The sequence below is a fragment of the Nostoc sp. CMAA1605 genome, from assembly GCF_021596505.1.
Lineage (GTDB): Bacteria > Cyanobacteriota > Cyanobacteriia > Cyanobacteriales > Nostocaceae > Trichormus.
Genome location: NZ_PJIZ01000059.1, coordinates 1 through 44,545, shown reverse-complemented (window position 1 = coordinate 44,545; position 44,545 = coordinate 1). Strand labels below are relative to the sequence as shown.

42 protein-coding genes and 2 pseudogenes are annotated in these 44,545 nt (G+C 39.9%); 20 read left to right on the top strand and 24 right to left on the bottom strand.

The annotated features are described in order from the left end of the window. Positions 1-463 precede the first annotated feature (463 nt). The 3 genes from CV014_RS19150 to CV014_RS19140 all read right to left on the bottom strand — a co-directional run bounded on the left by CV014_RS19150 (position 464) and on the right by CV014_RS19140 (position 1,650). Entirely contained in the window at positions 464-775 is a 312-nt protein-coding gene (locus tag CV014_RS19150) for a DUF6679 family protein (protein ID WP_236143478.1), read from the bottom strand. 217 nt (positions 776-992) lie between these two features. After that, positions 993-1,154, bottom strand: a complete 162-nt coding sequence (locus CV014_RS19145; RefSeq protein WP_236143477.1) for a hypothetical protein — start codon at positions 1,152-1,154, stop codon at positions 993-995. A 280-nt stretch (positions 1,155-1,434) separates the two neighbouring features. Next, complete coding sequence (locus CV014_RS19140; RefSeq protein ID WP_236143476.1) at positions 1,435-1,650, bottom strand: hypothetical protein; 216 nt, start codon at positions 1,648-1,650, stop codon at positions 1,435-1,437. 108 nt (positions 1,651-1,758) lie between these two features. On the opposite strand from CV014_RS19140, the gene CV014_RS19135 reads away from it, so the two are divergent. Then, positions 1,759-1,917, top strand: coding sequence for a hypothetical protein (locus CV014_RS19135; RefSeq protein WP_236143475.1), 159 nt, complete (start codon positions 1,759-1,761; stop codon positions 1,915-1,917). Here the strand turns inward: CV014_RS19135 and CV014_RS19130 are convergent. From CV014_RS19130 to CV014_RS19105, 6 genes are all read right to left on the bottom strand, one after another. Further along, complete coding sequence (locus CV014_RS19130) at positions 1,911-2,708, bottom strand: Nif3-like dinuclear metal center hexameric protein (protein ID WP_236143474.1); 798 nt, start codon at positions 2,706-2,708, stop codon at positions 1,911-1,913. The genes CV014_RS19135 and CV014_RS19130 overlap by 7 nt on opposite strands. Next, positions 2,708-3,457 (bottom strand): hypothetical protein, encoded by a 750-nt coding sequence (locus CV014_RS19125; RefSeq protein WP_236143473.1) that lies wholly within the window; start codon positions 3,455-3,457, stop codon positions 2,708-2,710. The genes CV014_RS19130 and CV014_RS19125 overlap by 1 nt, the downstream gene beginning before the upstream one ends. Before the next feature lie 153 nt (positions 3,458-3,610). Then, a complete protein-coding gene (locus tag CV014_RS19120; protein WP_236143472.1) occupies positions 3,611-4,024 on the bottom strand; it encodes a secondary thiamine-phosphate synthase enzyme YjbQ in 414 nt (137 codons plus the stop codon). Between the two features lie 155 nt (positions 4,025-4,179). Continuing rightward, complete coding sequence (locus CV014_RS19115; protein ID WP_236143471.1) at positions 4,180-4,701, bottom strand: helix-turn-helix domain-containing protein; 522 nt, start codon at positions 4,699-4,701, stop codon at positions 4,180-4,182. A 97-nt stretch (positions 4,702-4,798) separates the two neighbouring features. Then, positions 4,799-5,753 (bottom strand): IS630 family transposase gene (locus CV014_RS19110; protein WP_236140973.1). Its coding sequence is split into 2 segments (ribosomal slippage): positions 4,799-5,411 and positions 5,410-5,753, totalling 957 coding nucleotides; the frame shifts between segments, so codons are not numbered across the junction. Between the two features lie 35 nt (positions 5,754-5,788). Continuing rightward, a complete protein-coding gene (locus CV014_RS19105) occupies positions 5,789-6,514 on the bottom strand; it encodes an iron-containing redox enzyme family protein (RefSeq protein WP_236143470.1) in 726 nt (241 codons plus the stop codon). A 120-nt stretch (positions 6,515-6,634) separates the two neighbouring features. Between CV014_RS19105 and CV014_RS19100 the strand changes: the two genes are divergently transcribed. After that, positions 6,635-7,606 (top strand): LysR family transcriptional regulator, encoded by a 972-nt coding sequence (locus CV014_RS19100; protein WP_236143469.1) that lies wholly within the window; start codon positions 6,635-6,637, stop codon positions 7,604-7,606. A 10-nt stretch (positions 7,607-7,616) separates the two neighbouring features. Here the strand turns inward: CV014_RS19100 and CV014_RS19095 are convergent, their stop codons facing one another. From CV014_RS19095 to CV014_RS19080, 4 genes are all read right to left on the bottom strand, one after another. Further along, on the bottom strand, positions 7,617-9,527 hold the full coding sequence (locus tag CV014_RS19095) for a M48 family metallopeptidase (RefSeq protein ID WP_236143468.1): 1,911 nt from the start codon (positions 9,525-9,527) through the stop codon (positions 7,617-7,619). Positions 9,528-9,536: 9 nt separating this feature from the next. Next, a complete protein-coding gene (locus tag CV014_RS19090) occupies positions 9,537-10,133 on the bottom strand; it encodes a LemA family protein (RefSeq protein WP_236143467.1) in 597 nt (198 codons plus the stop codon). A 294-nt stretch (positions 10,134-10,427) separates the two neighbouring features. Continuing rightward, entirely contained in the window at positions 10,428-11,519 is a 1,092-nt protein-coding gene (locus tag CV014_RS19085; protein WP_236143466.1) for a glycosyl transferase, read from the bottom strand. Positions 11,520-11,635: 116 nt separating this feature from the next. Continuing rightward, positions 11,636-12,823: an aminotransferase class V-fold PLP-dependent enzyme gene (locus tag CV014_RS19080; RefSeq protein ID WP_236143465.1), complete on the bottom strand. Its 1,188-nt coding sequence runs from the start codon at positions 12,821-12,823 to the stop codon at positions 11,636-11,638. Positions 12,824-13,072: 249 nt separating this feature from the next. Between CV014_RS19080 and CV014_RS19075 the strand changes: the two genes are divergently transcribed. Continuing rightward, a complete protein-coding gene (locus CV014_RS19075; protein WP_236143464.1) occupies positions 13,073-13,546 on the top strand; it encodes a DNA phosphorothioation-associated protein 4 in 474 nt (157 codons plus the stop codon). 32 nt (positions 13,547-13,578) lie between these two features. Here the strand turns inward: CV014_RS19075 and CV014_RS19070 are convergent, their stop codons facing one another. Next, positions 13,579-14,769: a DNA sulfur modification protein DndB gene (locus tag CV014_RS19070; protein WP_268964801.1), complete on the bottom strand. Its 1,191-nt coding sequence runs from the start codon at positions 14,767-14,769 to the stop codon at positions 13,579-13,581. Positions 14,770-14,876: 107 nt separating this feature from the next. Continuing rightward, entirely contained in the window at positions 14,877-16,475 is a 1,599-nt protein-coding gene (locus CV014_RS19065; protein WP_236143462.1) for a DGQHR domain-containing protein, read from the bottom strand. A gap of 279 nt (positions 16,476-16,754) precedes the next feature. On the opposite strand from CV014_RS19065, the gene dndC reads away from it, so the two are divergent. Then, positions 16,755-18,362, top strand: coding sequence for a DNA phosphorothioation system sulfurtransferase DndC (gene dndC, locus CV014_RS19060; protein ID WP_236143461.1), 1,608 nt, complete (start codon positions 16,755-16,757; stop codon positions 18,360-18,362). Between the two features lie 125 nt (positions 18,363-18,487). After that, positions 18,488-20,476: a DNA sulfur modification protein DndD gene (dndD, locus tag CV014_RS19055; RefSeq protein WP_236143460.1), complete on the top strand. Its 1,989-nt coding sequence runs from the start codon at positions 18,488-18,490 to the stop codon at positions 20,474-20,476. A gap of 153 nt (positions 20,477-20,629) precedes the next feature. Here dndD and CV014_RS19050 read toward each other — a convergent pair whose 3' ends face one another. Both CV014_RS19050 and CV014_RS19045 read right to left on the bottom strand, forming a co-directional pair. Then, positions 20,630-21,091 carry a peroxiredoxin gene (locus CV014_RS19050; protein WP_236143459.1) on the bottom strand — a complete coding sequence of 154 codons (462 nt, stop codon included), beginning with the start codon at positions 21,089-21,091 and terminating at the stop codon, positions 20,630-20,632. Between the two features lie 595 nt (positions 21,092-21,686). After that, on the bottom strand, positions 21,687-23,324 hold the full coding sequence (locus tag CV014_RS19045; protein ID WP_236143458.1) for an MBL fold metallo-hydrolase: 1,638 nt from the start codon (positions 23,322-23,324) through the stop codon (positions 21,687-21,689). Positions 23,325-24,094: 770 nt separating this feature from the next. Here CV014_RS19045 and CV014_RS19040 point away from each other — a divergent pair. The 3 genes from CV014_RS19040 to CV014_RS19030 all read left to right on the top strand — a co-directional run bounded on the left by CV014_RS19040 (position 24,095) and on the right by CV014_RS19030 (position 26,189). After that, entirely contained in the window at positions 24,095-24,685 is a 591-nt protein-coding gene (locus CV014_RS19040; RefSeq protein ID WP_236143457.1) for a ParA family protein, read from the top strand. Beyond that, positions 24,682-24,960 carry a CopG family transcriptional regulator gene (locus CV014_RS19035; protein ID WP_236143456.1) on the top strand — a complete coding sequence of 93 codons (279 nt, stop codon included), beginning with the start codon at positions 24,682-24,684 and terminating at the stop codon, positions 24,958-24,960. Before CV014_RS19040 ends, CV014_RS19035 begins: the two co-directional genes overlap by 4 nt. 290 nt (positions 24,961-25,250) lie before the next feature. Then, positions 25,251-26,189: a DUF4351 domain-containing protein gene (locus CV014_RS19030; protein WP_236143455.1), complete on the top strand. Its 939-nt coding sequence runs from the start codon at positions 25,251-25,253 to the stop codon at positions 26,187-26,189. Here the strand turns inward: CV014_RS19030 and CV014_RS19025 are convergent, their stop codons facing one another. Further along, complete coding sequence (locus CV014_RS19025; RefSeq protein WP_236143454.1) at positions 26,190-26,732, bottom strand: GerMN domain-containing protein; 543 nt, start codon at positions 26,730-26,732, stop codon at positions 26,190-26,192. Positions 26,733-26,965: 233 nt separating this feature from the next. Between CV014_RS19025 and CV014_RS19020 the strand changes: the two genes are divergently transcribed. Both CV014_RS19020 and CV014_RS19010 read left to right on the top strand, forming a co-directional pair. Then, entirely contained in the window at positions 26,966-28,426 is a 1,461-nt protein-coding gene (locus tag CV014_RS19020) for an integrase (RefSeq protein WP_236143453.1), read from the top strand. 153 nt (positions 28,427-28,579) lie between these two features. Beyond that, positions 28,580-31,981, top strand: a complete 3,402-nt coding sequence (locus CV014_RS19010) for a PAS domain S-box protein (protein ID WP_329608401.1) — start codon at positions 28,580-28,582, stop codon at positions 31,979-31,981. Here the strand turns inward: CV014_RS19010 and CV014_RS19005 are convergent. After that, positions 31,978-32,556, bottom strand: a complete 579-nt coding sequence (locus CV014_RS19005) for a Uma2 family endonuclease (protein WP_236143452.1) — start codon at positions 32,554-32,556, stop codon at positions 31,978-31,980. The genes CV014_RS19010 and CV014_RS19005 overlap by 4 nt on opposite strands. 256 nt (positions 32,557-32,812) lie before the next feature. Here CV014_RS19005 and CV014_RS19000 point away from each other — a divergent pair, with 256 nt between their 5' ends. Beyond that, complete coding sequence (locus tag CV014_RS19000) at positions 32,813-33,067, top strand: hypothetical protein (protein WP_236143451.1); 255 nt, start codon at positions 32,813-32,815, stop codon at positions 33,065-33,067. Between the two features lie 114 nt (positions 33,068-33,181). Here CV014_RS19000 and CV014_RS18995 read toward each other — a convergent pair whose 3' ends face one another. The 3 genes from CV014_RS18995 to CV014_RS18985 form a co-directional block, all read right to left on the bottom strand. Further along, positions 33,182-33,724, bottom strand: coding sequence for an REP-associated tyrosine transposase (locus tag CV014_RS18995; RefSeq protein ID WP_236143450.1), 543 nt, complete (start codon positions 33,722-33,724; stop codon positions 33,182-33,184). 318 nt (positions 33,725-34,042) lie between these two features. Further along, entirely contained in the window at positions 34,043-36,154 is a 2,112-nt protein-coding gene (locus CV014_RS18990) for an SUMF1/EgtB/PvdO family nonheme iron enzyme (RefSeq protein WP_236143449.1), read from the bottom strand. A 1-nt stretch (position 36,155) separates the two neighbouring features. Beyond that, entirely contained in the window at positions 36,156-36,539 is a 384-nt protein-coding gene (locus tag CV014_RS18985) for a Pepco domain-containing protein (protein ID WP_236143448.1), read from the bottom strand. Positions 36,540-36,686: 147 nt separating this feature from the next. Here CV014_RS18985 and CV014_RS30680 point away from each other — a divergent pair, with 147 nt between their 5' ends. The 3 genes from CV014_RS30680 to CV014_RS18975 are packed head-to-tail and all read left to right on the top strand — an operon-like array spanning position 36,687 to position 37,377. Beyond that, complete coding sequence (locus CV014_RS30680) at positions 36,687-36,866, top strand: DUF6888 family protein (protein WP_416233431.1); 180 nt, start codon at positions 36,687-36,689, stop codon at positions 36,864-36,866. Next, the gene (locus CV014_RS18980; RefSeq protein ID WP_236143447.1) at positions 36,863-37,126 is read left to right on the top strand and encodes a DUF6887 family protein; all 264 of its coding nucleotides are present in this window, start codon (positions 36,863-36,865) and stop codon (positions 37,124-37,126) included. Before CV014_RS30680 ends, CV014_RS18980 begins: the two co-directional genes overlap by 4 nt. After that, positions 37,126-37,377: a type II toxin-antitoxin system RelE family toxin gene (locus tag CV014_RS18975; protein ID WP_236143446.1), complete on the top strand. Its 252-nt coding sequence runs from the start codon at positions 37,126-37,128 to the stop codon at positions 37,375-37,377. The genes CV014_RS18980 and CV014_RS18975 overlap by 1 nt, the downstream gene beginning before the upstream one ends. On the opposite strand, the gene CV014_RS18970 is transcribed toward CV014_RS18975, so the two are convergent. Next, entirely contained in the window at positions 37,349-37,621 is a 273-nt protein-coding gene (locus CV014_RS18970) for a HigA family addiction module antitoxin (RefSeq protein WP_236143445.1), read from the bottom strand. The genes CV014_RS18975 and CV014_RS18970 overlap by 29 nt on opposite strands. A 167-nt stretch (positions 37,622-37,788) precedes the next feature. Between CV014_RS18970 and rsmA the strand changes: the two genes are divergently transcribed. The 3 genes from rsmA to CV014_RS18955 all read left to right on the top strand — a co-directional run bounded on the left by rsmA (position 37,789) and on the right by CV014_RS18955 (position 40,102). Then, entirely contained in the window at positions 37,789-38,607 is an 819-nt protein-coding gene (gene rsmA / locus CV014_RS18965; protein ID WP_236143444.1) for a 16S rRNA (adenine(1518)-N(6)/adenine(1519)-N(6))-dimethyltransferase RsmA, read from the top strand. 46 nt (positions 38,608-38,653) lie between these two features. Continuing rightward, positions 38,654-39,598, top strand: coding sequence for a 4-(cytidine 5'-diphospho)-2-C-methyl-D-erythritol kinase (gene ispE / locus CV014_RS18960; RefSeq protein WP_236143443.1), 945 nt, complete (start codon positions 38,654-38,656; stop codon positions 39,596-39,598). Between the two features lie 168 nt (positions 39,599-39,766). Next, positions 39,767-40,102, top strand: a complete 336-nt coding sequence (locus tag CV014_RS18955; RefSeq protein WP_236143442.1) for a DUF3082 domain-containing protein — start codon at positions 39,767-39,769, stop codon at positions 40,100-40,102. Positions 40,103-40,196: 94 nt separating this feature from the next. On the opposite strand, the pseudogene CV014_RS18950 reads toward CV014_RS18955, so the two are convergent. Beyond that, positions 40,197-41,038 (bottom strand): annotated as a pseudogene (locus CV014_RS18950) (response regulator). A 1,437-nt stretch (positions 41,039-42,475) separates the two neighbouring features. Here CV014_RS18950 and CV014_RS18945 point away from each other — a divergent pair. The 3 genes and pseudogenes from CV014_RS18945 to CV014_RS18935 form a co-directional block, all read left to right on the top strand. Next, entirely contained in the window at positions 42,476-42,778 is a 303-nt protein-coding gene (locus CV014_RS18945; protein ID WP_236143441.1) for a HetP family heterocyst commitment protein, read from the top strand. A 121-nt stretch (positions 42,779-42,899) separates the two neighbouring features. Then, positions 42,900-43,739 carry an indole-3-glycerol phosphate synthase TrpC gene (locus CV014_RS18940; protein ID WP_236143440.1) on the top strand — a complete coding sequence of 280 codons (840 nt, stop codon included), beginning with the start codon at positions 42,900-42,902 and terminating at the stop codon, positions 43,737-43,739. A 481-nt stretch (positions 43,740-44,220) separates the two neighbouring features. After that, positions 44,221-44,545: pseudogene (locus CV014_RS18935) on the top strand (hypothetical protein); the annotation flags it as partial.

Here is a 44,545-nt window from a genome sequence, read left to right as displayed (position 1 = left end):
AATAATTTCAATATTTCTTTACAGAACATGGGAACTAAAGGACTTCCAACTTAAAAAATATATTATCACTGTGTAGGCAGAGGGGCAGGGGGGCAGAGAGAACTCTGAGCGGAGGTTTCCTCCGTAGACGCGCAAGCGGCTTGCCGCAGGCATCATACCAATTCTCCAAAATTAAGCAACAGATGCAAAGCTTGAAACCCAGATGGTATCTGACTTTCTTAATTGCGAATTGCGAATTGCGAATTGCGAATTGCGAATTGGTATCAGAAGTTCGGAGGTGCAGGGGGAAAAGAACGATGTCTGACTCGGAAATTGGATAATTTATTTTCTGGAAGTCCCTAATAAAAATTAATCCTGAGTACGGTATTTTACTCAGGATTAGGATTGAGAATTTGGTAAGTGTTAATTAAGGAGTAAGAGAGAAACAAAGGTTGCTGCACTAAGGTGACAGACTAAGTTTCTTTTACTCAGGATTGGACTCAGGATAGTGGTTGCGGATACGTTCGGCTTCTGGACAGTCTTCAGTCAGGAGCGGTTCTACGTTCCCGCGTGGGACTGAAGCTAGTTTCTGAGTGACAGCACCGATACTTTCGAGGCGCACCATCTCTTCCCAAGAACAAACCTCGTCTTCCTCCTCTGTTTCATAGCGCAAGGTCACTAAATCTCCCTCTATGTCGATGATGCGGGCGCGTTCTATCCAGCGTTGCTGGTCCCGCAAGAATACGCATACCTCCCGCCCATCGCAACACAGTTGATAAATCTTGCGGTGTAGCATGTACTGCTTCTGCCTTTTTAAACAACGTAGTTAAACTTTTCAAATTTTGGGTTTTACCCCAAGCAAATGACAACCTGAAGAGGTGAGCTTCACGGTTCAGAATCAGTGTGTCAGTTGACCCCGCCCAAGGATTTGCTATTGGTTGTGAGAAGCTAGGGAATTTGTGGGTCATAAACTGGTAGTTACTGCACCAAGATTCTATCTCTTTCAGGGTCATTCAGTGAATGTCTACTTCTTCATAGAAGTCAGAAAATTCGGTAATTGTCCTCACCTGCTGACTATTGGCTGGTAAGTCCTTCCTACCATTATGTAATAATAAATACTCAAAAACAAGTGGTGATTGCGGTTGTTTAATTTGCCTACTTGTGATCATTGGCATTGCTGAGAAGCCTGGGGCTTCGGCTTGACTGTTACCCCTATGTATTTGATCTTAACTCATTCTTTTGCTGACCTTCACGGTTTTCCACAACAAAAGCATAATAGTTTTGATTTTAAGAATTTTCCCTGACACAGCTTGAGGATATCTGCTTGATAAGAGGCAGGGGCAGGGGGCAGGGGGCAGGGGGCAGGGAGAAGAGGAGACTGTAGGTACAAAACAAAACTTCTCTTGTTTATTTGTGGGTGGCTTTTCTCCCCTGCCTCTTTCGTAAAAGGCAGTTTTAGTGAGATTTATCGGATGCGAAAGACTCTAGACTCAGTTGAGAAGAACCTTCTCGTTTAATTTTCCCTGTACGCACTGCATCATATAAATCAGCCAAGGCTGTCAAATCTTCTGGCTGATAACATTTACTCGCTAACACCTGATGGAGTAGACCTTCAGATTCAACGCTGAGATATCCAGTTTGAAAAGCAGATTCAACAAGTGCGCGAATCATTTTAGTTCTGGTAGAGTACGGGGTTTATTATCTCTAGTTTGGAATACTTTACGCTTTTGCTGATTGATATAAAACAGCATATAATGGTGATTTTGGTTACAAAAGTTTGTGATCTATGTCACAATAGTCAACCCCTATTATTCAAAATTCAAACAAAATTCATCAAAAGCTTATAAAAGGGACTGGGGATTGGGGATTGGGGACTGGGGACTGGGGACTGGGGACATGGTAGACAAGGTAGGAGATGAGAAAACTATTGACTATTGACTACGATTGAAAAATTGGCGGAAGTCTTCGTCTTTGGTGCTGAGTTGCACCCAATCTAGGTTTAAGGACTGGAATTTCTGGACTAGCCGATCGCAGGCGGGGCGTTCTGTGGCATAGTGTCCGGCATCAATTAAAATAAGATGGCGATCGCGGCTTTCTTGGAATTGATGGAATTTACAATCGGCTGTTAGATAGGCTTGTGCGCCGGTTTTCACTACTGCACTAATAAAGCTAGCCCCTGAACCCCCTAAAACCGCTACTTTGGAAATTGTCTTTTGTAAGTCAGCAGTGGGGGAAAAGATTAAATCTGGGGGGGTAAGGCGGGTTTGAATGATTGTGAGTAGTTCTTGTAGTGTCAAGAATGGTGCTAATAATCCCACGCGCCCATAACCTAAACCGTTTTGGGTGGGAACGATGGGGGAGACATCTTTAAGTTCTAAGATTTGCGCTAGTACGTCAGCTGTACCGTCTGCGACTTGATCAAAATTGGTGTGGGCTGTATAGATTCCGATGTTGTGGGTGAAGGCTAACCGCACCATTTCGGTAATTGGTTCACCTGTGCGGAAAGATTTGGGAGGGCTAAAAATGAGGGGATGATGGGCAAAAATTAGATTAGCATTTAAGGCGATCGCTTCTTCCATTACCGCCAATGTTGGTGTTAAACATACCAACACCCTTGCGGACTCTTGTAATACACCTGGTTCAACCTGCCAGCCACAGTTATCCCAACTTTCGCACCAAGTGGGATTTGCCCATGCTTCAAACCAAGTAATTAAATCAGCAATTTTCATTAGTGTTTTTGGGGTTGAATATTCAACTCTAATGCTAATTGTTCACGCTTTTCCTGAAAAGGTTTGTTCCACATGGGGACAGCATTCCAAACCCAAGCAGCCACCGGAATAAGTTGGGCTTTGGCTAAGTGAGTTAATAACCGATATTCATCTTCTGGTTCACGGGAGAATGTGAAAGGGTTGCGGAAGCCGTTATCACATATTTTATATGATTGAGATTTACCACGACGAATCCGTTGGATTAGTTCTTGGTGTTTTGCTAGTAAATAATCCAGAAAAGTTAAGCTAAAAGGCTCGATATTGGCACGATTTATTGGGTCTTTTTGTACCCATTTTGCCCATTCAAAACCATAGATGAAATCGTGTACATAACGAAATCTAATTTCACTATTAATGCCGAATAAATCTGTTAGCGAAACCATTTTATTAGCAAAATTTTCTAGAAATACAGCCGCTTCACCTTTCGCTGATAACGCTTGGCGCAACATACTGCTAACCATAAAATCGAAATCCCAGAAGACATTTTCTGGAAAGTTGTTTAATTGAGATTTAACTATGTTTTCTAAAACGTTTTGTATATTATGAATTAAGCGATTATCGGTAATATTTTCTCTAATTAATGCTTCTAATTCTACAAAGCTAGTGATTTTTATTTGATCAGGATTAAGAGTTAAAGGATTAACATGATGTTGCGACAGGATTTCATCAATAAGTTGAAAACTGTTGTTGGGTACAGTATTTTGCTGCATCTGTATTGAGATAGCCTAGAAGCTACAAATAAATCTAATTATATGACAAAAAATCACTGAAATAAAATTAATATAAATAAATGTTAAATTTTGTTATGTAATATTTAAAATTTAGTTTGTTGAGACGCGAGAATTCGCGTCTAGATAGCAAGACTATCCTGAAATATGAACTACTAATTCTCTGGAGTGAGTGCGTTGGCGATGTTCCCAAATATAGATTCCTTGCCAAGTTCCTAGCACTAAATGACCACGATTAATAGGTATATGTTCTGATGTGTGTGTTAGTGCTGTGCGGATATGGGCTGGCATATCATCTGCGCCTTCGGCATCATGAATATATTGTCCTGATTCTGGTACGAGTTTTGCCATAAAGTTAGCTAAGTCAACAAGTACATCAGGATCGGCGTTTTCTTGGATGACTAAACTAGCAGAAGTGTGGCGTAGAAATAAAGTGCAAAGTCCGGTTTCTACTCCTGATTCAGCAACTATCGCTGCGATTTTCGAGGTGATGTTGTGAAAGGATTTGCCGTTAGTAGTAATTCTTAGTAGTTTTTGGAAGTGTGTCATAGAGGAATCCGATTGAAGTTTTGAAATCACTTAAGAGTGGCGTGTCAAGGTCTTTGGTGCGTTACGGCTAACGCCTAAAACACTCTACATATACTACATATACTTAAATTTTTTCTCTAAATCAAATCAGATTCCCATCGCTTCCACCTGAATTATTATGTATTTAACTGTGAATTTTGAGATAGTGGAGATGAATTTTCTGGCGTGGAAATAAGTTGGGACTTTGTCGATAAACCCATTGTTTTGAGTAAGCGTTTGATATGACAATCACTCAACTGAAAGCCGAATTCTTTAGCTAAATGCTTGCTTAACCAGTTTGCTGTCCACCGTCGAAAACCATAACCATAATTACGAGGACTATCACTAACTAGTGTTTTTAAACGCTCTAAATATTCTTCATTTACCGCTTTCGGACGGCCAATGGGGGAAGTTTGCCATTGATGCGCCATTCCACTGCGAGCAATATGTATCCAATGTCTGGCTGTAGCGTGACAGCATCCCAAGGTACGACAGATGTTTGTTTGGGATTTACCTTCATCTGCCAACAACATAATTTGAATACGTTGGCGATATAATTCTGGTAAATCTTCTGTCAAATTTTTCAGTAATAATTGGCGTTGAAAAGGTGTCAATAATTGACCATTGGGGATATTTAAATCTTTGATTTCTGCTTCCATGATATTTTATGGCTATCAAATTAGATTGTGAGGCTCAATATCGGCTGGAAATTCGTATTCATGAAGCAGATCATCGAAATATTGTATATAGCCTTTCTCAGTCTAGTGAAGTACAATAACAACAATGAGTAAACCAATTAAAAATATCATCTAAAGAGACTTGGCTAAAAGCAGTTTCAATTGCTATTACTAAATCTGGATAACTCCTAGCACCGATAGAACGGAGTGCATTCTTAATCTTTGACCAACAATTTTCAATGGGTGAAAAATCAGGAGAATACGGTGGTAAATAAATCAACTTAGCTCCAGCAGATTCGATGAGTTTTTCAATATCCCCACCTTTATGAATTGAGCAATTGTCCATGATTACATAATCACCTTTCTTCAGTTTCGGAACTAGTTTTTGCGAAATATAAGCCTCAAATGTTAGACCATCAGTCGCTCCTAAAATACTGTATTGGCTAACGACTCCTCTCAAACCAATTGCACCAATTATCGAAACATTTTTACTACGTTTTTGCGGTCTTTGACCATGCGCTCTTTCACCTTTTTTGGCACGAGCAGACTGTCTGTCCAAAGATAGATTCGCTCCGGCTTCATCTAGAAATATCAGCTTTTGGGCTGGTATTCCTCGTATTTGTAGCCAAAACTGTAATCTTAACGATTGAACTCTTGGAGTATCTTTTTCTGCGGCGTGCAATGTTTTTTTTTAAGCTAATTTCCATCCTCTTTAACATTCTGTCTACTGTCGAAATTCCAATGGTTATTCCTGTTTTTTGTTTGAGTAGCTCCCGAATTTCTGATAAAGTGGCATCATTTTTGGCTTCTACTATTTCCTGAAGCACATTCAATTGCTGAGAGTTTAGCTTTGGTGGCGTTTGTTGTGTTCTGACTTTCGGTGCGATATTTCCTGTTTCTCTATACTGTTTCAGTAATTTCTCTATAAATCCTAAAGTTACACCAAATCTTTCTGCTAACTTTCGTTGTGATATTCCATCTTTTAAATATGTATCCAGTATCTTTTGACGCAAATCGAGGGAATATGCTTTCATTTTTACCCTAGACTAGTATGTACAGCTTTATTTGCTCAATTGTACTTCAGCAGACTGGGAAAGGCTATATGTCGGTTGATTCCACCTTCGACGGCTGTGATGATGTGCTGTTGTTTGGTTGCATCCCCATCGTAGTGAATTAGTACCGGACGAATAGAATCTTGAAAATGATTCACCTCTAATTTTGCGTGTAAGCTTAACCAAGTCGGATGCTTCAGACCATGAGCATCAAAGTAAGATTGGAGAATTCTGGCATTTCTGATTGATACGCACAGTTCCCGACCACTCAAAGCAGCCAGTGCTTCGTAAAAGTTATCGCTTCCGTGGCCGAATTCATCAAAAAATGAACGTTCGTAGGATGCAGTTGCAGCACTTCGTTGACTTGCCATCATGTCAGCATCGCTCAATCCTAAATCGTGAAGAAATTCCACGTACATCTCACTGTGACCATCTTGCAAGTCGCTAAAGATGTGATCTGCTAAAGACATAATTGCAGATTTTTGGTCTGGGTTAGTACAACTGTCAGCTTTGACGATGCACAAGCCGAACCATCTATGCAGCCGATCGCGCCAATGATGGTACTGGAGAAAAGCATATTGGATGATTGGTGGAGTAATCGCACCTGCTTTGAGTAGGCAAAAAAAGCGACTGCGATCAAGGACTTCATGACAATAAGTGATGATTTGAGAAGAGATTGCTGATTCTTGAGCTTTTACCGCAGGCGTTAGTTCTATGTCTCGATTTAAGCGGCTAGATGTCATAAACAATCTTTTAGTTGCAGGTTATGAGTTGATGAAAGCCAGCTTAGGAAATTATGAATATGTTAGTAAGGTAATTTTAATCATATTAATATGATGTTTTAATTATATTATTGTGGGAAAATGACCCCAAAAATCTGGAAACATCTGGAAATGCGCCAGCTACAGTATTTTATGGAACTGGTTGCAGAACCAGGTGAGCAGAAAAGCTTTAGTAAAGCGGCTGTGCGTTTAAATGTGGAGCAATCCTACCTCAGCAAAACGATCGCAGCTTTGGAAGCGGCGTTGAGTGTGGAATTGTTTGATCGTTCTCGTCGTCCTCCGGTGCTATCGGTGGCAGGAAAGGTGTTTTTTACTGAGCTAAGAATTGCCATGACTGCGCTGGAACAGGCGGTAACGAACTCCCAGGAAGCCAGTCGCGGCGAAATTGGCAAACTGGTTGTGGTAGTCAACACGGCGATCGCCAATAGTTTACTTCCCGATATTCTCAAAACTTTTCGCGATCGCTATCCGAAAGTGGAATTGGAACTGCGCGCCATGACGATTGAGGAAATGATCCAAGGACTACGAGATACTTCCATCAATGTTGGGTTTGAACATTTGCCTAATCCTTATTCAGATGATTCCACTCTGAACTTTCTCCCGATTATGCAAGAGTCTTTTGTGGTTGCATTGCCAGAATCTCATCCCTTGGCGGCACTTAATTACATTCCGCTTGCTGCACTCAAGCACGAACATCTGATTTTGCCCCCGCTTGAGGCTGTACCTTCCTACAAAGTCCTGTTATCACAATTTGAGATGCAGGGATTTAAGCCCACATTGCTAGAAACTGTCAAAGCCACCTGGATGGTAATTAATCTCAGCTTAGTTGCAGCAGGCGCAGGGGTGTCGATTCTACCGGACAACGTACAAACGCTTCAACGTCAAGGAGTGGTGTACCGAGAACTACAAGATGTCCCCTTTGCTCGACAAATAGCAGTGATGTGGCGGCGGGCGGATCTCAAGGATTTGTTAGAGCCTGCACCAAATGATGCGATTTTGCTGCGTCAATTTCTCTTAGTAGTTCAAGAGGTAGCAAAACGTTGTGCAAGCTAAGGTTTATTCCTCATATTGACTTAACTTTCTCAGTTTTGGGCTTGATAACTCTACGCCGAGCATTAAGAAAAGGCGGAATCGGACAGTCCAATGTCATCGCGATCGCTCTTAACAAATCAGCTTCACCATCAGTAACTTGATTATCTAGTAGTACGGTGTGGGCGCAAGCATCAACAATGGCTTGTTTCAGTTTAGGGGTTGTCAGACGCAAACGCTCAATACTCTTTTTGACTACCGATAAATTACAGGCTACAGGTGTATAAGTTTCTCCCTTTTGTCCTGCGCCTGGTAGACGAAAGACTCCCGAACGAAAAGCGTAGGCGATATCTTCGGGTTGAGACTGTCCTACCCTAGCGATCGCGGATAGAACATTAATACTGTCTGGCCAAATCTCTTCTATGGTGGTAAATTCTACCTTGGTTGTGGCTGATGGATCTATACAAGATTGGAGGCGATGCCACATGACTATTTGTACAACAAAGTGCCATAGAGAAAAACTGTCTGTGGCCACAATTAAGCCTTGGATACATTTACATAGTCTCAGACAGTCTTGAGCAGAAAATGTGCGTAATGCTGGTATTGTTAAATCAACTAATGGTAGACGTAAATTGGGATCTAACTGACTAATTTCGTTGCCTAATGTCAGCGTTTGTTCCACAATCTCCTCTGGTTGGACTTTCCGCAACCAAGCAATTTGGCGTGCTTGAATCTGAGGATTTTCAGTATCTAAAACGAAGGCAAAAGCGATCGCCATTGCACTTTGCTGTTCCCTGACACCTGAACGCAGGGATTCTGGCAACTTTGATAATAATGCTTGAGCGTGGGCGAAATGCTCTGGTGCAACAGTACCTACTTGGTTAACTACTTGCTCTGGGGTGATTGTGGTGTTACCACCAGCAAAACCCATTGTGCGGGAATCTGCTGTATGGGAATGACGCACTGGAGATGGGGCTGGAGCTAAATCACGAATCCTCAAACCTCTGACACGGCGGATGCGTTCCTTGAGGGGTGGGTGTGTGGAAAACATCCCTTCCCAGAACGAAGAATTGAGGGGATTGCCAAAAAACATATGACTGGAGGCTTCTGCATGGGGAGAAATGAGGCGTGAGTCGAGTCTTTGCAGTTTTTCAAATGCTCCAGCAATACCATCGGGATTGCGAGTAAATTGGACAGCAGAAGCATCAGCCAGAAATTCTCGTTGGCGAGAGACAGCAGCTTTGATGAGACGACCGCAGATTAAGCCAATTGAGCCAATGAGCATCAGTGCTAGCCCAAAAGACCACAAAGGTAAACCTTTTTCTTCACGGGAAGCACTCCGAAATCTCCACAAGATTCTCCCAGTTATATAGATGAATAAAATTCCGTGCAGCATCCCTACTAAATGCAAGTTTAGCCGCATATCTCCATTGAGAATGTGACTAAATTCGTGACCGATGATTCCTTGTAGCTCATCTCGGTTCAGAGCCAGTATGCTACCACGGGTAACTCCAATGACGGCATCATTAATAGTGAACCCAGCTGCAAAGGCATTAATGCTCATTTCTTGATCGAGGATATAAACTGATGGCACAGGAATTCCAGAAGCGATCGCCATTTCCTCGACAATATTTAATAGTTGCTTTTCTTGGGGATTAGCTAGTTCAGTAATCAGAAACCGTCCCCCCAACTCTTGAGCAATCACTGCTCCCCCTGACCGCAAAGAGTAGACTTTATACAAGCTACCCAAAGCGATCGCTAAAATTGTCAGGCTAGCCACACTCAAAAACAACTGTGGTTCCCACCAAATCCGAGGAGCTATACGGAATAAAAACAGCGCAGCTATATAAATTGCTGTAATCATCACAGCGATTGATAAAGTAAATAACCCTAATAGCTGCTGTGTATTTTGCCGCGCTCTATCTTGATGTTCAAAAAAATTCATAGCTTGGTATTAAAAAGACACACGGGGCGCGTTCTTGACTTCGGGTGGTGCATCTGGTAGTAGTTGTGCCAAGGCAAAGTTGAAGTTGTTCGCTATTAAATTACTGGGGAAAGTTTCACTTTTAGTGTTGTATAGTGTGACCGCATCATTAAAAGCTTGACGAGCAAAAGCAATGCGGTTTTCTGTGGAAGATAGTTCTTCCATGAGTTGGCTCATAGTGCGATCGGCTTTTAATTCTGGATATGACTCGGAAATTACCATCAAGCGACCTAATGCACCTGTCAGGGCGGTTTCTGCACTACCTAACTGCTGCATGGCTTGGGGATCACCAGGATTTTGTGCTGCACGGGTACTAGCATTAATTGCCGAGTTCCGGGCGGCGATGACGGCTTCTAAAGTTTCTCGCTCATGTTTCATATACCCTTTGGCAGTTTCTACCAAATTGGGAATTAAGTCATAGCGACGCTGTAATTGCACATCTATCTGAGAATAAGCATTTTTGTAGCGGTTGCGAAGCTTAACTAAATCGTTGTAGCTACTAATAATGACGACAGTAATAATTGCAACTATAGTTACAAAAAATATGAACAATCCTATAGGATTCATACATTTACATCCAATACGGAATTATTTTTTCAGAGAAAAATTTGCAGTGTAAATCTATCTATTTCCGGCGGCAAATATATAAATGTCAGTCTAATCTAGAATATACTTAATGTCTTCTGTAAAAATAATTACGAATATTTGCTGATGTGTAAGTTCTATTTAAGTAGAACAGGGTCAATAATTAAATGTTAGTAGTGAGAACTTTAGTTCTCATCAAAGGACTAAAGTCCTTACTACAAACCGCATCCTAGTATTTTGATATTAATTAACGTAGTTCGTTTTTTTCCACTTGTTCTACATATATTGATGAGCCTGGAGGTAATTAATCATAGCTTGGGCGATCGCTTGATTTCCATCCTTAGCTAGTGGGTGTGTTTTTTGTGGTGGTTGTAATGGTTGATTTAAGAAATCCCATTTACCTTGAAAGAACTCCTCCGGCTGCACAATTTGATGATAGTTGTAGTTGACTAAGCCTTCTAAAAGAAAAGCTGCTTCCGCAAAATCATCACGGGGGATTGTAACTAGAGGTACATCTAATAAAGTAGCTTCCGAAAATGTGCCGTAACCAGGCTTAGAAATTACTCTCCCACAGATAGGCATAAAATCAACTGGGCGAAATTTGCGGTCATTAATTTTGATTAAATTCGGTAAATCAGGGGCAGACTGATCAAAGACAATAAATTGCCATTTGGGAAAATGGCGCAAATTATCGTAAGGAATTTGTTGTAAACCTAAGCCGCCGAAGGTGAGTAAGATAGTTTTCTCTGGAGGTGCGGTGATTCCCCAAATAGTACGAATTGCTTCGGCTGTGTAACGGGGAGTACCACCAGTTAAGCCGACATCTATAATATTGGGGAAAGCTGGCATAGGTTCGTGAAAGGGTAAACGAAACAAGCGATCGCACTTTTGATAACATTCACTTATCCAATCAGCAATAGCCACAAATTCCCCACCCCAGTCACGATAGATAAAGTCCCAGCCAAAATTACTCATCATCCAGCAAGGTATACCTGCTTTTTGGGCGAATAATGGTGCTAGAAACGGAATATCTGCAAATATCAACTGCACTCGATTTTGACGGATAAAATTCACTTCTGAAGCAATTAAGGAGTTTTGCTGCTTTTTAATCTCCAGCAACCTCGCCAAAGTCGCCTCCTTATCCATATTTAAGCTATCAGCTTGCACCACACCCAAATCAAAAGCGCGGGGACGATGAATAAAATCACCCTCGATGTAACACTCAAGTAACCACCGAGGCGCAGTAGTCACCATAATTAACAGCACTTCTGGACACAACTTTTGAATTGTCGCCGCTACAGATGCGGTGCGTGTAGCATGGCCGAAGCCGTGATTGGTAATGGCTACGTATAGGATGGGACGTTGCATTTTGGGGATTGGGGGTTGGGGATTGGGGACTAGGTAGAAGTAATGAGTAATGAGTAATGAGTAATGAGTAGTGAGTAGTGACTAATGACTAATGACTATTGACTATTGACTATTGACTATTGACTATTGACCAAAAATTTTTCTACTGCTTCAACTAAGTAGTCGATTTCTGACTCTAAGGTTAAATAATGGACGGTGGTGCGGATACAACTGGGATCGGCAAGGGTGCGGGTTAATATTTTTTGAGTATCGAGAAACTGCAACAATTTTAGAGGTTGATGATTTGTTAATTGAAAGGAGACTATACCGCATTCTGGAGGTGCTGTGCGGAGACATTTCACATGGGGTAATGCGGTTAAACGTCGCCATAAATATTCGCTGTTGTGGCGAATTTGGGTGTACCGTTCTTGTGGTGTTCCCCATTTTTGATGAGTTGCGATCGCCTCTCGCAAACCTAAATATAATGGGTAAGGTGGGGTAGATACTTCATAGCGTCTTGCATCTGGTTTCCAGTTCACTGGTCGAGATTGGCTATCCACCATAATTCCATACAACCCGATAAAAGTCGGATGCAGATTTTCTAGACTTTCTGGACGCACATACAAACCCCCCACACCTTCGGGGCCGCATAACCATTTGTGACCGGTAAAGGCATAGAAATCTACTCCTAATTCTGCTAAGTTCAAAGGTAAAGCCCCAACGGATTGGGCTGCATCTATTAATAAGAGAGAATTATTGTTTTTACATACCTCTACGATTTTATCTAGAGGTAGCACTTGACCGGTGTTCCAAAAAATGTGACTGAGTACGACTAGGCGCGTCTGAGGACGCAAATTTTGAGCAACAATGGCTACGGGATCGCCTTCATTTAAAGTTGCTTGTAAAGGACAAGTTGTAACTTCCACCCCAAAGCGACGACTAATTTCTTGACTAGCAGCCACAACCCCAGGATGTTCACAGTCTGAGAGTAAAAGATGGTCGCCTGCTTGCCAGTTTATTCCCCACAAAGCAATATTGCAACCTACGGTGACATTATCCGTAAAAGAGATTGTATCAGGTGTAACGCTTAATTCAGAGGCGATCGCGTTTCTGACGGTGGGCATTTGCGCTGTTAACCAAGCACCAGCCTCACTTCCAAAGGGGCCAATCTGCTGAATATAAGATATAGTTTGTGCGATCGTGTCTATTGTGGCTTGAGGCATTGGCCCCTGTCCACCATAGTTAAAATAACGCTTATTCGCTAAAGCTGGGAATTGTTCTCGATGTTGTTGTAGCTTAACCTGTGCAGTGGAAATACTAGTCATAAATAATTAAAAGTGAATACATAACATTTTCCCTCTTAGTCTCTCACTCCCTCAACCCAAAAAATAGGGAATAATGTTGCCGAAGAGATAGCGGCGAGTATTTTGCTACTGGTAGGACTTCACCCCTTAGATTTTGACAGGTTGCTCATTCTTAATGAAATAATCAGTCTTAAGCTTTCTCTACCGCAGCAAATCTAGGCATTACTTCTACTTTTCGGCTAATATAGCTACAAAGCGATTATCAATATCATGGCAGAAACGGGTAGAATCAGGGTTGCTAAAGATAAAGCTGAGTTAGTGAAAGCGTTAACCTCTTCAGATGGTAGTACAGGGCCTTTTCAAACATTTGCTGATGTCATTGTCTTTGCTGCTGCGTTAGGTGCAAAGCATAAAAAGCGTGTACCCTTGGGCGAAATTTCTAAACGAGAACCATCACCAATCCGATTAGAATACTTTGCTTCAGTCGGAAGCGATGTAGTCATTAAATTACTAGGGATGACTGAAACTCAGAATATCAATATATTATCGATTTATGAAGAAGAATATGAAACTCAACGCAACAGTATATTTGAAGAATATGCTAATGGAGGGCTAGAAATACTGCAAACTGAGTTGAGGGGAGCAGTTGATTACACCGAGAGAATTTTATTATTTCTCTGTTACGAAAGAACTTCTAAAGATGAACAGGAAGAGGAATTTGATCTCAGCAAATTCCTCTTTTAATCAAATTGAGTGAGACTATAAACAATAATCTCTTACATCCATTGCAATTCACTTACTACCATCTTGACCGCATCGTTAACTGCATTCGCCGCAGTTGATAATTTATAGGGTTTATCAGGATTCTTTGGTTTCGTGTCTATTCTTACTACATTGTCTCTCCACAATGGATTCTCTCTTGACCAATTAATCTGCGACAGTTGCAAGACTTTCCCTTCATGAAAATAGTTATCTGCTTGAGAATAGGTGTAATATAACAAACGTCCTAAAATTTCTAAGCCCACACTTACACCTAAAAGACAGTCGTCTTTAAATTCAGCCACTTCGTTTTCTGTCAATTCTTCTGCACTTGTATCGAAAATATACTCTGTATTGCTGCATTGTGAAAAGAATTGATTTAGACAAATCACTAAAGCATCCGAGGCTTCATAAACGTCATGATCTCGCAGTTGGTTATTGGGATCGTTAGTAAAAACACAACTGACAAATCTAGCTATAAAGTTAGTTGTATAAATGAGCTTTTGTTTAGTAGCAGGAGAAGATTTAATCTTTTCTGTCTTACCTTGAAACATTGGCACTCTTTGTATTAATTCTTTAGTAATGCCAACTCTGCCAGAAAAGTCTCCAAATGATAATAACAATGATTTATCCAACTGTCTAGTTTGTGCCATGTCTCTAAAATCTGTCTGACATTGACGAAAGTCACCCTCTAAAACTAGAGTAATTGGAAAATCATCGTCACTAATCAAATTACTTTCTGCACCCTCTATGAGTTCATGAATTGCACGTTTGCGATGTTGTCCATCAGTAATATCTAATTTAACTCCACGCCGAATTACAACTAGACAAATACCTCTACCTAATTCAATAACTGTGATATCTTTCGGATTAACATTTGCTGTCAAAGTTCCTACGATCCAAGGTTTATCTTTTTTAGCACGTTCAACTATATAATGTTTAATTTCTTCAGCATGACCTTTTACTTCTGGACGATTTTTACCAGAATCAGGATCATTTCCAGTAGATGGTTTTGCTTGAAGCAATCCAGAAAAATCACTTGCAGGTACATTAATCTGTAGCATTGTGCGCTTACCCTGCTTAAATATTAGCCCAGGATAGCAACGCTCACGATGATATTTAGAAAAAAAAGGTTCAAGAAAGCTATTAAACTCAGCTTGAACTTTTGGGGAAATGGTATTAGCACTATCCTGGTTTATGTTGACCATAAAATCGGTAGTATAATTGTAGTGAATGTATTAATTATACTAAACCGTGTTTAAGAGTGATGAAATCAGTGAAAACTCTAAGGGAGATATATATTTAAAGCTGTCCCTTATATAAGCGGTGGAAGACCTACTTCTTTAGGTTCGACAAACTCACCATTAAAACCTATGGTTCTGTCTTCTACTGTTCTAGCATTGGCTAAAGCTTTACGAAGTCCTGCAATTTCCATTGGGTCTGAAATTCCCCCCAACAGATAAATTAATAACTTAGCAGCTAAATCTTTTCCAGAAACTTGCACCCGCTTTTTATTGGGATCATATAAAATCCCATACCAAAGAGACTGGGGATACTCCATACCAGTAAAACCGCCTTGCTGGTCAAACTTACGTAATTTCTTAAAAATGCTAGCTAAGGAGAACCCTTTTTTAAACACTAGAAATCCTAAAGCCTGCGCTATAGCAACTTGAGCAACGGGACGGAAAAGAATATTAGCTTCACCACCACCTTTTTCAAAACTAAATCTTCTTAAAACTGGTGTATCTTCATGTTCCAAAATTTTATAACTAGGTAGGCTTGCCAAACTATCAAAAAGTTTTTTGAATTCCTCAATTCCCTGCTCAATTTCTTCATTTTCTGGACGCATAGGAATCAAACCTTTCTCAAAGGGTTTCCAATGAGGAAACTTATGACCCAAGTATCTCTCTGACATATCCTGTAATGCTTGTAGTGTCGTCAAAACTGTGGAATTTGTCGCCACTGTTGCACTATTCCAATTAACGCGCGGGTTACGATTTGGTTTTTGTTCTAAAAGTGGATGAGTAACTGCAATTTTACGCGCCACAATAGCAAAACCATCATCTTCATTTAGCTGTGCTAATTGACCTTTAGTTAAAGGCGCAGCCATTAAGTTAACATGAACAAAAACTGACCTTACCCTCCGCCTAGCTTCGGTGCGTGTCTCCCCAGCGTTCACCGTACAAATGAATTCAATCCCAATTTTTTCTTTAGGTAAGCTTTGTAAATAAGCAGGGTCTACTTCATATTGTTCTGTTAAATCTGCAAGGGTGATTAAACTATCATCTGCTGTTTTATCTTTCTTATATCGCTGGAGTTTACTAGTTTTAATTAACTCTATCAACCCTTGCACACCCATTAAACGGTGCTGACCATCTAGTGCATAAATGGTGACGTTATCTTCAGAAACATTCAGCAAACCGACTTTCTCATCTTTATCTAAAGGGGTAAAGTCAGTGGTAGATTTTTTCGCACGCCCCTCACTATCCCATTCTGGTGCTTTGGGGTTATCTACCCAAGGTTGATTAATTACTACTAGCACTGGGGGAAACTTATGATTTTTTCTCGCAGCTAAATATTGAACTAAGGGTGCTTGGCGCGACCAGTCAAGGGGACGCTGCTGAATTTCGTCGATACTATCAGCATCAATTTCAATATTGTCCGTCTCTGGATTGTGCTTTTTTTGGAGTAGGGGCAAACCAGATGCGAAGTGAACCCTACCAGCAAACCATTCTAAAGTCACAGAACCAATATAAGCTTCTGTTCCGCCCATTTCAGTCTTTTGAACTAAAATATGATCTTTTTTGTCTAAAAAATTACTTAAAAGTAGAGATAATACTTGTTTTTCCTTGTTTTCCCTTTCTAAATACTCTTTAGCTAGCTCGGTTGTTGGATCAAATGTACTATCATTCATGTTAGTTTTTGAAAACTCCAATCTATAAAATAAAAATTTTCTAAAAAAAATACGCAGTAATTGTAAATTTTTTAAAAATTGCAGTAAATATATATAAGAAGAAAGATCAAAAATTTGCTGTTTCCAGCAGGCTCATCAAGTTTTGCACCTCAAATTGAGAGGAATTCAGCCTACACGGATTTATATCTGTGTGGGCTAATCTTGCCTGTCTTGTCATAAATTGCATTTGACTTGGTGTAATAAATGAGGTGACAATCTTGTTTTCAGAAGGAGGGAGAAATGAGTACAGCACAAAAACCAGAAACTAAAGGTCAGCAAACACGTACTGTATCAGAGTTTGTGGAAGATATCCAAGCTCTCACAACTGAAATTCAAGAATTGTATTGTTTGGATGCGATTCCCTGGGTTATCGGTTATTCGGGTGGAAAGGATAGCACTGCGACTTTACAGTTGGTTTGGAATGCGATCGCAGCTCTTCCCCCAGAAAAACGCACTAAGACGATATATGTGATCACTACAGACACATTAGTAGAAAATCCTATCGTTGCGGCTTGGGTACGTAATTCGATTAAACAGATGAAATCTGAAGCACAAGCGCAAGGATTACCATTTGAACCTCATTTGTTACAGCCAGATTTTAAAGAAACTTTTTGGGTGGGTTTAATTGGTAAAGGTTATCCAGCACCAAGAGGGAAATTTCGTTGGTGTACAGAACGCCTGAAAATTAACCCGTCAAATCGCTTTATTCGGGATGTGATCCGAGCCAGTGGAGAAGCAATTGTTATCTTAGGTACGCGCAAAGCCGAAAGCACAAAACGTGCTAACAGAATGAAAAAATTAGAAGCTAAACGGGTGCGTGATCATCTTAGCCCTAATATGAATTTACCCAATTCTTTAGTTTATAGCCCGATTGAAGATTGGCAAAATGATGAGGTTTGGATTTATTTAATGCAGTGGGAAAATTCTTGGAAATATAGCAATAAAGACTTATTTGCTATGTATCGAGGTGCGTCTGCTGATAATGAATGTCCCTTGGTTGTGGATACAACTACACCTAGTTGTGGAAGCTCTCGTTTTGGTTGTTGGGTCTGTACTTTGGTCAGTCAAGACAAATCATTAGCTGCGATGATTCAGAATGACGAAGAAAAAGAATGGATGCAACCTCTATTGGATTTTCGCAAAGAATTGGATGCGGAAGAAACCCGCGATCGCCGAGATTTCCGCCGCAGAAATGGATTAGTGCAATTATATGATCGTAACCTAGAAGGAGAAATATCTGTTGAGCCTATTCCTGGCCCTTATATTAAAGAAGCGAGAGAAGATTGGCTAAGAAAACTACTAACAATCGAAAAACAACTACGTCAAACAGCACCAGAAAATATGTGTGATATTACTCTCATAACTTTAGAAGAATTGAGTGAAATCCGCCGCATTTGGTTAGAAGAGCGACACGAATTTGATGATAGTCTACCCCGCATATATCAAGAAGTGACGGGTGAAGAATTCAAAGATCCTCGTCCTGGTGCTGATCACAAACTACTAGGTAGTGATGAATGGTCTGTGTTAGAAGAAATTTGTGTATCTGATGATATGCACTTGGAATTAATGGCGAAACTTTTAGATACAGAACGCCAGTTCAAAAAGAAAAGTAAACGTGTAGGAATCTACGATAGTTTAGAGAAATGTTTTGATACTAGTTCACGTTCCCCAGAGGAAGCTATTAAGAATGCTCATTTAAAACGCGACTTGCGAGAAGCCGTGATTCAAGGTGATATCGCCACAGTAAAGGAGAAAGTGAAGCAGTTAACTTTGGGTGATGCTGTGGATGAAGGTAAAGCAGAAAGTGATAAGCCTGTAACTTGGGGAAAGATGAAATTTAAAAAGTAATTATTTCTCTGCTTAATATCTGACAATGAAAAGTTAATGCTTGCTTTTTCTTCTCCTGAGAATCAGGCAAATTATACTTGCTGGTAAACAAACAAAACCCCCAATAAGGGTTACATTATAGATTAATGATATTCCTAGAACTGGTATTACAAAACTTTGGGCCTTACTCTGGTAAACAAGTGATTAACCTTGATACTAGAAGTGAAGAAAACTACCGTCCAATTATTTTATTAGGTGGCATGAATGGTGGGGGTAAAACCACTCTCATGGATGCTATTCGCCTAGCTTTGTATGGACAACGCGCCCAGTGTTCTACGCGTGGTAATTTGAGTTATAGTGATTTTTTGACTCAATGCGTTAATAGTAAAGCCACACCTACAGATAAAACTCGTATTGAATTACTTTTTGAACATATTGAAGATGATAAGCCAGTTAAATATCGGATTGTCAGGACTTGGGATAAAAATCCTAAAGATGGTAAGGATACGTTAGGAATTTTAGGTGATGATGATACCTGGCCTGTTGATTCTCTGGTAAATATTTGGGATGATTATATAGAAAATTTACTCCCGTTAGGTATTTCTAATCTATTTTTGTTTGATGGGGAACAAGTTAAAGAACTCGCAGAACAGGAAACACCACCACCAATTGTAGTCGAAGCTATTCGGGGACTTTTGGGTTTAGAATTGGCTGATAGGTTAGCTGTAGATTTGGAAATTTTAGTTAACCGTAAACGTAAGGAAATTGCTGATACTAAGGATTTAGCTAATTTAGAAGAAATTGAAGCTAAATTAACGCAATATCAGGAAAACCATCAAGCAATTCAAGCAGAATTAGCAACGCTGAATGATTTAATTGCAGAACTAGAAAATAAGCAGCGAGAAGCTTTAGATAAGTTTATGTCTGAGGGTGGTAAAATTGCTAGCGATCGCAGTCATTTAGAACAACAGCAAAAAGATAAAATATCGACAGTAGAAACCCTCAGACAGTCTATGTGTGAATTAGCTGCTGATGTTTTACCTTTAGCACTCATCCCCCATTTACTTAACCAAGTTCAAGTGCAGGGAGCAAAGGAATTTCGCTATCAACAAATTCAATTATCTAAGGATGTTTTAATTGAACGAGATAGACGTTTAATTAATTGGCTAAGTCAACTAACTATTGATTTAGAACAAGTAGAAAAAATTCAATATTTTCTGAAAGAAGATACGGAGAATTTATATACAAGTAACTCCCCATCAGAAGCACCTTGGTTATTAGCCGATGAAGAAAGTTTGAGTCAATTGGATAATGTCAGTTATCATCTACAGAATGACCAAAAATTAGCTCAACAGCAGTTAACTAATTTGAAATCTGTAGAAGAAGAAATTATTACTTTAGAAAGACAAGTACAAACAGCCGCAGAACCAGAAGCATATCAAAAACTCAGGGATGCGGTAGAAGATGCACAAAAGCAGGTGATTCAATCTAAGGCTAAAGCTGAAATTACCCAACGTAAATTAACAGAATTAGATGATGTAATTGCACAAACAAAGAAAGAGTTAAAGGAATATACTGATACAAATATTGATAGAAAAAATCGAGAACATATCATTGCATCCGTTGGGAAGGTGCAAGCAACCCTCAAACTATTTCGTGAAAAATTAACTTTGAGAAAACTGAATAAATTAGAGGAGGAAGTCAAGCATTGTTTCCTCTATCTGCTACATAAATCTGATTTGGTGCGTACCATTACCATTGACACTAAAACCTTTAGCCTATCTTTATATGATTTCAAAGGTAAACCAGTCCCGAAACATCGCCTGTCTGCTGGGGAAAAACAACTACTAGCGATCGCTTTCCTCTGGGGACTCGCCAAAGTATCAGGCTTTCGTCTACCAGTAGCAATTGACACACCCCTTGGTAGACTCGACTCCTCACACCGCAACAACCTAGTGGAAAAATACTTTCCCTCAGCTAGTCATCAAGTTATTTTGCTTTCCACGGATACAGAAATCGGTAAAAAAGAAGTCGAAACACTACGCAAAAATGAAGCGATCGCCCGTGAATACCTCCTCAAATACGATTCTTCCACCCGCGAAACCACGGTTCTGGAAGACCAATATTTTTGGTAGCAGATGGGGATTGGAGACTGGGGACTGGGGACTGGGGATTGGGGAAGCAGGGGGAGAAAACCGATCACTAATAACTAGTACACTCCCCACTCCCCACTTAGCACTCAACACTCACAACTCAGCACTCAGCACTCAGCACTCAGCACTCAGCACTCACTTTGCTGCAAGCTGTTGCAGTGTTTTCAACGCTTCGTCAACGTGTCCTTTAAAATTCAACATGGAGTCAAATACATACTGTACAGTTCCTTGCTGGTCGATGACGTAAGTTACCCGACCAGGGAACAAGCCGAAAGCCGCAGTTGCACCATATAGCTTGCGTACTTTGTCGCCTTTATCGCTTAAGAGTGTAAAAGGGAGGTTATATTTAGCTGCAAATCGCTGGTGAGATTCGCTAGAATCGCCACTCACACCAATTACCTCAGCACCGACACCTTGAAAAACCTCATATTGGTCACGGAAAGCGCAGGATTCTGCTGTACATCCTGGTGTTTCGTCTTTGGGGTAAAAGTACAACACTACGGATTTTTTACCTCGAAAATCGCTCAGACTAACTGTTGAGCCATTTTGATTCGGTAAAGTAAAATCTGGGGCAGTGTCTCCAACTTTAATAGACATAGATACTAACTAAATAGAATTTGTGTACATTTATTAATTATTTGCTAAAGTGTCCTGAATCAGACACCAACCGTATGTACGGTTATCTGTAAATATTCTGTTGAGAGCATAACAGGACTAAGTGCGATCGCTAGCTAACAATGAAGCTTCAAAACCCCGCTAAACTGCCGAAGTGTATGATTTTTAGTTCTGAGGAAGGTAAATTTTATATTTTTTTAAGTATTTTCAGGGATGACAAATCCTGATTGATGGTATGGCTACAGTCTAATATTTAGATTTCTCAGTAGATAACGAGAATGAAGCAGTTATAAAGAACTGATGAAAATCATATTAATTCTACTTATTATAGTGGTCAAAGAGGGATTTAGGTTTTAGAATCGAATCGTAATCAACTATACAGAACAAATTATAGTCTACCATCTATAGTTACCCCCTGATCGCTGAAGCAACGCCATCAGGGGGTATTAATTTTTTGGTCAATAGTCAATAGTCAATAGTCAATAGTCATTAGTCAATAGTCATTAGTCAATAAGACTTCTTCTCCCTTGTCTTCCCCTCACACCCCTACACCCCTACACCCCTACACCCCTAATTCCTATTGATTCTCTTCAAAAGCGGGACAATAACCTTCTAGTGTAACTCTAAAGTTATATAAAGGAGAGGCGGGATTCCAGCAGCGTTGTCCTCTTTGGTGTCGGCAGGTTCCGCAGCAGTCAACGTCGGGGATGATATAGCGATCGCTGTTTTGATTTAAGAGTTCTCTGGGTGTTAATCCCCTCAATACTAATTCTTCTCCTTGCCAACGGGCTTCGATTAATCCAGTATCGGCAAATTGTCGCCAACGGGGATCGCCGGTAACGGCATCAGGTAGGCTAATGTTGATGACTGTATCTAATTCGGTGACTTCACCTTGATAATTTGCTTCTGGGGCGGCTGGTTGTAAAAAGGTATCGCCAATGGGCAGTTCTACCGTTGTACCAGCTAGGGGGGAATGCAAATGATAGCGGTTTTGTAACTCTTCTAAACTGGTTAAGTCTGCTAAATAGGCGGCTGAACCATGTACAAAAACGACGTGTTGCGGGCGTAAGTTATGAATTAACTGGGTTGTTCCAGGCCCGTCGCTATGCTGTGCTAGTAAGTAGCTTTCTATGGTTGTGGGTGCGGCATATTTTTTTCTGACGCTGACATCAATTTTTTCTGGTAGTAATATTAGCCAATTGCCTGTTTCGGCTCGGCAGTATTGGCTCAAGTCTGCTGTGATATCTGTGAGAATAATGCAGGGTGATTTGCCTATCTGATTTCGATGTTCTGTTTGTAACCGCCGCACACGGGGACGGACTCTCTCATCCCAAAATAAGGGTTGATGACGGGCAAAGTTTTGGACTGATGATGGTAAGTAAGGTAATAGTTCCAGATAAGCATCACATCCTCTAGCTACAGCACCATCTACCCAAATATCTAAATCTCTGCCTGTGAAATGGTGATGAGAACGTAATAACATTAATAGTTCTTGCCCCAAACCTAATGCGGGTGTGGGTAACAGTACAGAATTACCATTCGCGATCGCGCGATTGATGCGTTCGGCGAGTTGGTTTTCTTGATGACGGCGGTGGGGATGGCGAGATGTGCCGTATGTCCCTTCCACAATCAGCACGTTGACATCTGAACCCCGCAATTCTTCTAATCGTAAACCTTCTACTAATCGAGAGTTGGATAGGAAAAAATCTCCTGTGTATAGGACTTTATATACACGCTGGGCTGTGGTGTATGTGAGGAGAATTGCTACAGCCCCTGGTAAATGTCCGGCGGGAAAGAGTTCTACGACTAGCCCTTTTTGTAATTCAATGGGCGATCGCAATGGTAAGGCTTGGCAAAACTGGGGGATTTTTTCTTGTTCTAACCAATTTAAAGGCAGCAGCTTGCTGGTTACTTCACTGGCGCAAATGGGTAAACTAGGGAAGACTTGGTGTAATGACAGTAACCCCCTAGCATGGTCTGGGTGGGCATGAGAGACTAAAACTAAATCTGCTGGTAGCTTTGACGATGGCGATACATTTTTTTGTAAGGACGAAATGTCCGCTAAACCACAGTCTAGCAGGATGCGATGTGGCCCCATCCGCACCAACAGGCATACACCCTCATCTTGATGCTGAACACTGTAAGGAAAGCACTCCAATTCTGTTGTTGTTTCCTCAGTGTCAGCTTGGGAGTACGCTGACAAATTATCCCTCATTTTTTTCTCCCATCCAATCTCATTATCTTTGACATTTCCCAAAAGCCAACATTGCTAAGAGTTTTGCTTTTGTAGCTTAGGGGTAAGTTTGACATTTTGCCTCTCAACCCTAAAGAAATGGATTGTTGATTGGGGAGGATAGCTTCTGCAAACGCTCACTGGTTGGGAAACCCTGATTAAAATAAACCTCAGTTTAAAGGCGCAGAGGAACTGGCCTTTAACCTTGAGTGATCAATGGGCAGAGCCATTACCGTGATAGTTATCAGAATCATAAAACCCATTTTTCGTCCCAAAGAATAGGCACGAGATACTAAATATAACGGTTAACCCAACGAGAATCAGCTTTACATCCATTGGTTTATTACCCTCTCATCAAGACTTTCTTATATTAATAGCGCGATTTTGTGATCTAGCTGAATCACTAGAAAATCTTTAACTATGCTTGGGTTGATGAAGCAATAAGTAGATTTACTACTTTCAGTCAAATTGTAAAACTTTTCAGATCCCCTGTCTATCAACGTAATACGCCTTTACAAAGCCGTCTTGGCTTTAGAGATTTATCTACTTAGTAATTTATTGTATTAATTTAATTTACACACTACATTTTACTGAATAAATTTTAAGTATTAAATATCTATACATGAAATATCAGTAGTTAAATATTTTATTTACTGTTATTTTAACTACAAAACATCTAAAAATTTAAATATCTAGATGTTTAAACGCTTAGATGTGCGACAATCAGAAAATTATTTCCATTGCAGAATGAAATGATTATTACGGTGGCGGCTTTCAAAGGTGGTGTGGGTAAGTCAACAACCGCCTTACACTTAGCTACATATTTCCAAAATCAAGCTGATACCCTTCTGATAGACGGTGATTTAAACCGTATCGCGTTAGATTGGTCAAATCGCGGTTCTTTACCATTTAAGGTGGCTGATGAGCAGCAAGGGGTAAGTTTAGCTAGGCTTTATGAGCATATAGTCATTGACACCCCAGCGCGTCCAGATATAGATGAGGTAACAACCCTAGCTAAAGGATGCGATTTATTAGTTATTCCGACTACTCCAGATGCGATCGCTTTAGCTGCAACGTTACAAATGGTAGATTTGCTGAGAAATTTAAAAGTAAAGTATAAAATATTGCTAAATATCATTCCACCACATCCCAATAAAGCCGGAGAAGAAGCAAGAACAACCTTATTAAATGCAGGCTTACCTGTGTTTAAATCTGGAATTCGACGATTAGCTGTCTTTCAACGTGCGGCTTTAGAAGGTGTGCCGGTGAATTTAGTCAAAGATGCTTACTCACAAATAGCTTGGCGGTGTTACACCGCAGTAGGGAAGGAGATTTTACCGTGAATAATAAGAAAAAAACTAGTCGTTTTGACGATTTAATTGATGCGGCGCGCAGTCGTCAACAGCGAGATCAGCCACAGCCAACATCAGATACACCCACTTCTACCACTAAAAGCACAGATCCAGCTTATGCGCGGACAACTATCTACTTACCTAAGCAACTCCATCGCCAATTAAAAGCGGCGGCGGTAGCGCAGGAGAGACAAATGAGTGATATTGTGGCTGAACTTGTAGAACAGTGGTTAAAAAAGACGGGAAGTGAGGATACAGGCGGATGAATGAAAAAGCAGAGGAGCAGGGAGCAAGGGAGCAGGGGGGAGAAGCAAGCTATAAAATTCAAAATAAAACAAGGCTTTTTTCAGACTTTTCACGGGATCTGGAAAACCCCTCTCCAAACCTCTCCCCGTGTCGGGGAGAGGCTTTAACTTTTCCCCCTTCCCTACTAGGGAAGGGGGCTAGGGGGTTAGGTTTTGCGTTAACTTCTCCACATAACGTGAAAAGTCAGAGGCTTTTTTAGATGATTTAACCCGCATCATCACATTTTTCAATCTATGCCAATTTAAACAGAATGACGCGCTTTATACATGACAAATTCGCAAAAGACTATCTTGAGGAACTACTCAAAGAGTATGGAGAAATCAAGACATCAGAAAAAGTTGCAGGCGAAATCAAAGAAATCGATGTTTTATTCGTTCCTAATCAACAGCTAAACGCTAATTTACAAATTCTAGGTTTACTAGGAAGATTTGCTCAAAATCCTGCAATTATAGAACCATTCCGCAATCCAGCATCCACCGATGAAATCTGTGATTGTATTCTCAAATTGTTGGAAATTAAAGCTTTGCTAAGACGAGAAGCTAAGGCCAATAAAACCAAACTTCAAGACTCAGAAATTCCTCAATTGTGGGTTCTCACTCCCACAGTCTCGGAAATGAGATTATCCAGCTTTGGAACGGTACAAAAATCAGATTGGTTAACAGGAGTACATTTTCTTCCAGATGCGCTAAGAACGGCAATTGTCGCCATACATCAACTACCACAAATACCGGAAACACTATGGTTGAGGCTTTTGGGTAGGGGAAACGTGCAATCACAGGCAATTATAGAACTGCAAGCGTTACCATTAAATCATCCATACCAGAGAGCAACACTGGAACTAGTTTATAACTTGCGCGAAAATTTAAAAGTCAATCAAGAATTAGAAGCGGATGATAGGGAGTTAATTATGCGATTAGAACCACTGTATCAAAGAGATAGAGAACAAGCCAAAGAAGAAGGAAGACAAGAAGGAAAGCAAGAAGGAAAACGAGAAGGAAGACAAGAAGGAAAGCAAGAAGGAAAGCAAGATTTAATACTACGCCAACTTAATCGCCGGATTGGTGAAATTGATGCTTCATTCATCGAGCAAATTCACGAATTATCGCTTGAACAGTTAGAGAATCTGGGAGAAGCGTTACTAGATTTTGCTACTGTTGCTGATTTAGCAGCTTGGTTTAACCAAAAATAACTAAAGTACAATTTCTTCGCCCTTATTGGTAAAGCGAACTTCTTGAATTTTCCATTGAGAATTACTAGTAAGTGTTTTGCGGAGACTACCAAAAAGGGCAAATTGTTCACAGCTAGAAAGAGAGGCGAATTGACGTTTAGATTGGGGTGCAAGTCTTAAATCAATGGTAGCAACACCATTTTTAACTCTGACACGATAACCAGATACGCTAAAATCAGCCGTGTCTTGTTCTTCTATAATTCTACCTACGGCATTAGTTAAGGGTTCTGTGGCTGGTACTGTGACTTTTTGCGGGACAAATTCCTGGCACTGGACATCACTAGTATATAAAGTGACATTTACTGTCTTACTAGAGATAGCTTTTGAGGTGTCGTTGGGAGATTGAACGCCGTTGGATTTGGCTCTTAGTTGAGCCATGCTTTGGTTTGGGGTGCTAGATATACTATTTGGTGTTGTGCTGGCTTCTGGGAGGTTGTTGGTGCAGCTAGAGGTGGTAGCTGCGATCGCGGCGATGATTAATGGTAAAAAATATCTGGAACTCATAATCTATAACTTTAATTGTGTATCTTCTTTCTTAACTTCAGTTTTACTACTATCTATTCCGCAGAAAATCCCATACTTTCTATCTTAATTTTACTACTTTAATATTAGTAAGAATGTAAAAATAATCTTATTCTAGAATATAGAATATACATAATTTGAGTATGGTGTGACACACTCTCAAGTGTTCTACGCACTGAAATCTCTATCTTATCTAATGTTTTCTAGTCTCTATTATGCCTGCAAATACTTTTAACCCCCGCAATTCTGAATGGGAAGGTATACCGATTGAACAATGGGATGCTTCTAAGTGGAAGCTATGGAAACCTAAACATTCAAGTGCTGATGAACTAGCTAAGTTAGAACGTGAATATCTCCGCATTAAATACGCTGTTCAACAAGCTAATACAGCCTTGTATTTAGATAGAGTCAAGATTAAATTAAAACTCACCAGTCCTAAAACTATCGGACTACAGGGTACTTTCCCTTGTAAACCTGGAGACATTGGTAAACAAGGTAGTCCTAATAAACAATACACAATCTCTTGTGGTTTGACTGCTAACGATGCAGGCGTAAAAATGGCAGTATTAAAGGCTAGAGAATTAGATTTATTATTAATTACCAAACAATTTCAATGGACTCCAGAGTTACTGGGTAAGCAAGCGCAGAGAATAGAACCCGTAAATCAGGGTATATCAACAAAAATGATTGCGGAGTTAATTCAAGACTATGAGCGAGAATTCTGGAAGACTCACGAACAGAATAGGCGTGGTATTAAAACTTGGGAAAGTCATTATCTCCGACATCTAAAAAAACTCCCTCCAGATGTTCCGTTATCGACACAAGCCTTAGAAGAAGCTTTAGAAAAAACTCGTCCCAATACATCATCACGGTTTTTCTTAGTATGGCAACTCAAAAAATTCTGTGATTTTTGTGGTTTTGACGAATCTAAAACTATTTATGCCTATGCTACTGCTAAACCCCAGCCAACTATCCGCAAAATTCCTTCAGATGACGAAATCATTCAAGGCTATTTACAAATAGGTATGCCGTTATCAGTATACACAAGTAAAGATAATCTGACACAGCCAGAACAATGGCAATGGGCTTATGGAATGTTAGCGACTTATGGCTTAAGACCTCATGAACTTTTTGCCGTTGATGTAGAGGCATTTATCAACCCCAATAATACATTTAATTTAGTGAATTTGAACCCCAGTTTGACGGAAGGAACAAAAACAGGTGAACGCAGTTGTGGGATTCCTCCCTTGCATCCTCAGTGGGTGGAATTATTTCAGCTAAAGAATATTAGATTACCTTTTAATGAAGGTAAGTTGAGTAATCGAACAGCAAAACTTTACGTCCGATTTAGGAATAGTAATTTAAATTTTAGACCTTATGATTTGCGCCACGCCTATGCTATTCGTGGGCATCGCTTACGTGTGCCAATTAAAACTATGGCCGATTACATGGGGCATAGTGTGCAAGAGCATACCAAGACTTACCAAAGATGGATGAATGAAGATACCAATTTAGAAATTTATAAGGAGGTAGTGATTCATCGACAAGGTACTTCTAAGGAAGCTCTGAAGGAAAGAATTAGCGAATTAGAAGCTGAAATTTTAACTTTGAAAGCCGAAAACGCGACATTAAAACAGTTGTTAATTAAACATCAAATAGGAGAAATATTAAGTTAGAAATAGTGTTTAGTCTTGCAGCAACAGGAAAAAGAGGTACTGTATCTTGAATTTTATGGCTATTTGCAAACTGCTGTATAGCTTTCTAATAACTAATGACTATTGACTATTGACTTGATGCTATGAGCCAGAGATTGGGAAACATAGATAGTGATGTTACCAGCAAACTCTGAATCAGGAAGTGGCGCAACTATGGCTGATCATCTGATAACCGTAGATAGAAATACGTATGAAGCTCTACAGGAGGAGTTAAAACAGCTACGCCAACTAGTAGCAGATGAGGAGCAGAAAGTCAGCCAAGAACAGATGCGCTTATTTATGGAATATACACCGGCAGCGATCGCAGTTTTTGACCGAGAAATGCGCTACTTGTTGGCTAGCCGTCGTTGGCGGGAAAATTTAGGCTTAGGTAATCAAGATATTATTGGCCATTCCCATTATGAATTCTGCTCGGAAGTCTCCTCATTTTGGCAGACAATTCACCAACGTTGTTTGAGTGGCGCGATCGAAAAATGCGATGAAGATGCTTTTATTCGCCTGGATGGCACCACTGACTGGGTGAGGTGGGAAATACATCCTTGGTACGAACATTCGGGCGCGGTGGGCGGTACAGTGATGTTTACGGAAGTGATTACTAAACGTAAACAAGCAGAGATAGCTTTAGCCAATAGTGAACGACGGTTGCAGGATATTGCCAATAATTTACCAGGAGCAATTTATCAATTTACATATTGTGATGGTGTTTGGCGAATAGATTATGTTAGTGATTTTATTTGGGAATTGGCTGGAATTACTGCTTTAGAAATGATGGAGGATATAGACTGCTTTTTTGCTCTTATCCATCCAGAAGATATTCAAAGCACGATTGCTTCTATTATGGAGGCTATCGAAAATGTGACTCCGTGGCATTATGAGGGACGCTTGGTAAAGCCTAATGGTGAGATTCGTTGGTGGCAAGGCGACTCAACTCCTACGAAAAATCATCAAGGGGAAGTCATCTTTTGTGGTGTCATGTTAGATATCACGGAACGCAAACAAGCAGAAGCCGAACTCAAACGCTTAAATGAAGAATTAGAAACCAGAGTTGAGGAACGAACAAAGGCTTTATTGGAGAGTGAAGCAAGATTTCAAAGATTAGCAGACAATGTGCCAGGAATGCTCTATGAATTTCATCTCCAACCTGATGGTACACAGTTTTTTTCCTATGTTTCATCTGGATGTCAAGAAATTACGGGTAGAAGTGCAGAAGAGTTAGAAAATGATTCATCTATATCTCTTGCAGATATTCACCCTGAAGATTTGCCTGATGTTCAAATTGCAATGTCTCTTTCTGCTCAGACTCTGCAAAAGTTTGAACATGAGTGGCGTGTCATTACTACTACTGGCGAACAGAAATGGGTGAGGGCAGTTTCTAAACCAGAACGCCGCCCAGAGGGAGAAGTGGTTTGGTATGGTTATCTTCTAGATATTACCGCACAACAAGCTGCGCTACGCGATCGCCAACAAGCAGAACAAAAGCTACAACAGCAGGCGCAATTCTTACAAAGTATCTGGGAAGGTGTAGATTACGGTATTTGTGTTTTGGATGTTTTGGATGATGGCGCAGACTTTCGGTTGGTGAAATTTAATCCTGCCATGTTAAAAAATAGCCTCATGCCTTTAGAAGCTTGCTTGGATAAAAAAATTACTGAGGTGTTCCCTGAAGAAATGGCTAATCGCTATCTTCAACACTACAAAGATTGTATTCAATCGAAAAAAAGCATATTCTTTGAGGAATCTTTCTGCTATGAAGAAGTAGATACTTGGTGGTTGATTAATGCTACACCTCTTTGGGATGATAATTCTCGCATCTCTCAAATTGTTGTCACATCAACAGAAATTACCGAACCTAAAAAAGCTGAACAAGAACGCCAATTATTTGTCTCAGTCATTGAAAATAGTAGCGATTTTATTGGTTTTGCAACTCTTGCAGGCAAACCTATATTTCTGAATGAAGCTGGTAGGAGAATGGTGGGTTTAGAACATCCATCATTCCCTGAAGACTTAAAAATCTCGGAATTCTTTTTTCCAGAAGATAGAGAATATGTCCAGCAATCTATAATTCCTAAAGTTATAAAATATGGTATGTGGGAAGAAGAGATTCGCTTCCGACACTTTCAAACCGGAGCAGTGATTAATGTTGATTACAATATGTTCATTCTGAGGAATCCAGAAACGAACGAACCTTTGTATTTTGCTACTATTACTCGTGATATTCGAGAACGTAAACAAGCTGAAGCCGCACTGCGAGAAAGTCAACATTTAATTCAGCGCATTGCTAATTCTACGCCTAATCTGATCTATATTTTTGATTTAGAAGAACAACGTAATGTTTACGCCAACAGAGAACTTTATAGTCTGGTTGGCTATTCTGTGGAAGAAGTGCAGGAGATGGGAGACAAGTTACTCTTCAATATTCTACACCCAGAAGACTTAGGCAAAATCGCCATTTATCACCAAAAATTCCTCACTGCTAATGACGGTGAGATTGTAGAATTTGAATTTCGTGTTCAAGATAAGAATAATGAATGGTGTTGGTTATACAGTCGAGAAACACCTTTTAATCGCAATGCTGATGGTAGAGTTAAGCAAATTTTAGGGGTATCAACTAACATCACAGAACGTAAACGAGCCGAAATAAAATTGCAACAACAAGCTGAAAGTTTAGAAAATACTGTGCGGGAATTGCAACTTACCCAAGCTCAACTGATCCAAAGTGAGAAAATGTCTTCATTGGGTAATATGGTTGCAGGTGTAGCTCATGAGATTAATAATCCTGTTAACTTCATTCATGGTAATTTAATTCCTGCTAGTGAATACGCCCAAGATTTGCTGCGCTTAGTGGCACTGTATCAAATATATTATCCTTATCCCCCAGAAGAAATTCAAGAAACATTAATTGATATTGAATTTGATTTTTTAAAGGAAGATTTAGTTAAACTTCTGAAATCTATGCGTGTCGGAACTCAGCGCATACGTGAAATTGTTCTATCACTCCGTAATTTCTCTCGTTTAGATGAAGCAGAATTTAAAGACGTGGATATTCATGAAGGCATTGATAGCACTTTGATGATTTTACATAATCGCTTGAAATCTAAACCAGACCATCCAGAAATTTTGGTAATTAAGGAGTATGGTGAATTACCTCTAGTGGAATGCTACCCTGGACAGCTTAATCAGGTATTTATGAATATTTTGAGCAATGCTATTGATGCTTTGGAAAGCTTATGTATGAGTGAACAGGGACAAATTACAATTCGGACTGAAGTTATTTATAGTAATTGGGTGAGAATTAGTATTGCAGATAATGGTACGGGAATTCCTTCCACAGTGGTTTCCAAGTTATTTGACCCTTTCTTCACTACTAAAAGTGTAGGTAAAGGTACAGGTTTGGGTTTATCTATTAGTTATCAAATTGTGGTTGATAAACATAAGGGCAAATTATATTGTCATTCAGAACCAGGAAATGGTGCAGAGTTTGTGATTGAAATCCCCATCACTCAAGCAGCAGGTTAATTCCAAACTATCCCCAAATCTAAAATAAATCCTGGTAGGATATCTTCTCCTGATAGTTGGGTAGGGCTATCAAGAATTTCTACTGGCTGATTTTGACGATAAATTTCTACTTGTTTGGTTTGGGGATTAATTAACCACCCTAACTTTACTTGGTTATCCATATATTCCCGCATTTTGGCTTGAATTTCTTCTAAGTCGTCGCTGGGTGACATTAACTCCAATACAAAATCTGGTGCTATTGGGGGGAATTTCTTTTGTTGTTGTGGTGTGAGTGCATCCCATCTAGCTTTTTTTATCCACGCTACATCAGGAGAACGATTTGCACCGTTGGGTAATTTAAAACAGGTGGAAGAATCGAAACATACACCTAATTTGGCTTGGCGATTCCATATACCAAATTCAACATCAATTTCAAAATTACGGTTTCCTGTTTCTCCGCCTGTGGGTGGCATAACTATGATTTCTCCTTTAGCATTGCGCTCAAATTTAACTCCAGGATTTTCTTGACATATTTGGTAAAACTGCTCGTCATTTAGTTGAATAATCCGGTTGAGGTTGAATGTAATTGCTGTCATTTAACTTTGCTCCTAGTCTAAATTTTTACCTCAATTAAGCTTAGTCTCTGGAGTGGTTTTATTAAAAATTATTGTAAATATTATACATAATTTATTTCTCAAAAAATGGATAATTCCTAACAGAAATTATTGACTTTATGTTTGACAAGTATAAATTTATACTTTATTATTTAAGCATGATAAAGGCGATCGCCCAATCCGGTCAAGAAGAAAGCGATCGCCGTTATCTAGCCCCTCTAACAAGGAGATAATTACAATGATGGCACAGTTCACACAATACTTGCAGAGTGCAGATATAGATACACTCAACCTCAATCAATCTTCTACACAGCCAGTTCCCCAAAGAGACAAGATTAAGCATCTGCTCATCGGTTCTCCCCAAGCCGTTACTAGTACAATTCGCTATTTGCAGGTAATTGGTTACGCTAGTGTGGGTGATTGGAGTCCACTGTTACCGATGGCTAACCAAGGTGAGGTGATGAGTATTTTAATCCGGCAAATTTTCATCTAATAACTTAGATTTAGAGGCGTTGCATTGCAACGTCTCTACAGTGCTTTTTCACTTCCTAACCACAAATTCAAAGTCTCTCTCGTTGCAGGCTACCGTGTACACAAGTTTATTTCATCATAGTCCGGTTTCTTTAGGAGATTCTACAAATAGACGGTAACTGTCTAATGAAACAAAGTGCTGCAAAACTTTATCACTTTTGATGATTTCATGATTGTGAGGCACTATATATTCTGAATAGCTGGAAAATTCCCAGTCTTGAGGACTTTTCACTAAATTAGCATTAACTGGGTTTAAATGAATGTATCGAGATAGGTGTAATAAATATTCGTTACTATCTATGTGTATAGATTGAAAACGCCCTTGAAATAACGAACCAACTCTCTTAAACCGTTTATTTATAGCTTTTGTATAAGCCAACATAAATGGCTGCATTAAGTTTGATAAATTATCTATGTTTAGGTAAACCAATAAGTGATAATGATTTGGCATCAAGCAGTAAGCAACTATTTCTACACCCTTATTTACAAGGTGTCTTTCCATGAGACGTAGGAAGTATAGGTAATTTTGACGCTCAAAGAATATCGCTTCGCGGTTATTACCTCGATTGTAAATGTGGTAGTAGTTGCCCGCTTGAAACTTTACATCCCGAATTGGCATTTGATTATATAGTTCTTCTCACTACATTTATATCTTTGCCAATTAGCGATCGTCATCCGCGATACCCGCGAGAAACCAGAACTTTTAGGTTCCCGCGCGAAGCCAGAAACCGGGTTTCTTTTAGGTTCGCTGCAACAATATCGGGTTTCTTAGCGAGAAATCCGGTTTCTTAAGGCCTCGCGATTAAATTTGGTGTATAATAGTTTTGATATCTAGACACCAGATTTTGAAAAAAAATATTTTTCCGCCTGACGGCGGGGGAGTAAGAAGGGAAAAGAATAAGAAGTGCAGAGGGCTAAAGGTCAAAAGTGTAAAGTGCTAAGAATTCCTCGCCGCAGCACCAACGCACACCACCCGAAAACCGCCGTCGCTGTTGACGTAACCGGGGTTGATCCTGTTGCGATTAGCAGAACGGCAATCCCCAGGAAAGCTGTACGACGAACCACCGCGCAGCACTCGCAAGTTATTATTGCTACCTGTCAACCACGCACTACCATCTGTCGGCGCGCCCTGGTAGCTATTATTATAGAAATCTTGACACCATTCCCATATATTACCACACATATCATATAATCCGAAAGCGTTCGGCGGAAATATTCCGACATTTGTTGTTTCTTTACGATATTCACCTTTAGGTGCTGCACCGTAAGGATAGTTACCATCATAGTTAACTAAATCTGTAGTGATGGTTTCCCCAAAATAAAACGGTGTGGTTGTTCCTGCACGACAGGCGTATTCCCATTCCGCTTCGCTGGGTAGCCTGTAGGTTTTTCCTGTCTTCTGACTCAATTTCTGACAAAATTCTACTGCATCATCCCAACTGACTTGCTCTACAGGTCTTTTATCACCTTTGAAGTTGGAAGGATTTGTTCCCATAATGGCTTGATACTGTTCCTGGGTAACTGGATACTTCCCCATGAAGAAGCCGGGAACTCTCACCTGATGTTGGGGACTTTCATCTAAGCCTTGGTCTTTCTCGCTTTTCGGTGAACCCATCATAAATGTTCCCCCTGGTATCTGCACCATTTCTAAGGTGACACCATTCCCCAAGTTTTCTGCAAAATATTTTGCTGTCCGGTTTTGGCGGTTGGTGATTTTCCCTTGTGCGTTTACTGTCACTACTTCAAATGAAAAGGTTTGTAAGGTGTCTTTTGGTTCTGGTTCTGGCGGTTCTGGAACTGTACCTGACTTAGACTGTTGTTGAATTGTAATAGGTTGAGGTTGAAACGGCTTCTTAATTTCATCTAGCTGATTCTCAATTTCATCTAGCTGATTCTCGGTATGCTGTAGCTCAGTTTCCTCCTGCTGAAGTTGCTTTTCTAATTGAAACTTTCTACTAGGATCAGTCTCAATAGCTAAAGCTTTTCTAATCGCGTCAACTTTCTCACTCCGAGTTTCCCATTCTTGCTCAAGTCTATTTCGTTTGTTTTCCAGTCGGCGTTGTTTACCTGGAATTGTGGGATTTTGGGGTTCTTGTGGGGTTGGTTCTGGCGTTGGTTGTGGAGTTTGAGAATTCATCGGACTATGTTGCTGTTGTGCAATTCTTTTGAACGCATTCACCGCTTCCATATCATTTCCTAAAGCAGCCGCTGACACCCGAATCCATAATTTTTCTGCTAAATCTAGATTTCTGTTGACTTCGGCTTGGTAAGCATCATTTTTCAGTGTGGCGATATCTGCTAGGGTGGCGTGTTGCGGTACAAGTATGAGATGAGATTTAGTTACAGGTTCAGCAATAATATAAGGTGTTTGCTTCTTATTTATATGCTGACGCACCAATTCCGGCACACGAAAACTGAGATACTGATTTAACCTCTCAACCGTGGCACATTTACCCTGAATTCCCAACCCTTCCAATAACGCACAGGTAAAAGCACCTTGCTCTAATGCTGAAATCTCATAAGAATACTCCTGGGGACTACAGGAAAATATACTAATAACTCCTTGTTGACGCGCTTCCTCTGCTGTTTGTCTCCCGATACCTTCGCCAGCACGAGTTCCCAAACTGCGACAAGCATCTAAAATCAAGACAACATTATCCGCACCACACCGACGCAGGCGTTCAGTCACTAAGTTAATAGAAATGGCTGTATTTTCAATATCTTCTGGGTCGCCATCACTAGGCATGAGATAATCTCTTCCAGCATGGCGGATACCATGTCCACTGAAGAAAAACCAAAAGTTATCACCCGCACCCAAACAAGGAGTGTCAAATAACTGGCGCAAGATTCGCAGTAAATTAGTGCGGGTGGGACGAGTTGATTTACCGCTAACATCAGGGGAATCATCAGAGAAGAAGTAGACTTTCTCAAACCCCGCCTCGTTGCGGAGAAAATTCTGCATTAACATTGCATCCCGCTTGGCATAATTTAGCGGTTGCAAATAATCATACTGGTTAACACCGATCGCGATCGCTAAATTCTTCGCCATTCTATTTTGGTTCTTGTCGCCTAAATACTAGCTTAATCGCGCCTTTTCCGCCTGCTTTGGCACCGTTACCGATTAGTTTAACTTCACCTTCAGCACTAATTTCTACGGATAACTCAATCTCGTCTAGCTGCATTCCGTTGTTCGTTTTGGCTTGCTGTTCTGCACGACTAAACAAGCGTCCGACTACTTCTAGGAAGTGTGTCATTTCTTGTTCTAATTTCTGGGTGCTGACTTTGACTGCATCGCCTACGCTTTTGGTGGTTTCTGTGGTTTCTTCTCGCCAACTGCGGGTATTACCAGTTATACCTTTAGTCCCTTCGGTAACTGTAATTTGCGGTGCTTCGTCGGTGACTATCCAAATGCTGTCTGAGGATGTGTCTGTCATTTTTTTAGTATTTTTGCATAGTAATTATGTGTAGGATTTTCTCACGCAGAGGCGCAAAGACGCAAAGAGGGAGAGGAAGGGCGATCGCTGGTGAGGCATATTCTAGTAGGATGAGTGATTAGCGATCGCTGCAATTGACTATAAATTATGCAAGAGCCAACGGCAGAACAAGCAAAAGAGCTTTTTAGGGTCTGCTACCATTTGACTAATATGTACTGCTCAATTCACTTGGTGAGAATAGATGAAACTACTAACCGTATTTACATCCTAGCTGGAGATGAAACTCAATTAGAAATACTCCCTAATGGTAGTGTGAGGTATTTATGACCAAGCCAAATTTTGCAGCGATGACGAAGCAAGAGTTAAGAGCTTATGTTTTAGAACATCGGGACGATAATGAAGCTTTCTATGCGTTAACTCGCAAGCTCAGAGAAGAACCAGGAATTGAAATAAATTCAATGGAACATTTGCAGCAGTTGATTGCAGCCAAGCGTGACAAAATCGATATACAGGATGCTCACGCAGCTTTAGAGTCAGCATCAGTCAACACCATATCTTTTGAAGACCTGAAAAGGCAATTAGGATAGTGAGCTATCAAGTACAAGTTTTATCGACAGTTGTGCAGCAGATTCAGAGACTCAATTCTCAAGTGCAACAACAGGTGATGAAAAAATTAGAAGAGTTAGCATTTAACCCAATTCCAGAAGGAGCGAGAAATTTGGCGGTTGGGGAAAATTTATATTTAGTTGTTATCAATGAGTATCGAATTGTTTATCACATCCAAGAACCAGCTTTATTAATTACCGTCACTAAGGTTGCTCATTCTCAAGATTATTAAATTTACTGTTGTGGTATAGCTCCCAATTTGCTTGCAGGTTCACCCAAAAATCTGCACTATTTCCCCATAGTGCTGCTAACTTTAATGCAGTGTTAGATGTGATTCTAAGCTGTTCATTTATCTGCACATTGGGAATATCAATTATTTGAGCAAGTTCATCTGGTAATATTCCCAAAGGCTCTAAAAAATCTTTGACTAAAATTTCCCCAGGATGGGTAGGAGGACGATATTTTGGTAGTCTCATTGCTCGTTAATTTCAGGCGATCGCATCAAATTTCATATCACATAAAATACTTAATGTCAATACTAAAATCAACAAAAAGCCCGAAAAACTGCCCTAACAAAGTAAGCAAAAAGTAAGAAATGGCTTTTTAGTCAAATGCTAAGATTTAGATGTAGCAAGGAAAAATAATGGTTCGACCGCGCAAGCTATTTGCTCAACATTGGCTCAAAAGTGATAAGGTTTTGGATGCGATCGTCAAGGCGGCTGATTGTAGTACAAATGACCGTATCCTAGAAATCGGCCCCGGTACAGGTATTCTCACCCGCCGTTTACTACCTTTAGTACAGTCTTTATTAGCTGTCGAAATTGACCGCGATTTGTGTAAATTATTAGTGAAACAATTAGGGAGTAAAGACAACTTTATCCTACTGCAAGGTGACTTTCTCACATTAGATTTAGCCACCAACTTAACAGCATTTACCAACTTTCAAAATCAAAATAAAGTTGTGGCGAATATACCCTACAATATTACCGGGCCAATTATTGAAAAACTCTTAGGTACAATCGCCAATCCAAACCCCACACCTTTTGAGTCAATCGTGTTACTAATTCAAAAGGAAGTCGCGGAAAGATTATATGCTAAAGCCGGCTCAAAAACCTTTGGTGCATTGTCAGTGAGAGTTCAATATCTAGCTGAGTGTGAGTTAGTTTGTCACGTCCCCGCCAGCGCATTTTATCCACCACCAAAAGTAGATTCCGCCGTTGTTAGGTTACGTCCCCGACAAATAGAAACACCCGCCAACGACCCCAAAAAATTAGAGAATTTACTTAAGTTGGGCTTTGGTGCAAAACGCAAAATGCTCAGGAATAACCTGCAATCTGTCATCGACCGCGATCGCCTGAGCCAATTACTGGAACAATTAAATATAAACCCCCAAGCCAGAGCTGAAGACATCAGCACACAGCAATGGGTAGAATTAGCCAACTTGTTGACGGTTGACAGTTGACTGGGAAACCCAAAAGTAGTCCCCACTCTTGAATTTTGAATTGATCATGCGTAGTTACAGTTTAATTGCTCCCGCCAAAATCAACTTGTATTTAGAAATCATCGGCGACAGACCAGATGGTTATCATGAGTTAGTCATGATTATGCAGAGTATCGACCTCGCCGACAAAATTGAACTAAAATCCATCAGCAGTGACACGATTCAAGTACATTGCAACCATCCCCAAGTCCCAACAGATAAAAGTAATCTCGTATATCGCGCCGCCGAACTCATGGCGAAAAAATTTCCCGAAGCTTTCGCTAAATACGGCGGAGTCGATATCACCCTCCACAAGCACATACCAGTAGCAGCCGGCTTGGCGGGAGGTTCAACCAATGCAGCAGCAGTTCTAGTTGGAATAGATTTACTCTGGAACTTGGGACTAACTCAATCAGAACTTGAAGAACTCGGCGCGACACTCGGCTCAGATATCCCATTTTGCATCGCAGGCGGGACAGTCATTGCCACAGGAAGAGGAGAAAAACTTTCACCCCTGCCGAGTTTAGATCATATATATATAGTATTGGCTAAATATCGTAGTCTCGAAGTATCCACAGCTTGGGCATATAAAACCTATCGTCAAGAGTATGGTAGTGGCTATCTCAAAGATACCAACGACTTAGCAGCACGAGCCGCCGCCGTTCATTCCAGTGCAATGGTTAAAGCTATCTTAGATAAAAATGCCACAGAAATATCTCAACAACTGCACAATGATTTAGAGCGTGTAGTCTTACCCGCCTATCCCCAAGTTACACAACTACGAGAACTATTTGCAGCTCAAGCCGGTGTTATCGGAACAATGATGTCTGGTTCTGGCCCTTCAGTCTTTGCTATCTGTGCATCTCAAACAGAAGCAGAACAAGTTAAGTTACAAATTAGAGAAGCAATTCCCGACGAAGATTTAGAATTATTCGTGACTCGCACAATTGCACAGGGAATTCAGGTGGCTTGAGTGCTGAGTAATGAGTAATGAGTAATGAGTAATGAGTAATGAGTAATGAGTAATGACTATTGACTATTGACTATTGACTATTGACTATTGACTATTGACTATTGACTATTGACTATTGACTATTGACTATTGACTGATGACTATTGACTATTGACTAATAACTAACCTATGACAGAACAAAACACGACACCAACCACAGATACAAACACACAAGTTACAGCTAGTCCGTTACGCTGTCTTACAGGGTCAATTATTTCTGGCGTAATGGGATATGGCTCGTATTCTCTCATGATTGCGATCGCTACAACCTTCGCACAAAAACCAGTCCATTCCGACAACCAACTAGTCATCAAAATTACCTCCGCCGTTCGTACTCTAGTAGTGGGTATCGTCGCCTTGGGATCTGGGGTATTTGCTATAGTAGCCATTGGTTTACTTGCTTTAGGAATACAATTACTATTCCAAAGCTTCACCAAAGAAAAACGACTAATGACTAATGACTAATGACTAATGACTAATGACTAATGACTAATGACTAATGACTAATGACTAATGACTAATGACTAATGACTAATGACTAATGACTAATGACTAATGACTAATGACTAATGACTAAAGGTAAACACTTCCCCCACTGAGCTTTTTTCTCATATTGAGAAGATTGTTGCTGCTTTCTCCACGCCTTGGGGGTAAACCATGATGTTGGCGAAATTGACGAGAAAAATGACAGGCATTTTGATAACCTAATGCTGTAGCCACCTGCTCAATCGTCTTATCAGTATTTTTGAGTAGGGGACGCGCTGCGGCCATGCGACGCTGGAGAATCCAACCGTTGACAGTATCTCCTGTTTCCTTCGCAACACGATTAGTTAAATAAGCTGCTGAATAACCAACCGCTTCTGCTACATCCGATAGCGTAATTCCTTCATGATAATGAGCCTCTATATAATCAAACACTTCCTTGAGATGAGGTATTGATGGGAAAACAAACTCAGGCTCAAGCACCAGAGACTCAGAATTTAGTTGAGATTTACCCGCATACAAGTATTTAAATAAAGCTTGCTTTTCTAAACGAACTGCGATCGCTCTTAGTAACTCTTCTATGGTCGAGGGTTTGGTAATATAGTCGTCAGCACCTAATTCCATTCCCTTACGGATAGCTGCCTTATCATCACTACCAGTCAGAAAAATAAAGGGAATAATTGCTGTTACAGGTTCTTGACGCAGATTGTTTAAAACATCATATCCGTCCATGTCCGGCATGATAATGTCACAAATAATGAGGTCTGGTAAATGTTTTTGTGCTTCCTTAATTCCCTCAGCACCGTTTTCAGCACCAATTGTTTCAAAACCTTCCGACTCTAAAATATTTAAAAACAGATTGCGAGTATCAGTTTCATCTTCAATTACAAGGATTATTATCGATGACTCTTGTATCATTTTTTCATCACCAATAGTTGTGGTCGGTAACAAGTTACTAAAACCTACTAAAGTTTTGATAACAAAGAAAAATAATTATCTTAGAAATACATCTATGTCAATTTTGCCATTTCGATGAGACAAAAATGTCAATACCTTTACCAAAGTTTAATGAATACTTGAAATATATATGGTGAAATCATTTTTATTTTTAAATTTAAAATTTATTGATTATATTGTTTGCTAATCAATTTTACTTTCTCTCTTTTCAAGAGACAATCAACAAATCTGAAAATAAATTTAGCATATCATTTCAAATAATAAAGATAATAACCTCTGTGTGTTTACAGATTACAAAGAATGACAATTTCATCAATCATAGATGAGTTTTAGAAGATACAAAAGAGTGTTAATTTCTTCTTCATAGGGATTAAACTACATAAGAATATACCCAGTCATCTGCCGATGGAAGTACATTTTTTAGAGTATATACCTGAGTTAGAGTGAGGTATCTACCTTAAGAAATAAAAAATATTAAGACAAAAGGTATTTTGCTATACATAAAATATTCATTATTAAATTTGAGAAAAATTTAGCCTAAAAAAAATAGTAATGAATTACTAAATAGATGGAAATGAAAGTAACAAAATATTCAAGATATTCAATCTCAGCCATATTTTTTTACTGATGTTAAAAATACAAGATTTTTTATTGTGATAAATAATGGTATAATTGCTTGTCGCGCATATTTACTTTCAATTAGAGACAAAAATTAACGGTAATCCAAAACCGAAAAAAAAGATATATCTAGCAAAATAATAATCATATATCTACTGCACAAGATTGAGTAATCTTAGCAAAGAAGCTGCTTCTGCAAAACGGTTCATTTTTAGGAGTCGGGTTAGCTATATAGATATTTATTCAGCAGATAAAAATACTAACTAGTGAAATCCACTCCTATTTTTAAGAACTATTTGCAGCAATTTGCTGATTCAACTGTGCTGTAGTGTCAAAATTTTTGAGTTGAGATAGGGAAACAAGCCAAATCAGGAAGCTCTCAAGCAACACCTCCGGTAAGGTATGTTAATACTCCATACGCCCTCCCACATACCACAACAAATCATCCTATGATTTGCAAATTCACGTTCTCATCTAAACTTTGGGGATATTCTATATATCTCTCCAGACACTACACTCAATGATAGACAGGAATGCTGACCGTGAAAAATGCTCTTTATCCATCTACTTACAATCATCAAAAGTCAGCCAAAATCATCATCAAACTACAGGTTGTATTCAGCTAACAAGATAATCCTTCACCTAAAAGCAGCACCCAATTAATGGGAATAAGCATCTACCATCAATTCCATAAATTTCAAACATCCTCTAACAGCACTTTATCTGACCATCTTTTAAAAAAGTCTTGTAATCAAGACTGAATCATCATCAGGGAAAAATATGTATCAACAAAACACCAGTTGTCATTCACAGAATGTCAAAAAAATAAATAACGAACAAATAGAACAGATTATCAAAGCTATTATCGCTGGAAAGTATTCCTGGGCTTGCGTTTTACTGCTACGGTTCTTCGGCTATAATCCTATGGAATATATGCCATATCGCACTTATATCCGATTACTGAAAAACAACTGTTTAAACAAAAAAGCAACCACCCAAACTTCAGAGAATCAAGAAATTTTTCGTCTGCAATCAAACTGGATGCCAAATCAAAGGGTAGTGGATATAGAACACTATGTTTAACAACAGGAGGTAAGGAGAAAAATCAAAAGTAAAGGGTAAAAAGATTATTATTTACTTTTGATTCAACTTCTGTACACTTCAAACCTAGTTCGTCAGAGTTCTGCTATTTTAAATTTGGAAAATGTACCCAGTTAGTGCCGTTAACATCACCAGTTTACAACCAATGCTCAGAGAGATTGTTTGGCAGAAAAAGCAAGAAGTATCTCAGCTACACCAACAAATGTCTTTAGCTTCACTACAACGCCAGTTAACAGCTGCGCCAACCGTGCGAGACTTCTGCACTGCTTTACAACAAAATCTCCATAAACCCAGCCTGATTGCAGAAATTCAAAAAGCTTCACCCAGACGTGGAATCATCCGTACAGACTTTGATCCTATCGCGATCGCCCAAGCCTATGAAAGAGGTGGTGCAGGTTGTATTTCCGTAATTACCGACAGATCCTTTTTTCATGGCAGCTTTGAAATTTTACGCATCCTTCGTAAACGTATTGCATTACCCTTACTATGTAAAGAATTTGTCATTGATCCCTGCCAAATTTATTTAGCACGCGCCGCCGGTGCAGATGCAATCTTGCTAATGGCTTCCATCCTCACAGATAGGGAAATACAGGACTTTTTACGCATCATTCACTATTTGGGAATGAATGCTGTAGTAGAAGTACATACCTTAGTAGAACTAGATAGAGTGCTGAAGCTAGAAGATGTCCGCATCATCAGTATTAACAACCAAAGCCTCGCAGACTTCTCCATTGATTTGAGTACAACTCAAAACATACTTGCCCAAAGGCGATCGCAATTACAAGACTTAGGTATCATCGTAGTCGTAGAATCGGGACTATACACACACGCTGACTTATCACTCGTAAAGCAAGCAGGTGCTAATACAGTCATCGTAGGAGAATCTTTGATGAAAGAAACAGATATCGAAAAAGCTGTGCAGCTTTTATTGAAAGGGGTGTAGAACTATGGGGTTGCTGTGAAATCGAAAAATGACGGAAAATTTTTGCGGCTGAATCAGGAATTACTTCTAGACAAATTGTAGTAACCATTACTTATCTCAGCGAAACCCTGACCCCTGGAACACCCAGGGGTTTTTATTTAGGTAGTCAATAGTCGTTATACCAATTCACTAAAATTCTGATATAGATCCAAACCCAGAAACCTTTGTCGAGTCAGGATTTATCAATTGCGTTAGCGTCTCGGAGAGAAGTCCATTGCGTTAGCGGAGCGGGGCTTTAGCCCATTGCGTTAGCGTAGCGGGACGTTAGTTCATTGCGAATTGCGAATTGCGAATTGCGAATTGCGAATTGGTATTAGTTCTGCCCCCAATTTCCCAATTTAATTAAACGTAATATAAAGATTGAGGAAAGTTTGTGAAAATCTATGTAGTCTAAACTATAGTCAGCATCAGTATATTTAACAAGCATTCAAGGTAAAAGAAGATGAAGTGGCGAAATTGGTCATTACATCAAACATTAATTCTCAGTGCATTACTCACCTACAGTTGGATAAACCCAGGTTTAGCCCAAACAGATAAACCACTGACTCGCGCAGAAGTTTATAAAGTTATTAAAATTGTTGAACTCATCCTGCACAATCAAACTCACCGACGTGCAGAACTTAAGGATGTCATCGTTCCTAAAGATGCAGTTAAAACCGGAGCCAGTTCAGAAGCCCAATTATTTTTTAATGATCAATCTTTAATTAGGGTAGACCAAAGCAGTGTATTTCGTTTTGAGCCTGGATTACGTCGCTTTAAACTGCGTA

Coding starts and splice junctions, on each gene's coding strand:
- dndC (WP_236143461.1), top strand. CDS start 16,755: ATGAGTACAGCACAAAAACCAGAAACTAAAGGTCAGCAAACACGTACT.
- CV014_RS19115 (WP_236143471.1), bottom strand. CDS start 4,701: ATGGAAGCAGAAATCAAAGATTTAAATATCCCCAATGGTCAATTATTG.
- CV014_RS19090 (WP_236143467.1), bottom strand. CDS start 10,133: ATGAATCCTATAGGATTGTTCATATTTTTTGTAACTATAGTTGCAATT.
- CV014_RS19105 (WP_236143470.1), bottom strand. CDS start 6,514: ATGACATCTAGCCGCTTAAATCGAGACATAGAACTAACGCCTGCGGTA.
- CV014_RS19080 (WP_236143465.1), bottom strand. CDS start 12,823: ATGACTAGTATTTCCACTGCACAGGTTAAGCTACAACAACATCGAGAA.
- CV014_RS19020 (WP_236143453.1), top strand. CDS start 26,966: ATGCCTGCAAATACTTTTAACCCCCGCAATTCTGAATGGGAAGGTATA.
- CV014_RS18940 (WP_236143440.1), top strand. CDS start 42,900: ATGTACCCAGTTAGTGCCGTTAACATCACCAGTTTACAACCAATGCTC.
- CV014_RS18945 (WP_236143441.1), top strand. CDS start 42,476: ATGTATCAACAAAACACCAGTTGTCATTCACAGAATGTCAAAAAAATA.
- rsmA (WP_236143444.1), top strand. CDS start 37,789: ATGGTTCGACCGCGCAAGCTATTTGCTCAACATTGGCTCAAAAGTGAT.
- CV014_RS30680 (WP_416233431.1), top strand. CDS start 36,687: ATGCAAGAGCCAACGGCAGAACAAGCAAAAGAGCTTTTTAGGGTCTGC.
- CV014_RS19085 (WP_236143466.1), bottom strand. CDS start 11,519: ATGCAACGTCCCATCCTATACGTAGCCATTACCAATCACGGCTTCGGC.
- CV014_RS18970 (WP_236143445.1), bottom strand. CDS start 37,621: ATGAGACTACCAAAATATCGTCCTCCTACCCATCCTGGGGAAATTTTA.
- CV014_RS18980 (WP_236143447.1), top strand. CDS start 36,863: ATGACCAAGCCAAATTTTGCAGCGATGACGAAGCAAGAGTTAAGAGCT.
- CV014_RS19125 (WP_236143473.1), bottom strand. CDS start 3,457: ATGCAGCAAAATACTGTACCCAACAACAGTTTTCAACTTATTGATGAA.
- CV014_RS19120 (WP_236143472.1), bottom strand. CDS start 4,024: ATGACACACTTCCAAAAACTACTAAGAATTACTACTAACGGCAAATCC.
- CV014_RS19000 (WP_236143451.1), top strand. CDS start 32,813: ATGATGGCACAGTTCACACAATACTTGCAGAGTGCAGATATAGATACA.
- CV014_RS19045 (WP_236143458.1), bottom strand. CDS start 23,324: ATGAGGGATAATTTGTCAGCGTACTCCCAAGCTGACACTGAGGAAACA.
- CV014_RS19095 (WP_236143468.1), bottom strand. CDS start 9,527: ATGAATTTTTTTGAACATCAAGATAGAGCGCGGCAAAATACACAGCAG.
- CV014_RS19005 (WP_236143452.1), bottom strand. CDS start 32,556: ATGACAGCAATTACATTCAACCTCAACCGGATTATTCAACTAAATGAC.
- dndD (WP_236143460.1), top strand. CDS start 18,488: ATGATATTCCTAGAACTGGTATTACAAAACTTTGGGCCTTACTCTGGT.
- CV014_RS19075 (WP_236143464.1), top strand. CDS start 13,073: ATGGCAGAAACGGGTAGAATCAGGGTTGCTAAAGATAAAGCTGAGTTA.
- CV014_RS19010 (WP_329608401.1), top strand. CDS start 28,580: ATGTTACCAGCAAACTCTGAATCAGGAAGTGGCGCAACTATGGCTGAT.
- CV014_RS18990 (WP_236143449.1), bottom strand. CDS start 36,154: ATGGCGAAGAATTTAGCGATCGCGATCGGTGTTAACCAGTATGATTAT.
- CV014_RS18995 (WP_236143450.1), bottom strand. CDS start 33,724: ATGCCAATTCGGGATGTAAAGTTTCAAGCGGGCAACTACTACCACATT.
- CV014_RS19070 (WP_268964801.1), bottom strand. CDS start 14,769: ATGGTCAACATAAACCAGGATAGTGCTAATACCATTTCCCCAAAAGTT.
- CV014_RS19040 (WP_236143457.1), top strand. CDS start 24,095: ATGATTATTACGGTGGCGGCTTTCAAAGGTGGTGTGGGTAAGTCAACA.
- CV014_RS19030 (WP_236143455.1), top strand. CDS start 25,251: ATGACGCGCTTTATACATGACAAATTCGCAAAAGACTATCTTGAGGAA.
- CV014_RS19100 (WP_236143469.1), top strand. CDS start 6,635: ATGACCCCAAAAATCTGGAAACATCTGGAAATGCGCCAGCTACAGTAT.
- CV014_RS19145 (WP_236143477.1), bottom strand. CDS start 1,154: ATGCCAATGATCACAAGTAGGCAAATTAAACAACCGCAATCACCACTT.
- CV014_RS18985 (WP_236143448.1), bottom strand. CDS start 36,539: ATGACAGACACATCCTCAGACAGCATTTGGATAGTCACCGACGAAGCA.
- CV014_RS19050 (WP_236143459.1), bottom strand. CDS start 21,091: ATGTCTATTAAAGTTGGAGACACTGCCCCAGATTTTACTTTACCGAAT.
- CV014_RS19130 (WP_236143474.1), bottom strand. CDS start 2,708: ATGAAAATTGCTGATTTAATTACTTGGTTTGAAGCATGGGCAAATCCC.
- CV014_RS19065 (WP_236143462.1), bottom strand. CDS start 16,475: ATGAATGATAGTACATTTGATCCAACAACCGAGCTAGCTAAAGAGTAT.
- CV014_RS19140 (WP_236143476.1), bottom strand. CDS start 1,650: ATGATTCGCGCACTTGTTGAATCTGCTTTTCAAACTGGATATCTCAGC.
- CV014_RS19150 (WP_236143478.1), bottom strand. CDS start 775: ATGCTACACCGCAAGATTTATCAACTGTGTTGCGATGGGCGGGAGGTA.
- CV014_RS19025 (WP_236143454.1), bottom strand. CDS start 26,732: ATGAGTTCCAGATATTTTTTACCATTAATCATCGCCGCGATCGCAGCT.
- ispE (WP_236143443.1), top strand. CDS start 38,654: ATGCGTAGTTACAGTTTAATTGCTCCCGCCAAAATCAACTTGTATTTA.
- CV014_RS18955 (WP_236143442.1), top strand. CDS start 39,767: ATGACAGAACAAAACACGACACCAACCACAGATACAAACACACAAGTT.